The sequence below is a fragment of the Pseudomonas sp. GV071 genome (assembly GCF_003050835.1).
Lineage (GTDB): Bacteria > Pseudomonadota > Gammaproteobacteria > Pseudomonadales > Pseudomonadaceae > Aquipseudomonas.
Genome location: NZ_QAOJ01000001.1, coordinates 1 through 57010, shown reverse-complemented (window position 1 = coordinate 57010; position 57010 = coordinate 1). Strand labels below are relative to the sequence as shown.

50 protein-coding genes and 1 rRNA gene (1 of these 51 cut by a window edge) are annotated in these 57010 nt (G+C 61.9%); 24 read left to right on the top strand and 27 right to left on the bottom strand.

Going from position 1 to position 57010, the window contains the following annotated elements; translation table 11 throughout:
• The 7 genes from gcvH to C8K61_RS00215 all read left to right on the top strand — a co-directional run.
• Positions 1 to 357: the 3' portion of a glycine cleavage system protein GcvH gene (gene gcvH, locus C8K61_RS00245; protein ID WP_108094046.1), read on the top strand. 27 nt of this gene lie to the left of the window's left edge; the window shows 357 of its 384 coding nt (coding positions 28-384); the start codon falls outside the window, past its left edge; it ends in the stop codon at positions 355 to 357.
• Between the two features lie 10 nt (positions 358 to 367).
• Positions 368 to 3226, top strand: a complete 2859-nt coding sequence (gene gcvP / locus C8K61_RS00240; protein WP_108094044.1) for an aminomethyl-transferring glycine dehydrogenase — start codon at positions 368 to 370, stop codon at positions 3224 to 3226.
• Positions 3227 to 3386: 160 nt separating this feature from the next.
• Positions 3387 to 4763: an L-serine ammonia-lyase gene (locus C8K61_RS00235; protein WP_108094042.1), complete on the top strand. Its 1377-nt coding sequence runs from the start codon at positions 3387 to 3389 to the stop codon at positions 4761 to 4763.
• 159 nt (positions 4764 to 4922) lie between these two features.
• Positions 4923 to 6044: a glycine cleavage system aminomethyltransferase GcvT gene (gene gcvT / locus C8K61_RS00230; protein WP_108094040.1), complete on the top strand. Its 1122-nt coding sequence runs from the start codon at positions 4923 to 4925 to the stop codon at positions 6042 to 6044.
• 194 nt (positions 6045 to 6238) lie between these two features.
• Positions 6239 to 6955 carry a DUF4431 domain-containing protein gene (locus tag C8K61_RS00225; RefSeq protein ID WP_108094038.1) on the top strand — a complete coding sequence of 239 codons (717 nt, stop codon included), beginning with the start codon at positions 6239 to 6241 and terminating at the stop codon, positions 6953 to 6955.
• Positions 6956 to 7152: 197 nt separating this feature from the next.
• On the top strand, positions 7153 to 7629 hold the full coding sequence (locus tag C8K61_RS00220) for a bacteriohemerythrin (protein WP_108094036.1): 477 nt from the start codon (positions 7153 to 7155) through the stop codon (positions 7627 to 7629).
• Positions 7630 to 7724: 95 nt separating this feature from the next.
• Entirely contained in the window at positions 7725 to 8096 is a 372-nt protein-coding gene (locus tag C8K61_RS00215) for a glutathione S-transferase N-terminal domain-containing protein (protein ID WP_108094034.1), read from the top strand.
• Between the two features lie 48 nt (positions 8097 to 8144).
• On the opposite strand, the gene C8K61_RS00210 is transcribed toward C8K61_RS00215, so the two are convergent.
• The 3 genes from C8K61_RS00210 to C8K61_RS00200 are packed head-to-tail and all read right to left on the bottom strand — an operon-like array spanning position 8145 to position 10105.
• Positions 8145 to 8375 (bottom strand): anti-sigma factor, encoded by a 231-nt coding sequence (locus tag C8K61_RS00210; RefSeq protein WP_108094032.1) that lies wholly within the window; start codon positions 8373 to 8375, stop codon positions 8145 to 8147.
• Positions 8369 to 8980 (bottom strand): RNA polymerase sigma factor, encoded by a 612-nt coding sequence (locus C8K61_RS00205; RefSeq protein WP_108094030.1) that lies wholly within the window; start codon positions 8978 to 8980, stop codon positions 8369 to 8371. The genes C8K61_RS00210 and C8K61_RS00205 overlap by 7 nt, the downstream gene beginning before the upstream one ends.
• A 3-nt stretch (positions 8981 to 8983) precedes the next feature.
• Positions 8984 to 10105, bottom strand: coding sequence for a beta-ketoacyl-ACP synthase III (locus C8K61_RS00200; RefSeq protein WP_108094028.1), 1122 nt, complete (start codon positions 10103 to 10105; stop codon positions 8984 to 8986).
• A gap of 486 nt (positions 10106 to 10591) precedes the next feature.
• On the opposite strand from C8K61_RS00200, the gene C8K61_RS00195 reads away from it, so the two are divergent.
• The 4 genes from C8K61_RS00195 (at position 10592) to C8K61_RS00180 (ending at position 15337) form a co-directional block, all read left to right on the top strand.
• On the top strand, positions 10592 to 11338 hold the full coding sequence (locus tag C8K61_RS00195) for a gluconate 2-dehydrogenase subunit 3 family protein (protein ID WP_108094026.1): 747 nt from the start codon (positions 10592 to 10594) through the stop codon (positions 11336 to 11338).
• Positions 11339 to 11345: 7 nt separating this feature from the next.
• Positions 11346 to 13109, top strand: coding sequence for a GMC family oxidoreductase (locus tag C8K61_RS00190; protein ID WP_108094024.1), 1764 nt, complete (start codon positions 11346 to 11348; stop codon positions 13107 to 13109).
• Positions 13106 to 14332, top strand: a complete 1227-nt coding sequence (locus C8K61_RS00185; protein WP_108094021.1) for a cytochrome c — start codon at positions 13106 to 13108, stop codon at positions 14330 to 14332. Before C8K61_RS00190 ends, C8K61_RS00185 begins: the two co-directional genes overlap by 4 nt.
• 183 nt (positions 14333 to 14515) lie before the next feature.
• Positions 14516 to 15337: an enoyl-CoA hydratase/isomerase family protein gene (locus tag C8K61_RS00180; RefSeq protein ID WP_108094019.1), complete on the top strand. Its 822-nt coding sequence runs from the start codon at positions 14516 to 14518 to the stop codon at positions 15335 to 15337.
• Between the two features lie 38 nt (positions 15338 to 15375).
• On the opposite strand, the gene C8K61_RS00175 is transcribed toward C8K61_RS00180, so the two are convergent.
• Together C8K61_RS00175 and C8K61_RS00170 are read right to left on the bottom strand one after the other, a co-directional pair.
• On the bottom strand, positions 15376 to 15819 hold the full coding sequence (locus tag C8K61_RS00175) for a hypothetical protein (protein ID WP_108094016.1): 444 nt from the start codon (positions 15817 to 15819) through the stop codon (positions 15376 to 15378).
• 144 nt (positions 15820 to 15963) lie between these two features.
• Positions 15964 to 16398, bottom strand: coding sequence for an HIT family protein (locus C8K61_RS00170; RefSeq protein ID WP_108094014.1), 435 nt, complete (start codon positions 16396 to 16398; stop codon positions 15964 to 15966).
• A 343-nt stretch (positions 16399 to 16741) separates the two neighbouring features.
• Here C8K61_RS00170 and C8K61_RS00165 point away from each other — a divergent pair, with 343 nt between their 5' ends.
• Entirely contained in the window at positions 16742 to 17740 is a 999-nt protein-coding gene (locus C8K61_RS00165) for a TRAP transporter substrate-binding protein (RefSeq protein ID WP_108094012.1), read from the top strand.
• A 127-nt stretch (positions 17741 to 17867) separates the two neighbouring features.
• On the opposite strand, the gene hrpA is transcribed toward C8K61_RS00165, so the two are convergent.
• On the bottom strand, positions 17868 to 21872 hold the full coding sequence (gene hrpA / locus C8K61_RS00160; RefSeq protein ID WP_108094010.1) for an ATP-dependent RNA helicase HrpA: 4005 nt from the start codon (positions 21870 to 21872) through the stop codon (positions 17868 to 17870).
• Positions 21873 to 22427: 555 nt separating this feature from the next.
• Here hrpA and C8K61_RS00155 point away from each other — a divergent pair.
• Both C8K61_RS00155 and C8K61_RS00150 read left to right on the top strand, forming a co-directional pair.
• The gene (locus tag C8K61_RS00155; RefSeq protein WP_108094009.1) at positions 22428 to 22862 is read left to right on the top strand and encodes a DUF2846 domain-containing protein; all 435 of its coding nucleotides are present in this window, start codon (positions 22428 to 22430) and stop codon (positions 22860 to 22862) included.
• 110 nt (positions 22863 to 22972) lie between these two features.
• Positions 22973 to 24142 carry a PQQ-binding-like beta-propeller repeat protein gene (locus C8K61_RS00150; RefSeq protein WP_158272488.1) on the top strand — a complete coding sequence of 390 codons (1170 nt, stop codon included), beginning with the start codon at positions 22973 to 22975 and terminating at the stop codon, positions 24140 to 24142.
• 96 nt (positions 24143 to 24238) lie between these two features.
• Here the strand turns inward: C8K61_RS00150 and C8K61_RS00145 are convergent, their stop codons facing one another.
• Genes C8K61_RS00145 through C8K61_RS00130 form a run of 4 tightly spaced genes read right to left on the bottom strand, consistent with a single transcriptional unit; the run spans position 24239 to position 28441 of the window.
• A complete protein-coding gene (locus tag C8K61_RS00145; RefSeq protein WP_108094005.1) occupies positions 24239 to 25369 on the bottom strand; it encodes an agmatine/peptidylarginine deiminase in 1131 nt (376 codons plus the stop codon).
• A gap of 17 nt (positions 25370 to 25386) precedes the next feature.
• Positions 25387 to 26472 (bottom strand): extracellular solute-binding protein, encoded by a 1086-nt coding sequence (locus C8K61_RS00140; protein WP_108094003.1) that lies wholly within the window; start codon positions 26470 to 26472, stop codon positions 25387 to 25389.
• Positions 26473 to 26474: 2 nt separating this feature from the next.
• Positions 26475 to 27383 (bottom strand): N-carbamoylputrescine amidase, encoded by a 909-nt coding sequence (gene aguB / locus C8K61_RS00135; protein ID WP_108094002.1) that lies wholly within the window; start codon positions 27381 to 27383, stop codon positions 26475 to 26477.
• Positions 27380 to 28441, bottom strand: coding sequence for an agmatine/peptidylarginine deiminase (locus C8K61_RS00130; protein ID WP_108094000.1), 1062 nt, complete (start codon positions 28439 to 28441; stop codon positions 27380 to 27382). Before C8K61_RS00130 ends, aguB begins: the two co-directional genes overlap by 4 nt.
• 134 nt (positions 28442 to 28575) lie before the next feature.
• On the opposite strand from C8K61_RS00130, the gene C8K61_RS00125 reads away from it, so the two are divergent.
• Positions 28576 to 29442 (top strand): LysR substrate-binding domain-containing protein, encoded by an 867-nt coding sequence (locus C8K61_RS00125; protein WP_108093998.1) that lies wholly within the window; start codon positions 28576 to 28578, stop codon positions 29440 to 29442.
• Between the two features lie 114 nt (positions 29443 to 29556).
• On the opposite strand, the gene fadD1 is transcribed toward C8K61_RS00125, so the two are convergent.
• Together fadD1 and fadD2 are read right to left on the bottom strand one after the other, a co-directional pair.
• A complete protein-coding gene (gene fadD1, locus C8K61_RS00120; RefSeq protein WP_108093996.1) occupies positions 29557 to 31245 on the bottom strand; it encodes a long-chain-fatty-acid--CoA ligase FadD1 in 1689 nt (562 codons plus the stop codon).
• 241 nt (positions 31246 to 31486) lie between these two features.
• Positions 31487 to 33175, bottom strand: coding sequence for a long-chain-fatty-acid--CoA ligase FadD2 (gene fadD2, locus C8K61_RS00115; protein ID WP_108093994.1), 1689 nt, complete (start codon positions 33173 to 33175; stop codon positions 31487 to 31489).
• Between the two features lie 274 nt (positions 33176 to 33449).
• Between fadD2 and C8K61_RS00110 the strand changes: the two genes are divergently transcribed.
• A complete protein-coding gene (locus tag C8K61_RS00110; RefSeq protein WP_108093992.1) occupies positions 33450 to 34409 on the top strand; it encodes an alpha/beta hydrolase in 960 nt (319 codons plus the stop codon).
• Positions 34406 to 34876 (top strand): MaoC family dehydratase, encoded by a 471-nt coding sequence (locus C8K61_RS00105; RefSeq protein ID WP_108093990.1) that lies wholly within the window; start codon positions 34406 to 34408, stop codon positions 34874 to 34876. Before C8K61_RS00110 ends, C8K61_RS00105 begins: the two co-directional genes overlap by 4 nt.
• 82 nt (positions 34877 to 34958) lie before the next feature.
• Here the strand turns inward: C8K61_RS00105 and C8K61_RS00100 are convergent, their stop codons facing one another.
• From C8K61_RS00100 to C8K61_RS00080, 7 genes are all read right to left on the bottom strand, one after another.
• The gene (locus C8K61_RS00100) at positions 34959 to 35825 is read right to left on the bottom strand and encodes an HlyD family secretion protein (protein ID WP_108093988.1); all 867 of its coding nucleotides are present in this window, start codon (positions 35823 to 35825) and stop codon (positions 34959 to 34961) included.
• A gap of 20 nt (positions 35826 to 35845) precedes the next feature.
• A complete protein-coding gene (locus C8K61_RS00095; RefSeq protein WP_108093986.1) occupies positions 35846 to 36052 on the bottom strand; it encodes a DUF1656 domain-containing protein in 207 nt (68 codons plus the stop codon).
• Positions 36039 to 38072 (bottom strand): FUSC family protein, encoded by a 2034-nt coding sequence (locus C8K61_RS00090; protein ID WP_108093985.1) that lies wholly within the window; start codon positions 38070 to 38072, stop codon positions 36039 to 36041. Before C8K61_RS00090 ends, C8K61_RS00095 begins: the two co-directional genes overlap by 14 nt.
• 297 nt (positions 38073 to 38369) lie before the next feature.
• Positions 38370 to 38486: a cytochrome c oxidase subunit CcoM gene (gene ccoM / locus C8K61_RS27105; protein ID WP_305889193.1), complete on the bottom strand. Its 117-nt coding sequence runs from the start codon at positions 38484 to 38486 to the stop codon at positions 38370 to 38372.
• A 193-nt stretch (positions 38487 to 38679) separates the two neighbouring features.
• Entirely contained in the window at positions 38680 to 38844 is a 165-nt protein-coding gene (locus C8K61_RS26795; protein WP_178086396.1) for a hypothetical protein, read from the bottom strand.
• A complete protein-coding gene (locus C8K61_RS00085) occupies positions 38841 to 39443 on the bottom strand; it encodes an alpha-ketoglutarate-dependent dioxygenase AlkB (protein ID WP_108093983.1) in 603 nt (200 codons plus the stop codon). The genes C8K61_RS26795 and C8K61_RS00085 overlap by 4 nt, the downstream gene beginning before the upstream one ends.
• 11 nt (positions 39444 to 39454) lie before the next feature.
• Positions 39455 to 39754 (bottom strand): aspartate-semialdehyde dehydrogenase, encoded by a 300-nt coding sequence (locus tag C8K61_RS00080; protein ID WP_108093981.1) that lies wholly within the window; start codon positions 39752 to 39754, stop codon positions 39455 to 39457.
• A 255-nt stretch (positions 39755 to 40009) separates the two neighbouring features.
• Between C8K61_RS00080 and rapA the strand changes: the two genes are divergently transcribed.
• A complete protein-coding gene (rapA, locus tag C8K61_RS00075; RefSeq protein ID WP_108093979.1) occupies positions 40010 to 42856 on the top strand; it encodes an RNA polymerase-associated protein RapA in 2847 nt (948 codons plus the stop codon).
• Between the two features lie 78 nt (positions 42857 to 42934).
• On the opposite strand, the gene C8K61_RS00070 is transcribed toward rapA, so the two are convergent.
• The 6 genes from C8K61_RS00070 to C8K61_RS00045 form a co-directional block, all read right to left on the bottom strand.
• Positions 42935 to 43510, bottom strand: coding sequence for a hypothetical protein (locus C8K61_RS00070; RefSeq protein ID WP_108093977.1), 576 nt, complete (start codon positions 43508 to 43510; stop codon positions 42935 to 42937).
• A gap of 188 nt (positions 43511 to 43698) precedes the next feature.
• Positions 43699 to 45231, bottom strand: coding sequence for a DHA2 family efflux MFS transporter permease subunit (locus C8K61_RS00065; RefSeq protein WP_108093975.1), 1533 nt, complete (start codon positions 45229 to 45231; stop codon positions 43699 to 43701).
• Positions 45232 to 45261: 30 nt separating this feature from the next.
• On the bottom strand, positions 45262 to 46464 hold the full coding sequence (locus C8K61_RS00060) for an efflux RND transporter periplasmic adaptor subunit (protein WP_108093973.1): 1203 nt from the start codon (positions 46462 to 46464) through the stop codon (positions 45262 to 45264).
• Positions 46465 to 46469: 5 nt separating this feature from the next.
• Positions 46470 to 47948 (bottom strand): efflux transporter outer membrane subunit, encoded by a 1479-nt coding sequence (locus tag C8K61_RS00055; protein WP_108093971.1) that lies wholly within the window; start codon positions 47946 to 47948, stop codon positions 46470 to 46472.
• Positions 47945 to 48415 (bottom strand): MarR family winged helix-turn-helix transcriptional regulator, encoded by a 471-nt coding sequence (locus tag C8K61_RS00050; protein WP_108093969.1) that lies wholly within the window; start codon positions 48413 to 48415, stop codon positions 47945 to 47947. Before C8K61_RS00050 ends, C8K61_RS00055 begins: the two co-directional genes overlap by 4 nt.
• A gap of 173 nt (positions 48416 to 48588) precedes the next feature.
• Positions 48589 to 49200, bottom strand: coding sequence for a tRNA-(ms[2]io[6]A)-hydroxylase (locus C8K61_RS00045; protein WP_108093967.1), 612 nt, complete (start codon positions 49198 to 49200; stop codon positions 48589 to 48591).
• A gap of 158 nt (positions 49201 to 49358) precedes the next feature.
• Here C8K61_RS00045 and C8K61_RS00040 point away from each other — a divergent pair, with 158 nt between their 5' ends.
• On the top strand, positions 49359 to 50222 hold the full coding sequence (locus C8K61_RS00040) for a universal stress protein (protein WP_108093965.1): 864 nt from the start codon (positions 49359 to 49361) through the stop codon (positions 50220 to 50222).
• Positions 50223 to 50274: 52 nt separating this feature from the next.
• Here the strand turns inward: C8K61_RS00040 and C8K61_RS00035 are convergent, their stop codons facing one another.
• Positions 50275 to 50751, bottom strand: coding sequence for a DUF1289 domain-containing protein (locus tag C8K61_RS00035; RefSeq protein WP_108093964.1), 477 nt, complete (start codon positions 50749 to 50751; stop codon positions 50275 to 50277).
• A 332-nt stretch (positions 50752 to 51083) separates the two neighbouring features.
• Between C8K61_RS00035 and acnB the strand changes: the two genes are divergently transcribed.
• The 5 genes from acnB (at position 51084) to C8K61_RS00010 (ending at position 56773) form a co-directional block, all read left to right on the top strand.
• Complete coding sequence (gene acnB / locus C8K61_RS00030) at positions 51084 to 53693, top strand: bifunctional aconitate hydratase 2/2-methylisocitrate dehydratase (protein WP_108093962.1); 2610 nt, start codon at positions 51084 to 51086, stop codon at positions 53691 to 53693.
• A 138-nt stretch (positions 53694 to 53831) separates the two neighbouring features.
• On the top strand, positions 53832 to 54041 hold the full coding sequence (locus C8K61_RS00025; protein ID WP_108093960.1) for a YgdI/YgdR family lipoprotein: 210 nt from the start codon (positions 53832 to 53834) through the stop codon (positions 54039 to 54041).
• Between the two features lie 172 nt (positions 54042 to 54213).
• Positions 54214 to 55437, top strand: a complete 1224-nt coding sequence (alaC, locus tag C8K61_RS00020; protein ID WP_108093958.1) for an alanine transaminase — start codon at positions 54214 to 54216, stop codon at positions 55435 to 55437.
• A gap of 117 nt (positions 55438 to 55554) precedes the next feature.
• Entirely contained in the window at positions 55555 to 56244 is a 690-nt protein-coding gene (locus C8K61_RS00015) for a polysaccharide lyase family 7 protein (RefSeq protein WP_108093956.1), read from the top strand.
• Positions 56245 to 56329: 85 nt separating this feature from the next.
• Positions 56330 to 56773, top strand: a complete 444-nt coding sequence (locus C8K61_RS00010; protein WP_108093954.1) for a thioesterase family protein — start codon at positions 56330 to 56332, stop codon at positions 56771 to 56773.
• A 114-nt stretch (positions 56774 to 56887) separates the two neighbouring features.
• On the opposite strand, the gene rrf is transcribed toward C8K61_RS00010, so the two are convergent.
• Positions 56888 to 57003, bottom strand: a 5S ribosomal RNA gene (gene rrf, locus C8K61_RS00005).
• Between the last annotated feature and the right edge of the window lie 7 nt (positions 57004 to 57010).

Below are 57010 nucleotides of genomic sequence, written 5' to 3'. Positions count from 1 at the left end.
CATGAATGGCTGCGTCTGGACAGTGATGGCCTGGTTACCGTCGGCATCACTCCCTACGCCCAGGAAGCCCTTGGTGATGTGGTATTCGTGCAATTGCCGGAGCTCGGCGCTCACGCTGCCGGCGCCGAAGTAGCGGTGCTGGAGTCGGTCAAAGCCGCCAGCACCATCGCCATGCCGGTGGACGGTGAAGTAGTGGAAGTGAACACCGCCCTGGAAAACGCTCCGGAAACCGTCAACGAAGATTCCCTCGGCGCGGGCTGGTTCTTCCGCATGCAGTTGGCCGACAACAGCGTGCTGGCCGACCTGCTCGACCAAGCCGCCTACGACCGCCTGCTCAAAGCCAACGACGACGCCTGAGACCGCCCCGATGACCATCTCCCTTGATACCCGCAACGAATTCATCGCCCGTCACATCGGCCCGCGTGAACGCGACATCGCCGCCATGCTGCAGCAGTTGGGTTACGACTCCCTGGAAGCCATGAGCGCCAGCGTGATCCCCGACAGCATCAAGGGCACCAGCGTGCTCAACCTGCCCGAAGGCCTCAGCGAAACCGCGGCCCTGGCTGAAATCAAAGGTATCGCCGACAAAAATAAGCAGTTCAAAACCTATATCGGCCAGGGCTACTACGGCACCCTGACCCCGGCACCAATCCTGCGCAACCTGCTGGAAAACCCGGCCTGGTACACCGCCTACACCCCGTACCAACCAGAGATTTCCCAAGGCCGTCTGGAAGCCCTGCTCAACTTCCAGACCATGATCTGCGACCTCACCGGCCTGCAAATCGCCAACGCCTCGTTGCTCGACGAAGCCACCGCCGCTGCCGAAGCCATGACTTTCTGCAAACGCCTGGCAAAAAACAAAGCCAGCCAGACCTTCTTCGCCTCCAAGCACTGCCACCCGCAAACCCTCGACGTGCTGCGCACCCGTGCCGAGCCGCTGGGCATTGATGTGGTGGTGGGCGACGAAAGCGCCATCGAAGACTTCTCCGCCTACTTCGGCGCGCTGCTGCAATACCCGGCCAGCAATGGCGACATTTTTGACTACCGCGCCCTGGTCGAGCAGTTCCACGCCGTCGGCGCCCTGGTGGCCGTGGCCGCTGACCTGCTGGCCCTGACCCTGCTGACCCCTCCCGGCGAATTCGACGCCGACGTGGCCCTGGGCAGCGCGCAACGCTTTGGTGTGCCGCTGGGCTTTGGTGGCCCGCACGCCGCTTACTTCGCCACCCGCGATGCATTCAAACGCGACATGCCGGGCCGCCTGGTGGGCGTGTCCATCGACCGCCATGGCAAACCGGCGTTCCGCCTGGCCATGCAAACCCGCGAGCAACATATCCGCCGCGAGAAGGCCACCAGCAACATCTGCACCGCCCAGGTTCTGCTGGCCAACATCGCCGGCATGTACGCCGTCTACCACGGCCCGCAAGGCCTGACCCAGATCGCCAAGCGCGTACACGTGCTCACCGTGATCGCCGCCCAAGGCTTGGCGCAGCTCGGCCTGCCGGTCGCGCAAGCGAGCTTCTTCGACACCGTCACCCTCAACACCGGTGCGCGCACTGCCGAGCTGCACGCAAAAGCGTGGGCCGCCGAGATCAACCTGCGCCAGATCGATGCCGGCCAACTGGGCCTGTCCATCGACGAAACCACCACCCAGGCCGATATCGAAGCCTTGTGGGCGTTGTTCGCCACCAGCGGCCAAGCCCTGCCGGACTTCGCAGCACTGGCCGCCAACGCCGGCCTGCAACTGCCTGAAGCGCTGCTGCGTACCAGCACCTTCCTGCAGCACCCCTCGTTCAACCGCTATCACTCGGAAACCGAGCTGATGCGCTACCTGCGTCGCCTCGCCGACAAAGACCTGGCGCTCGACCGCACCATGATCCCGCTGGGCTCGTGCACCATGAAGCTCAACGCCGCCAGCGAAATGCAGCCGATCACCTGGAGCGCTTTCGGTGGCCTGCACCCGTTCGTGCCGGCTGAACAAGCCCAGGGCTACCAGCAACTGACCGACGAACTGGAAGCGATGCTCTGCGCCGCCACCGGTTACGACGCCGTGTCGTTACAGCCCAACGCCGGCTCGCAAGGTGAATACGCAGGCCTGCTGGCCATTCGCGCCTACCACGCCAGCCGTGGCGAAGGTGAACGCGACATCTGCCTGATCCCCTCCTCCGCCCACGGCACCAACCCCGCAACCGCCAACATGGCCGGCATGCGTGTAGTGGTCACCGCCTGCGACGCCCGCGGCAACGTGGATGTCGAAGACCTGCGCGCCAAGGCCCTGGAACACAAAGACCGCCTGGCCGCGCTGATGATCACCTACCCGTCCACCCACGGCGTGTTCGAAGAAGAGATCCTCGATATCTGCGCGATCATTCACGACAACGGCGGCCAGGTGTACATCGACGGCGCCAACATGAACGCCATGGTCGGCCTGTGCGCTCCCGGCAAGTTCGGCGGCGACGTGTCGCACCTGAACCTGCACAAAACCTTCTGCATCCCCCACGGTGGTGGCGGCCCAGGCGTTGGCCCAATCGGCGTGAAGTCGCACCTGGCGCCATTCCTGCCCGGTCACGGCCATATGGCCCGTAAAGAAGGTGCAGTCAGCGCCGCGCCGTTCGGCAGCGCGAGCATTCTGCCGATCTCCTGGATGTACATGAAAATGATGGGCGGCGAAGGCCTCAAACGCGCCTCGCAACTGGCCATTCTCAGCGCCAACTACATTGCCAACCGCCTCGAAGAGCACTTCCCCGTGCTGTACGCCGGCAGCAATGGCCTGGTCGCTCACGAATGCATCCTCGATGTACGCCCGCTGAAAGAAACCAGCGGCATCAGCGTTGATGACGTCGCCAAGCGCCTGATCGACTATGGCTTCCATGCGCCGACCATGTCGTTCCCAGTGGCCAACACCCTGATGATCGAGCCGACCGAAAGCGAATCCAAAGAAGAGCTGGACCGGTTCTGCGACGCCATGATCAGCATCCGTAACGAGATCCGCGCCATCGAACGCGGCGAGTCGGACGCCCAGGACAACCCCCTGAAAAACGCCCCGCACACCGCCCAGGAACTGCTTGGCGAATGGCCGCACGCCTACAGCCGCGAGCAAGCCGCTTACCCGCTGGCAAGCATCGTGGAAGCCAAGTACTGGCCGCCCGTGGCGCGGATCGACAACGTCTACGGCGACCGCAACCTGGTCTGCTCCTGCCCGTCGATCAGCGAATACGCTGACGCCTAAGCGCCAAGAGCATCGCGGCTGAAGCCGCTCCCACAGGTAGCGAGTGCTCTTGTGGGAGAGGCTTTAGCCGCGATGGCACCACCGCCTATCCCCAAGACCGTAAGGGGCACACACCTCGCGGTCTACGCTGCATCAATAGCCTTCTGTATCCGAGGTCTGTATGGCACTTAGCGTGTTCGACCTGTTCAAGATCGGTATCGGCCCCTCCAGTTCCCACACGGTCGGGCCGATGCGCGCGGCCGCGCGGTTTGTCGAAGGCCTGCGCCGCGACGATCTGCTCACCGCCACCCACAGCGTGAAAGTCGAGCTATACGGCTCCCTCGGCGCCACCGGCAAAGGCCACGGCAGCGATAAAGCCGTGCTGCTCGGCCTGGAAGGCGAGCACCCGGACACCGTCGACACCGCCACCGTCGACGCCCGCCTGGCGGCCATCCGCAAAAGCGGCCAGCTCAACCTGCTGGGTGAAAAGCCCATCGCCTTCGTGGAAAAACAGCACCTGGCGATGATCCGCAAACCCTTGCCGCAACACCCCAACGGCATGATCTTTCGCGCCTTCGACGAGGCCGGTCTACAACTGCGCAGCCGCGAGTACTACTCGGTGGGCGGCGGTTTTGTCGTCGATGAAGACGCCGCCGGCGCCGACCGCATTGTGGAAGACGCCACCGTGCAGCCCTACCCGTTCAAAAGCGGCGACCAGTTGATGGCCCACTGCGCCGAGCATGGCCTTTCCATCAGCCAACTGATGCTGGCCAACGAAAGCGTCTGGCGCCCGGAAGCGGAAACCCGCGCCGGGCTACTGCGCATCTGGCAAGTGATGCAGGACTGCGTCGAAGCCGGCTGCCGCAACGAGGGCATCATGCCCGGCGGCTTGAAGGTCAAACGCCGCGCCGCCGCCCTGCACCGGCAACTGTGCAAAAACCCGGAAGCGGCGCTGCGTGACGCGTTATCGGTGCTCGACTGGGTCAACCTCTACGCGCTGGCCGTCAACGAAGAAAACGCCAGCGGCGGCCGCGTGGTCACCGCGCCCACCAACGGCGCAGCGGGCATTGTGCCGGCGGTGCTGCACTACTACGTGCGCTTTATTCCCGGCGCCAGCGACGACGGCGTGGTGCGCTTTCTGCTCACCGCCGCCGCCATCGGCATTCTGTACAAAGAAAACGCCTCGATCTCCGGCGCTGAAGTCGGCTGCCAGGGCGAAGTCGGCGTCGCCTGTTCGATGGCTGCCGGGGCGCTGTGTGAAGTCATGGGCGGCAGCGTGCAGCAAGTGGAAAACGCCGCCGAGATCGGCATGGAACATAACCTTGGCCTGACCTGCGACCCTATCGGTGGCTTGGTGCAGGTGCCGTGCATCGAGCGCAATGCCATGGGCTCGGTGAAAGCCATCAATGCCGTGCGCATGGCGTTGCGCGGCGATGGGCAGCACTTTGTCTCGCTCGACAAGGTAATCCGCACCATGCGGCAGACAGGGGCGGACATGAACAACAAGTACAAAGAGACCGCGCGGGGTGGGTTGGCTGTGAACATTATTGAATGTTGACCGAGTTGCCTGCGGCCCTCACCCCCGGCCCCTCTCCCGCTAGCGGGCGAGGGGAGACAATCTAGAACAAAACATCGATCAGTCCCCTCTCCCGCCTGCGGGAGAGGGCTAGGGAGAGGGGCCCTTCCCCACTCCAGCACAACGTTCAAGGAGCACACCATGACCCCCTCAACCCTGGCCAAAACCCCTCTCCACGCCCTGCACCTGGAACTCGGTGCCCGTATGGTGCCGTTCGCCGGCTACGACATGCCGGTGCAATACCCCCTGGGAGTGCTCAAAGAACACCAACACACCCGCGACCAGGCCGGTCTGTTTGATGTGTCGCACATGGGCCAGATTCTGCTCAAAGGCGCCAACGCAGCCGCCGCCCTGGAAACCCTGGTGCCGGTAGACATCATCGACCTGCCGGTCGGCATGCAGCGCTACGCCATGTTCACCGACGAAAACGGCGGCATCCTCGACGACCTGATGGTCGCCAACCTCGGCAACGACACGCTCTTTCTGGTGGTCAACGCCGCCTGCAAAAACGAAGACCTGGCCCACCTGCAACAACACTTGAGCGGCCAGTGCGAAGTGGTCGCCCAATTCGACCGCGCCCTGCTCGCCCTGCAAGGCCCGGCCGCCGTCACCGTGCTCGCACGCCTGGCGCCGGAGGTGGCGAAGATGACCTTCATGAACTTCCAGCCAGTGACCCTGCTGGGCGTCGACTGCTTCGTCAGCCGCTCCGGCTACACCGGTGAAGACGGCTACGAAATTTCCATCCCAAGCGACGCCGCCGAGAAAATCGCCCGCGCCCTGCTGGCCGAACCGCAAGTGCAGGCCATCGGCCTGGGCGCCCGCGACTCGCTGCGCCTGGAAGCCGGCCTATGCCTGTACGGCCACGACATGAGCACCGCCACCACGCCCATCGAAGCCGGCCTGCTCTGGGCCATCTCGAAAACTCGCCGCGCCGACGGCGCCCGTGCCGGTGGTTTCCCCGGTGCCGCCCGCGTGTTCGCCCAGCAACAGGAAGGCGTGGCGAGCAAACGTGTTGGCCTGCTGCCCCAAGAACGCACCCCGGTGCGTGAAGGCTGCGAGATTGTCGACGTCGATGGCGTGGTGATCGGCCAGGTCTGCAGCGGCGGCTTCGGCCCCACCCTCGGCGCGCCGTTGGCCATGGGCTACGTCAACGCTGGCCACAACGCCCTGGAAAACACCGTCTGGGCCCTGGTGCGCGGCAAACGTGTACCGATGAAAGTAGCCAAAACCCCGTTCGTGCCGCAGCGCTACTACCGCGGGTAAAACAGCGTTTTCAGGTACGGCCAATCGCGGCTGAAGCCGCTCCTACAGGATTGTGCGGTCCGTAGGAGCGGCTTCAGCCGCGATGCTTTTCTGTCTTGCCGTACTCCATCACATCCCCGCCCCCGACACCTTGTGCCTCCCCTGCTCCAGCGCGTCTAATCCGCCCCTTACCTGCCTTCACGGACGAACCCACCATGCCGTTTTCCCCGCGCCGCTGCGCCCTGCTTGCCCTGGTCGCCAGCCTGTTGCAGCTGCCGGTTGCCCAGGCCGCCGACTGCCATGTCTTCGAAACCGAAACCCTGACGCTGACCGGCACGCTCTACCCCGACACCTTCCCCGGCGCTCCCGGTTTCGAAGATGTAACCCAGGGCGACGAGGCCGAGGTGGGCTTTTATCTGGCACTACCGGAACCGCTGTGTATGACACCCAACGACGAGTTCGAGGTGAGCAGCGACCAGCGTCTGGACTACCTGCAACTGATCCTCGACCAGAAGGGCTACGACCAGTTGCGCCCCTATCTGCTGAGCGAAGGCAAGCTCACGGTCAAAGGCAGCATTACCGGCGCGCTCACCGGCCACCACCACACGCCGCTACTGCTGCAGGACGTCGAGTTCGTCAGCGGCACGCCGACCGAGCCGGTGGACTGTGAGTTGCTGGCAGAAAATGCCTCGCTGGATGAGCGCCTGCCTAGCCCCTTGCCCGGCAAGATCACCGGAGAAGGCCGCCTGTATTTCCACACCGCGCCGAACGAGAGCTGCGGCGAAAACAAGGCCTATATCGTGCCCGGTGACGTGGTAAGCGTGACCAACATCCATAGCTTTGGCTGGGCCAACGTCACCTACACCAGTAAAAAGGGCACCGAGTTCAGCGGCTGGGTGAAGCAAGGCCAGGTACTGATCAACGGCGAGTAACGCGGTGCGTTGTCGCATACACACCCTCTTTTGTAGGGGGGACCGCGCATCAAGCGATCGCCCCCCAACAGCATCAAGTAGGATTTTCCTACAAACATAATCGCCACTTGATCCAGGTCAGCCCTCATTCCAGAGCGGCTCACTAGCCTTGGCCATCGCTCGTTCACATTCGAGCAAGACGCTAAGGACGCACCATCATGGCCTATCTAGTCTGGCAGGAAGACCTCAACACCGGCATTCAGATCATCGACGATCAGCACAAGCGCATCGTCGCCATGATCAACCTGCTGATCCACGCCAACGAGAACAACCACAGCCGCGAAGAAGTAGGTGAAGTGCTCGCCGAGTTGGTGGACTACACCCTCTCGCACTTCGCCTTTGAAGAGGCGCTGCTGGAAGAAGCCGGCTATGCCTTCACCCGTCCGCACAAGCGCGTGCATGAGATCTTCACCGTGCGTGTCAGCGAGTTCAACATGCGCTTTCAGGCCGGCGAAGACGTCACCCAGGAGCTGATCAACCTGCTCTCGCGCTGGCTGTTCAACCACATCCGCAACGACGACAAGGCCTACGCGCAAACGGTGAAGAACAACATCAAAGCGCTGGTGGACGACAAACACAGCGGCGGCTGGTTTTCCCGTTCGTTCAAACGCTTTTTCGGTGACGCCCACGCCTGACCGGCGGTTGCGGCAAATGCGCCCAGGCTCGGGCCAGGGCGCGCGCATTCAGGTAAGCTGCCGCCCTCGAAATTTCAGCTACAGAGGGTGTTCCGGTGCTTATCAAAGCGTTGCGTGTTGGCTTGGGCCAGCTCATCGTGTTTATCGACTTCATTACCCGCCCGCGCAAACTCAAGCGCACCCCCGAGGCTCAGGCCGACGTGGCGAAAGCCACTGCCGGCATGGCCCTGTACCAGTTCCACGCCTGCCCGTTCTGCGTGCGCACCCGCCGCACCATGCACCGCCTGAACCTGCCGATTGCGCTGCGTGACGCCAAGAACAACGACGAACATCGTCAGGCCCTGTTGAACCAGGGTGGCGCGATCAAAGTGCCGTGCCTGCGTATCGATGAAAACGGTGGCAGCACCTGGATGTATGAATCCAAGGCGATCATGCAGTACCTGGAAGACCGTTTCGCCAGCGCCTAAAAGCATCGAGGCTTTAGCCTCGATTTTTTGATCTTCCGCAATCCCGCTTCAACGCCCCTGCTGGATCTCTGCCAAACGCTTGGCCAGGCTATCCAGCTCAGGTATTGGTTCATCCGGCAGTTTGCGCAGCACCGCCTGGGTCACGCGCATCTGGCGGATAAACCGCCGGCAGTTGCTGCAACTGGCCAGGTGCAGGCGCACGGCAATGCGTTGGCGCAAACGCAATTGCCCGTCGAGAAAGTCACTCGAACTGGCCACCAGTTCCTTACAACTCAGCAATGCCCTGTCTCCTCGAAATGCTCCAGGGTGGCAAACACCTTGAGCCGTGCGCGATGTAGTAAAACTCTGACGTTAGAGAGCGAGATATCGAGAAGATTACAGATCTCCTCCAACTCCAATCCCTGCCGTTCGCGCAGGTTGAGCACGCTGCCTTGCAGCTCCGACAAACTGGCCAGGGTCTTTTCCAGGCACTCGCGCAGTTCTTCTTCGGTGAGCAAAGCGTCCGGTGAATCCTGGTGCCAGGCGTGGGGCGCCAGCAGCCAGTGGCCGTCGCTGGCAAAGCGGTCATCGTCGATGCTGCCGTGGGGCGATGGGATATCGTCCAGCAGCACTTCGCGGCGGTTTTGCTTGAGGCGGCTTTTGGCGGTGTTGGCGGTGATGGTCAGCAGCCAGGTCTTCAGGCTCGAACGGCCCTGGAACCCAGCCAGGTTGCGCACCACCGCCAGCCAGGCGTCCTGCACCACTTCATCGGCGTTACGACTGCCGACAATCGCATAAGCCACCGCGCGCATCGCCCCCTGATAGGTGGCGACCAGCTCGCGGTAGGCCCGCTGCTCACCGGCCAGCAGGCGCGGCAGCAGCTCGGTGTCGGGCGCCTGGCTCACGGCTTAGTGCTTGCGCAGAATCACGCTACCAATGGAGTAACCGGCACCGAACGAGCTGAGTACGCCCAGCGCGCCGCTTGGCAGGTCGTCCTGGTTTTTGTGGAAAGCGATCACCGAACCAGCGGAACTGGTGTTGGCGTAGGTGTCGAGAATCACCGGGGCTTCGTCCGGCAGCGCGTCGCGGCCCAGCAGCTTTTTGGTGATCAGTAGGTTCATGCTCAGGTTGGCCTGGTGTAGCCAGAAGCGCTTCACGTCAGATACCTGAATATCGTTGGCGGCCAGGTGCTCGCCAACCAACTCAGCCACCATCGGGCAGACATCGCGGAACACCTTGCGGCCTTCCTGCACGAACAGCTTGTCGCGCTTACCCACGCCCTCTTCCGCGGCGCGGTTGAGGAAGCCGAAGTTGTTGCGGATGTTGTTGGAGAACGAGGTCAGCAGCTTGGTGCCGACGATATCGAACTGGTACTTCGAGGTCGCCAGGTCCGCGCGCTCAACCAATACGGCAGTGGCCGCGTCACCGAAGATGAAGTGGCTGTCGCGGTCGCGGAAGTTCAGGTGACCGGTGCAAATCTCCGGGCTTACCACCAGAATCGCGCGGGCCTGGCCGAGCTGGATGTTCTGGGTCGCTGCCTGAATGCCGAAAGTGGCTGAAGAACAGGCCACGTTCATGTCATAGGCGAAACCGCTGATGCCCAGGGCGGCCTGTACCTCGATGGCCACGGCCGGGTAGGCACGCTCCAGGTTGGAGCAGGCAACGATCACGCCGTCGACATCAGCAGCCGTCTTGCCGGCACGTTGAAGGGCCTGTTCGGCAGCGGCAACGCCCATCTGGCAGAGAATGCCCCACTCTTCATTGGAGCGCTCGGGCAGGCGCGGGGTCATGCGTTGTGGGTCGAGGATGCCTTCTTTGTTCATCACAAAGCGGCTTTTGATCCCGGAGGCTTTTTCGATGAAGGCGCTGCTGGATTCATTCAGCGCTTCGACTTCACCCTTCTCGATGGCAGCGGCATTGTCGGCGTTGAATTGCCGCACATAGGTATTGAAGGACTCCACCAGCTCATCGTTCGAAATGCTGTTTGCCGGGGTATACAGGCCGGTACCGCTGATGACGACGTTATACACGGTCGATCCTCTTGAAAGCTTAATTGATCGGAATGGCGGCTATTGTGCCCGAAAAGGGTGACAAATCCCCAGTGATACTGGCTGACGTTCGTCAGCGGCCAGAAGGCACGCACGTACCGATAGAAATCGCCCTACAGCGAACGCAACGGCCATGTGCATGCTCGCGCAGCGGTTTTGCCTGAACCACCTTTCCCGGGGTTGGCGAGCAACCGCTCTAGCCCGCGGATTGTTACCAAATCCGCAATAGATATTTACCTGCGTAAAACCTGCAACATTTTGTCACAGCCCCTACTCTAAAAAGGCGCGTGGACTAGACGAACGTGGATAACGCCTTGCCGTTAATCCATCCCAGGGGCCGCCACAGGCCACCTATCGCGACCCGCTCAGCCCGTCTGACCGTAGGCCAGACCCGCTCACAACCGTGAACTGACTACGCCCGGAGCCCGCTATGTGTTAACGCGGAGCGCCTGGCGTCAGGAGCCCTGCATGACCGAGCAATCCAAAGGCCTCACCCGACGGCAGTTGCTGAAAACCTCCGCTACCACCCTGGCCGCCGGCGCCGCCGCCAGCGCCCAGGCCGCCACCGTGATAGGCACGCCCAAGTGGCTGCCCTTCGACCACAACGGCCCGATGCACTACGACAGCCCCGGCTGGCAGTTCTTCACTGCCGAAGAAGCAGTCGAGGTGGAAGCCATCGTCGAACAACTGATTCCCGCCGACGAACTCAGCGTAAGTGGCAAAGACGCCGGCTGCGCAGTGTTCATCGACCGCCAACTGGTCGGCGATTACGGCGACTTCGGCCGCCTCTATATGGAAGGCCCCTTCACCCCCGGCACCCCGGCACAAGCCGACCAATCGCCGCTGGTACCCCGCGAGCGCTACCGCATTGGCCTCGCCGCGCTGAGCAAATACTGCCAGGCCACCTTCCAGAAAAACTTCAGCGGCCTTTCCGGCGAACAGCGCGACAAGGTGCTCACCGACCTGGAGAAAGGCGCCATCAGCCTGGAAGGAATCGAGGCCAAAGCCTTCTTCCAGCAGGTGCTGGACAACACCATGGAAGGCTTCTTCGCCGACCCCATCTACGGCGGCAACCGCGACATGGTGTCGTGGAAGATGATCGGTTTCCCCGGCGCCCGTTATGACTACCGCGATTACATCGGGCTGCATAACCAGAAGCTGAACCTGACGCCGATTTCCATCATCGGCAGCTCCGCCTGGAACAAGAAGGGTTAAACACACCATGGCTAAAAAATTACCTTCCACCGACGTCGTGGTCGTTGGTCTCGGCTGGGCGGGCTCGATCATCGCCAACGAACTGGCTGACACCGGCCTCAGCGTGATCGGCTTCGAACGCGGCCCGTGGCGTGACACTGCCACCGACTTCAACCTGGCCTCGGCCACCGATGAACTGCGCTACAACCGCCGTCAGGAACTGATGCTGCGCACCAAGCAGAACACCTGCACGATGCGTAACAAAGAATCGGAGACTGCCCTGCCGATGCGCGTCTGGGGCTCGTTCCACCCCGGCAATGGCACCGGCGGCGCGGGCAACCACTGGGCTGGCATCACCTTCCGCTTCCAGCCCACCGAATTTCGTCTGCACAGCTACCTGACCGAGCGCTACGGCAAAGAGCTGCCCGCCGAGCTGACCCTGCAGGACTGGGGCACCACCTGGGAAGAAATGGAGCCGCACTACGACGCCTTTGAGCGTCTGGCTGGCGTCTCCGGCAAGGCCGGCAACCTCAACGGCACGGTGGTAGAAGGCGGCAACCCCTTCGAAGGCGCGCGCTCCAAGGAATACCCGAACCCGCCGACCGCACAGACCTACGCGCCGACGCTGTTTGCTGAAGCCGCGAAAAACCTCGGCTACAAGCCCTTCCCGGTGCCCTCGGCACTGGCCTCGCAGGCCTATACCAACCAGCTCGGCGTGACCATGGGGCCGTGCACCTTCTGCGGCTTCTGCACCAACTACGGCTGTGGCAACTATTCCAAGGCCAGCGCCATCGTCAACGTGCTGCCCGCGTTGATCCGCAAACCCAACTTCACCGCCAAAACCAACTCCGAAGTGCTCAAAGTCACCATGGACAGCACGGGCACCCGCGCCACCGGCATCATCTATGTCGACTCCAGCGGCCAGGAATGGGAACAGCCGGCGGAGATCGTGGTGGTCGCCGCGTTCATCTTCGAGAACGTGCGGCTGATGTTGCTCTCAGGCGTCGGCGAGCCCTACAACCCGATCACCAACACCGGCACCACCGGGCGCAACTACGCCTACCAGACCGCCAACAGCGTAAAGCTGTTTTTCGACGACAAGAACTTCAACCCCTTTATCGGTGGCGGCGCCATCGGCATGGGCATCGACGAGTTCAACAACGACAACTTCGACCACTCAGGCCTGGGCTTTGTCGGTGGCGGCAGCACCCGGGTAACGCCGATTGGCGCAGCGCCGATCGACTCGCGTCCGACCCCGCCGGGCACCCCGGCCTGGGGCGCGAAATGGAAAAAAGCCACGGTCGACAACTACCTCTCGACCATGTCAATTGGCTGCGAAGCCAGCAGCTACTCCACGCGCAATAACTACCTGTCACTGGACCCCAACTACACCGACCCGCACGGCCGACCGCTGCTGCGCATCACCTTCGACTTCCCCGAGAACGACCTGAAAATGGCGCAGTACGTCACCAATAAAGTGGTGGAAATCGCCAAGACCATGAACCCGCGTGAGATGGTCCCGGCGCCGCGCAAGGGCCCATGGGCGAACACCTCGTACCAGTCCTCGCACATCGTCGGCGGTTTCATCATGGGTGCCGATCCGAAGAACAGCTCGGTGAACAAACACCTGCAGGTGTGGGGCGTGCCCAACCTGTTCGTGGTCGGCTCTTCGGCCTTCCCGCAAAACCCTGGCTACAACCCCACCGGCACCGTCGGTGCCCTGGCGTTCAAGGCAGCAGATGCGATCAAACGACTTTATCTGCAACGCCCCGGGGAGATGATCAGCGTATGAAGACCCTTCTCTCTCTGAGTGCTTTCGCCCTGCTCGGCCTCACCCTGCAAAGCGCCCACGCCAGCAGCGGCGCCGACTCCTACAACCAAGTAGAAAAAGGCCGCTACCTGGCCGTGGTCGGCGACTGCACCGCCTGCCACACCGTGCCCGGCCAACCGGCGTTTTCCGGCGGCGTGGTGATTGAAACGCCGTTCGGCAAACTGGTCGGCGCCAACATCACCCCCGACCCGGAAACTGGCCTGGGCGACTGGACCTTCGATGACTTCCAGAAGGTCATGTCCGAGGGCCATAGCAAAGGTGGCAAACGCCTGTACGGCGCCATGCCTTTCACCGCCTACACCAAGGTGCGCAAAGAGGACAACCTGGCGCTCTGGGCCTACCTGCAAACCATCGAGCCGGTGCACAACCCGGTGGAAAGCAACCAGCTGCCCTTCCCCTTCAACGTACGTACCAGCCTGATTGGCTGGAACCTGTTGAACTTCACCCAGGGCGAGTTCGTGCCGACGGCCGAGAAGTCACCACAGTGGAACCGCGGCGCTTACCTGGTGGAAGGCCTCGGCCACTGCGGCACCTGCCACACGCCGAAAAACCTGATTGGCGGTGACAAAAACGACCAGTTCCTCGCCGGCTCCAACCTGCAAGGCTGGATCGCACCGGACATCACCGCCAACGCCCACAGCGGCATTGGTCAGTGGAGCAACGAGGACCTGGTGCAGTACCTGAAAACCGGCGCCAACCGCTTCGACATCGCCTCCGGGCCGATGGCCGAAGCGGTGGAAAACTCCACCCAGCACTGGACCGATGAAGACCTGATGGCCGTCGCGGTGTACCTCAAGGATGGCCAGGCGACTGCCGCCGCGCCGCAGCCAGTAGCCGCCGACACACCGGCAATGCTCGCCGGCAAGGCGATCTATGCGGACCGCTGCTCGGCCTGTCACGTGCCCAACGGCGAAGGGGTGAAAAATCTGTTCCCGAAACTGGCCGCAGCACCGCTGGTAAACAGCAGCGACCCGACCTCGCTGATCCGCGTGGTGCTGGCCGGCAGTCGTGCCGGTGGCACCGAAGCAGCACCGACTGCGCCCGCCATGCCGTCGTTCGCCTGGAACCTCAGCGACGACAACATTGCCGACGTACTCACCTACGTGCGCAACACCTGGGGCAATGCCGCGCCGGCGGTGACGGCGGGTGAAGTCAGCAATTTGCGTGAGGATCTGCGTCCTTAAGTAGTGCGACAACCCTGTGGGAGGGGCTTCAGCCGCGACGCTTTTAAGATCAAAAGCTCGCGGCTGAAGCCCCTCCCACCTAGGGTCGCGTTTGCGGTTATGCCGCCCATCACCCCGCTGGATAGTCCTTGAGCCCCGCTTCAGGTCGCGCGACGCTCGCTGCATTCCATTCAGGAGAACAGCATGAGCGACTACCGCACCCTCACCCGCCACGACGCCAACGGCGTGGCCACCATCGAATTCGACCACCCGCCGATCAACCTGATGGACCGCGAGGTGATCGTCGACCTGCTGAAACTGGCAAAGAGTCTGGAAGCCGACACCACCACCCGTGTGGTGCTGTTTCGCAGCGCCAACCCGGCGTTCTTCATCGCCCACTTCGACCTTGGCAGCCAACTGCAGCAGCCGGCCCCGCCATTGCCCGAAGGCCAGGCCAGCCTGCTTAGCGCGCTGTTCACCCGCTTCAGCAAACTGCCGCAAGTGACCATTGGCGAACTGCGCGGCCGCGCCCGTGGCGCTGGCAGTGAGTTTCTCCTGGCCCTGGACTTGCGCTTCGGGTCAAAAGAAAACGCCGTGCTCGGCCAACCGGAAGTGGCCGTCGGCCTGCTGCCGGGCGCCGGCGGCACCGTGCGTCTGGCGCAGTTGGTCGGCCGTGGCCGTGCTCTGGAAATCTGCCTGGGCGGCGCTGATTTTGATGCCGAGACCGCCGAGCGTTACGGCTGGATCAACCGCGCCCTCCCCGACGCGGAGCTCAGCGCCCATTGCGACGCCCTGGCCCAGCGCATTTCCAGCTTCCCGGCAGCGGGCATCGCCCATATCAAGGCGGTGGTTGACCAAGTCAGCGCGGCACCGGTAGCGGCACTGGTGGAAGAATCGCAGCGCTTCGGCGCCGACATGAACGCCCCTGCCACCCGGGAACGGGTGCAGTGGCTGATGGATAACGGCGGGCAAACGGATGGCGAGATGGAGCGCGAGTTAGGGGCGAATCTGGCGAAATTTTCATAAACGCCATCGCCCCGTAGGAACAGCGTTGCGGTTAGTCGTTACGCCGGCCGCAATATCGCCACCGCCTGCTCACCGTATTGCACCACATACCCGCCATGCTGGCGTTGCCAGTCGCGGGCCTGGGTGGCGTTGGCGAACCAGTTCTTTTCGAAGTCGCCAAAGGCGCCAGCGTCCAAACGGTACCGATCCAGGCAGGCAGCCTCGCGGCTATCGATCACTGCCTTGCACTCCGCCCAATCGGCATAGCCCAGTTCCACTGCCAACAAGCGCAGCAGGGTTTTCAACTGCAAGGTCTCACGACTGGCGTGTAACGCCGACAGGCTTTGCCCAGCGTTCAATTTCGCCGCGACCAAGCGGCGCAATACCGGCAACGCCACATGGGCGTGCGCCGCACGGGCATGGCGAAGCAAGCGGCGGGCGTGGCTGCGCAAAAAGTCGCTATTCGGGGTGCAGGGGGACAACGGGTTGGATGTAGACCACATAAACCTTTCCTCTTCCAAATGTGCCGTTCTCGCTGCGGCGTGGAGATTCAGGTTGCGGTAAATCCGAAGAAGGAAAACCTCTGACAGGTGCGGCTGGCTTTTGCGAGACCGGGCGCCCTGTCGCGCCCGGCGGCCAGTCTAGCCTCAGCCCAGGCGCTTGAGCAAGCGTGCCTGCAACTGTTCCAGCTCGGCCGGGTCGGCCTTTTGCGTGGCATGCACGCCCAGCCCTTGCCCGGCATAGCGCGGCACGATGTGCATGTGCAGATGGAACACCGTCTGCCCCGCCGGCGCGCCATTGAACTGGGCGACCTGCACGCCGGCCGGCTCCAGTTCTTCGACGATCACCCGGGTGATTTTCTGCACCACCGCCATCACCTTGGCCAGTGCCTCGGTGTCCACCTCAAGGATATTGCGCGCCGCTGAGCGCTTGGGAATCACCAGGCTGTGGCCGAACGACTGCGGAAACACGTCGAGAAAGGCCAGCACGTCGTCGTCTTCGTAGAGCTTGTAGCACGGCGCCTCGCCACGAATGATCAGGGCGAAAATGTTCTGCGGGTCGTAGGTGCCGTGCAAGCTCATCGAAATTCTCCTTATCGGGATGGAGAGCGAACCATACCGACTTAACCGGCGAACTGAAAACCCCGACTATTTTTCAGATTTGCGAGCCGCTGGGCATACCGTCGGTTGCGCGGCGTCACGCTTTACGGAAGAATCCCGGCCCTTCGCAAACCTGGCGGTCCTACCCTGGCCCACCAGTCATGGCGGCCCTACCAATAATAAACAGCACCGCGACCCGCGCTTGCCCTGCGCAAGTGACGACCCCTGTCGCCCATCGCTGAACAGCATCCAGCAACACGCACGTCCCGATCAGGCCACAAGCCTGAGGCGGGTTCTTTGGCTTGGCAGAATTTAAGGAAAGAGCATGTTCAAGTATTTGTCCCTGGCGCTCACGGCGTTGTTGCTGACGGCCAGCCCGTCCATGGCGACGGCTGAAGATGGCGCGCCGATCGTCATCAAGTTTTCCCACGTGTCGGCGGAAAGCACCCCCAAGGGCCAGGGCGCCCTGCTGTTCAAGAAGCTGGTGGAAGAGCGCCTGGCGGGCAAGGTGAAGGTTGAGGTGTACGCCAACTCCGCGCTGTTCGGTGACGGCGAAGAACTCGCCGCCCTGGCCGATGGCCGCGTGCAGATGCTGGCGCCGTCGCTGTCCAAGTTCGACAAGTACACCAAGCGCCTGCAAGTGTTCGACCTGCCGTTCCTGTTCACCGACCAGGCCGCCGTCGACCGTTTCCTCAAGCGCGAGAAGAGCCGTGAACTGCTGCGCTCGATGAACAGCAGCAACATCTACGGCCTGGGCTTCTGGACCAACGGCATGAAACAGCTGTCGGCCAACAAGGCCCTGCGCACCCCGGCCGATGCCAAAGGCCTGGCCTTCCGCATTCAAGCCTCCAGCGTGCTGGAAGCGCAGTTCGCCGCCCTCGGCGCGACCACGGTGAAACTGCCGTTCGCCGAAACCTACAAGGCGCTGGAAAGCGGCACCGTTCAGGGCACCGAAAACCCCTGGTCGAACTTCGTCTCGCAGAAATTCGAGAAAGTGCAGCCCTACGTGACCATCACCAACCATGGCGTGCTGAGCTATATGGTGGTGACCAACAGTAAGTTCTGGACCAGCATCCCGTTCCAGATCCGCACCGAGCTGGAATCGATTTTGGACGAGGTGACGCTGTCGGTGAACCAGACTGCCGAAGCCAACAACCAGCGTGACTACGAGGCGCTGGTGGCCGGTGGCAAGGCCAAGATCATCACCCTCACCCCGGCCGAACAAGCCGCCTGGCGTGAAGCGATGTTGCCGGTGTGGAAGCAGTTCGAAGGTGAGATTGGTGCGGATGTGTTGCACGCTGCGCGTGCGGTGAATCGCAAATAACTGCGACCCTCTCCCCCAGCCCCTCTCCCGTAAACGGGCGAGGGGAGCCAAAGTCGCAACAACGCCGATCAGTCCCCTCGCCCCTCGGGGAGAGGGCTAGGGAGAGGGGGCCAGCAGCAACGCCGCTCTACCCCTCCACCGCACTCCACTGCTTGTTCAAGCGCTTATCGGAGACCGCCATTTTGGTCCCCAGTTGCTGCGCGAACAGCGACACCCGGTATTCCTCCAGCATCCAGCGATACAGCACCAGCTGCGGATCGCGTTTGCCTTCCTGGGCATGTTTGTCCGCGCGGGCTTTGTATTGCGCCCAGAGCCCGGCCAGCTCACCACTCCATACCCGATCTTTCTGCAACTGCGAACCCAGCTTGTCGAAACGCTGCTCGATGGCTTTCAGGTAACGCGGCACTTCCTTCAGCCATTCGGCCGGGGTTTCGCGCACAAAGCCCGGGTAGACCAGGTTGCCCAGCTGCGCCTTGATATCGTTGAGGGCCACGGCCTGGGCCAGGTCGATCTTGCCCTTGAAGCGTTTTTGCAGGCCGTGCCAGAGCTTGAGAATTTCCAGGGTCAGGCGCGCCAGGCGTTCGGCGTGTTCGGTCCAGGCGCCGCGCTTTTTCTCGGCCAGGGCCAGCAGGCCGACACCATCGCGCGGCAGCGGCTCTTCGCCTTCCAGAATGCAGCTGTCGAGGCTGGCCAGCAGAATGTCTTCCACCAGCGCTTCCACCCGACCGAGGTCGCGGTGCAGCAGGCCGAGATCAGTCAGGCCCGGCAGTTTGCCGCGCAGGAACTTGGCCGGCTCGTTGAGCTGTTGCAGGAGCAAACGCTGCAAGGCGCGACGGTGCTGGAATTCGGCTTCGGCGGCGGTGGCGAAGCGGCCTTCCTTGACGGTGCCACCCTCTTCCACCAGCGCCGGGTACACCGTCATCGACAGGCCAGCGATGTTCTGTTGCGTGGTCTGCGCCACCGGCGCGAACACCTTGGCCTCCACCGGCTTCTGTTGCTTGTCGGTTTTCACCATGGCCAAGGCGGCCTGGCTGGCTTCGGCAAAACGTGCGGTCTGCTCGGCCAGGTCGCGGCCTTCGCCGAGCAACTTGCCCTGGGCGTCGACCACTTCCAGGTTCATCTTCAGGTGGTTTTCCAGTTGCTGCTCAGCCTCGGCCCAGGCCTCTTCGGACACCCGCACGCCGGTCATGCGCTGCAACTCGCCACCCAGGGCCTGCACCAGCGAACCCTGGCCGAAGGTGATCCGCGCCAGCGCGGCTTTGACGAAGTCCGGCACCGGCACGAAGTTCTTGCGCAGGGCCTTGGGCAACTCGCGCACCAGGGCAATGCACTTGGCCTCCAGCAAACCCGGCACCAGCCATTGCAAACGCTCGGCAGGAATCTGCGGCAGCAGCGGCGCCGGCACCCGCAAGGTCACACCATCGCGCGGGTGGTTGGGCTCGAAGTGATAGGTCAGGGGCAGGCGCAGATCGCCCAGCTGCAGTTGGTCCGGGTACTGCGCTTTGGTCACTTCCGTGGCGTCACGGGCGAGGATGTCTTCCTCACGCATGATCAGCAGCTGCGGGTTCTTCGCGCTCTCGGTTTTGTACCAGCTGTCGAAGCTGGCGGTCTGGTAGATGTCCGCCGGCAAGCGCGCATCGTAGAAACCGAACAGGGTTTCTTCGTCGGCCAGAATGTCGCGGCGGCGGGCCTTGGCTTCCAGCTCGTCGAACAGCTCCAGCAGCTGTTGATTAGCCGACAGGCATTTGGCCCGCGACTGGATTTCGCCGCGCACCAGGCCTTCACGGATAAACAGCTCGCGCGACACTGCAGGCTCAATGGGGCCGAAATGCACCGGCCGCCGGCCGACCACGATCATCCCGTACAGGGTGATCTGCTCGAAGGCCACCACTTGCCCGCGCTTCTTCTCCCAGTGCGGTTCGAAGTGGTTTTTCTTGATCAGGTGGCCGGCCAGCGGCTCGATCCAGTCCGGCTCGATTTTGGCCACCTGGCGGGCAAACAGCTTGGTGGTTTCCATCAGCTCGGCGGCCATCACCCACTGCGGCTTTTTGCGGCCGATGACGCTGGAGGGGTGAATCCAGAAACGCCGCTGACGGGCGCCGAGGTAGTCGCCGTCTTCGGTCTTCTGCCCGATCTGGCTGAGCAGGCCGCACAAGATCGCCTTGTGCACGGCAGCGTAATCCTTGGCGCGTTGGGCAGCTTCCAGGGCTTCGACGTTCTTCGCGGGCTGCGCGGCGGCCGTGGCATTGCGCGTTGGCTCGGCCACGTTTTCGGCTTTGCGCTCAGGGCTGAGTTTCAGCTCGCGGGTAATCAACACCAACTGGCGGTGGGCATCGCGCCATTCGCGCAGGCGCAGGTAGTTGAGGAAGTTTTTCCGGCACCAGTTACGCAGCGGGTTGGAGCCCAGCTCCTGGCGTTTTTCTTCGAAGCCACGCCACAGGTTGATCAGCGCGGCGAAGTCCGAGTCCACATCCTTCCACTGCGCATGCGCCTGGTCAGCCGCCTGCTGGCGATCCATCGGTCGCTCGCGCGGGTCTTGCACCGAGAGGGCGCTGGCGACGATCAGAATCTCGTCCAGGCTGCCGAGCTTGGCCGCTTCCAGCACCATGCGGCCCAGCCGAGGGTCGATGGGCAGGCGCGCCAGTTGCCGGCCAATCGGCGTCAGCTGGCTTTCGCGATTAACCGCCGAAAGCTCCTGCAGCAGGTTAAAACCGTCACTGATGGCCTTGCCATCCGGCGGCTCGATAAAGGGGAAGGCATCGATCTCACCGAGGCGCAGATGGAGCATCTGCAAAATCACCGCCGCCAGGTTGGTGCGCAGAATTTCCGGGTCGGTAAACGCCGGGCGAGCGAGGAAGTCTTCTTCGCTGTACAGACGCACGCAAATGCCCGGCTCAACCCGCCCGCAACGGCCTTTACGCTGGTTGGCGCTGGCCTGCGACACCGCCTCGATAGGCAGGCGCTGCACCTTGGCGCGATAGCTGTAGCGGCTGATGCGCGCGGTGCCGCTGTCGATCACATAACGGATGCCCGGCACCGTCAGCGAGGTTTCCGCGACGTTAGTGGCCAGCACAATCTTGCGCCCAGCCATCGGCGCGAAAATCTTCTGCTGCTCGCTGGGCGTCAGCCGCGCATACAGCGGCAACACCTCGGTAAAACGCAGGTTGGCCTTGCGCAGCATATCGGCGCAGTCGCGAATCTCGCGTTCGCCCGGCAGGAACACCAACACATCACCCGGGCGTTTGCCTTCGCTGCGCTCGAACGCTTCGATCTCATCCAGCGTGGCGAGAATGCCCTGGTCGACGCTGAGGTCATCCACCAGGCTCTCCCCCTCCTCGTCCACCTCCGACACCAGCGGCCGGTACCAGGTCTCCACCGGGAAGGTACGCCCCGACACTTCCACAATCGGCGCGCCATCGAAGTGCTTGGAAAAGCGCTCGAGGTCGATGGTCGCCGAGGTGATGATCACCTTCAGGTCGGGGCGACGCGGCAACAGGGTTTTCAGGTAGCCGAGGAGGAAGTCGATATTCAGGCTGCGCTCGTGGGCCTCGTCGACGATCAGCGTGTCGTACTTTTCCAGATAACGGTCGTGCTGGGTTTCGGCCAGCAGAATGCCGTCGGTCATCAGCTTTATCAGCGAGCTGTCTTTGCTCTGGTCTTCAAAACGCACCTGGTAACCGACCAGCTCGCCCAGCGGGGTACCGATCTCTTCCGCCACCCGCGTCGCCACACTGCGCGCCGCCAAGCGCCGTGGCTGGGTGTGGCCGATCAACCCGTGCAGACCGCGGCCGATTTCCAGGCAGATCTTCGGCAACTGGGTGGTTTTCCCCGAGCCGGTTTCACCGGCAATGATCAGCACCTGATGCTTGGCCAGCGCCGCCTTGATTTCATCGCGCTTGGCAGCGATCGGCAGACTGTCGTCATAACGCATCAGCGGCACGCTCAGGCGCCGCGCCTCGACCTTGGCGCAGCTCTGCTGGAAGCGCTCCAGCCATTGCGCCAGCTTGGCCTCATCGGCATGCCCGGCCTTTTTCAGCTCGTGCAGCTGACGGCGCAGACGATGGCGGTCGGCGACCAGGGCCTGGTCGAGGTTTTTCAGCAAGGCATCGGAGGTGGGCGTGGCGTCGGTCATTGGCGGGTGGGCAACAATCAAAAAAGGCGGGGGCGGATTGTCGCAGATTTTCGCGGCGCTAGGCGGGGCGGCGCGCGCGGGCCATGCGTATCGCAATTCTTCTGAATTGCGTGGGCGGGGCGTTTTGTTTCGCGCCTTACGCGCGTGTTTCTTTTTCCAGTCGCCGAAAAAGTACTCAAAAGGTCTAGCCCAACCTTGGGTCTCCGCTGCGCTGCGACTTCCCTCGCTCCGTCGTTGCTCCAGGGGCCGGCGAGACGGGCCATCCTTGGCCCATCACGCCTTTCGCGACTCCCGGCCGCTCAACCCCTTACGCAACGACTCCACTCGGCCTGCGCCAACGGGGCGGATGGATCAAGATCAAGTTCCAGATCAAGTTCCAGATCAGCCTCGATTCCTGCAAACGGTGATCCCTCCGGCCCCACAACAGCAACTCTATCTTGTGGACTCACGTACCAATCTTGTACCGTCACCCACAGCTGCAAGGACGCCGACAGCTACCCGCTCACGCCCCTTTGCGGCTACGCCAACAACACTAAAAAACGATAAGGAAATCCGATGAAGAAGCTCGCAGTCGCTGCACTCGCTCTGGCCGTTCTGTCTGGTTGCGCCTCCGTTCCCAAAGGCGACCCGGCACAAGACGCCGCGCTGAAAACCTTCCAGGTCGCTCCTGACCAAGCCGGTATTTATATCTACCGCAACGAAAGCATGGGTGCTGCGGTGACCATGGACGTCGCCATTGACGGCCAGGCTGTAGGCCAGACCGGCGCCAACACCTACCTCTACAAACAAGTCACGCCAGGCAAACACACCGTCACCTCCAGCGCCGAAAACACCGACACCCTGGATGTAGACGTACAGCCCGGCAGCCTGGTTTACATCTGGCAAGAAGTGAAAATGGGCATGATCTCGGCCCGCACCAAGCTCCATGAAGTCAGCGAAACCCAAGGCAAAAGCGGCGTAGGCGAAACCTCGCTGGCGGCCAGCCGTTAAGTCGTTCCCATGCACTAAAAAACGCCACCTGCGGGTGGCGTTTTTTATGGCGCTGACGCTTACAATCCGCCATCGCCCACAGGATGGGTTTTTACCCAGGGAACACAGGGATGCGCATCGGCTGGTTAGCTTTCACCTTCGCTCTGCTGGCCGGCTGTGGCCAACCCGAGGTGTATCTGTGCGGTAGAGATAGTGGGCAGGTAACGGCGCAGGAAAAAGCCTGCACAGCGCCTGCCGACCCACACGAAAATGACAACGTCGAAGGCGCCCCGGCCAGCAGCGTCACCCTGCTGTCTCGTCTCACAGTGAACGCGCTGCAGCCCACACCCACTTGGCTGAACTGGGCCTTCAGCGACCAGACCGATGCCCTGATCCTGCGCGCCAGCGAAGGCCAGACTGGCTACTTCATCAGCGGCAATGGCTTTCTCTATGCAGTGGACCTCAGCACCGGCAAAGCCCTGTGGAGCCATGCAGGCGGCGATCCGATTACCCAGGTGCTGGTGGCCAACGACCGCATCCTGACCATCAGCGCCTTCGACCACCGTATCCGCTCCCACGACCGCGCCAGCGGCGCGCTGGTGAGTGTGCACGAACAACCCGACACCGCCACCGACTTGCTGGTGGCCGGTGATCTGCTGGTGTTTATCGACAACTATCAAGACCTGGTGGCCCTCGACACCCGCACCCTGGTCGAGCGCTGGCGCATCACCCCGCCGAGCTACGAGCTGTACACCTTGCAGCTTTACCAGAACACCCTGCTGCTCACCGACCGCCATTACGTGGTGCACGCCTACGAAGTGGCCAACGGCGCACAACGCTGGCAGCAGCAACTGGGCGACAGTGGCGAGCTGACGGTCGGCGCCGGGGTGTTTTACCAGGACCGCCTCGGCTCGCAGATTCTCACCCTCGACGTAAAAACCGGCAGCACGCTCGCCACTTACCACTACGACGAGAATGCCAATATCACCCTCGAACCCTACGGCCCGATGGTGTTCAACTACCGCGAAACGGGCGGCAAGCTTGAGGCCATCGACCCGCTTACCGGCAACGTGCGGTGGACCTCCACCGCCCTCGGCCACCCCGGCATCAACGCCCTGCAAATCAACGGCACTCGCTTGCTGGCGATCGATTTCGACAACAGTCTCTTGCGCATCGTCGACAACCAAACCGGCGAACTCACCGGCACGTTGCATATCCCGCGCATGACCTTCAGCGTCTCCCGCAGTGAACAGAACACCCTGCTCTATGGCTGGGGCACGGTGCTGATGTTGGCGCGATAACGCGCTCTTTGTAGGGTGTGCTACGCGCACCATAGCGTTCGCAGGGCAATCGCTTGGTGCGCGTAGCACACCCTACAAGAGCTATCGCCCGGCCCACTACACCCGCGGTTGCTGCTGCGTCACGCAGTGAATCCCCCCTCCCCCTGCCGCCACGGCGTCGATGTTCAACTGCACCACCTTGCGTCCCGGATAGAGTTTTTCCAGAAGCGCCTTACTGGCCGCGTCCGCGCTGGCATCGCCGAATTGCGGGGCGATGATGCCGCCGTTGACCGGGAAGTAGTTGATGTAGCCCGGGGCGAAGTCGGGGTTGTCTCGGGTGAATTTGTTGCTGCGCAAGGTGCGCGGCGGCGACAGGGTGTGAATCTGCAAGCGCTTGCCGTCGGCGTCGGTGGCGGTTTTCAGAATCTCCAGGTGGGTGCGGGTGACGGCGTAGTCGTAGGAGGCCGGGTCGTTGTCGAGGTTGGCGATAACCACCCCGGGTTTGACGAAGCGCGCATAGAAGTCGACGTGGGCGTCGGTGATGTCTTTGCCCTTGATGCCCGGCAGCCAGATGATCTTGCGCAGGCCGAGCATGGCTTTCAGTTCGGCATCGACCTGGGCCTTGCTCCAGCCGGGGTTGCGGTTGCTGTTGACCCAGCAGCTCTCCGTCATGATCGCCGTGCCGTTGCCGTCCACTTCAATACCGCCACCCTCGCCGGTGAGCTGGCTGCGGATGTAAGTGGCCTTGGCGTCGCTGCTCATCAGTGAGGCCACCTGAGCATCGTTGGCGTGCTGCTGTTTGCCGCCCCAGCCGCTGAAGTTGAAATCGATGGCGTACAGGCCGCCTTGCTCGTCAACGGCAAAGTTGGCGCCGCTGTCGCGGATCCAGACGTCGTCCAATGGCGTGGTCAGAAAACGCATATTAGTGGTGCCACATTTACGTTTGGCCAGTGCCAGTTCGTTGCTGCGACACAGTACGGTCACCGGCTGGAACTGGGCGATGGCTTTGGCGATGCGGGCGATACAGTCCTGCACATCGGCCGTCCAGTCATCCCAGATCGCCGGCTGCGCGCCAAATGCAACGAAGGCGCGCAACTGCGGCAGGCTTTCTTCCTGCACATACCAGTCATCACCTAGGCCCGGCGCGGCCTGCACCGGGGTGGCACGAAAACTCAGGCCCAAGGAGCTGGCGATACCAAGCCCGGCAACTGTGCTCAGCTGTTTGATGAAGTCACGACGTGTAGCCATAACGCTGCTCCCTGCGCCTAACGCGCGGTTTTGAATTGGGTCCAGGCACGCATACGGGCGCGCATGTCTTTTTGTGGAATGTCCTTGCCGGCAATCAGCCGCTTGTAGGTGGCGGGTTGCAGGTAGATGTCCGGGTTGTCGCGCAGTTGCGCTTGCACCAGCGGTCGGGCCTTGGCGTTGGAGGTGGGGTAGCCGGTGAAATTGCTGATCGCCGCCATGTTGGCCGGGCGCATCACGAAGTTGATAAAGGCGTAGGCGTACTCGGGGTGGATGGCGTCCACCGGGATGGCCATGGTGTCCATCCAGATAGTGGTGCCCTCGCGCGGCACGCGGTATTGGAAGTCCGCGCTCTTGCCCGCGGCTGCGGCGGTTCGCTGAGCCTGGATCACGTCGCCGCTGTAGCCCAGGGCCAGGCACAGGTCGCCGTTGACCAGATCGGTGACCGGCTGCGACTGGAACTTGCGAATGTAGGGGCGCAGTTTCAGCAGCAGCTCGGTGGCCGCTTGCAGGTCTTCGGCCTTGCCGCTGCGTGGCTCGCGGCCGAGGTAATGGAGGACCACGGCGAGCACTTCATCCGGCGAGTCGATCAACGAGATGCCGCAGTCGGCGAACCTGGCGGCCAGCTCCGGCTTGAACAGCATGTCGAGGCTGTTGACCGGCGCGCCGGGCAGGAGTTTTTCGATCATCGCCGCGTTGTAGGTCAGGCCGATGGTGCCCCAGGTGTAGGGCACGGTGGCATCTTTGGCGCGCGGATACTGCTCGTGCAGTGTCTGCACTCCGGGTTCGATGTCAGCCAGGGCGACGATTTTGCTTTTATCCAGGGCCTGCAAGCTGCCGGCGCGCATCAGCCGCTCGGCCACGGTGTCGCCGGGGAACACCAGGTCATAACCGCTGTGGCCGGCCATCAGCTTGGCTTCCAGCACCTCGCTGCTGTCCATCTGGTCGTACACCACCTGAATCCCTGTTTCGGCGGTGAAGGCTTTCAGGGTGTCTTCGGCAAAGTAGTCGGCCCAGTTGAACAGGCGCAGGGTTTTCTCGTCGGCCTGGGCCGTGGCCACAGACAGACACAGGGCAAGGCACAGCACCACATGACGACTCGGCATGATCAGTTTCCTTGTGGGGTCCAGCGTGGGTGAAGGTGGCGGCCATCGAGGCTGAGCAGCGCGCCGTACATGTCCGGCCGACGGTCGCGGTAGATGCCCCAGGTGCGGCGCTCTTCGGCCATGGCGGCGAGGTCCAGCGCTTGCAGCAGCACCGCCTGTTCGTCGCGCCCGGCTTCGCGCAGCAGTTGGCCTTTGTGGTCGGTGATGAACGACGAGCCGTAGAAGGTCATGCGCAGCGCCGCATCGCTTTGCGCCACTTCCGTGCCGATACGGTTGGCGGCCAGCACCGGCAGGATGTTGGCGGCGGCATGGCCGCGCATGGTCAGTTGCCAGTGGTCACGGGAATCCAGCGCGCTGGCGCCCGGCTCCGAGCCGATGGCGGTGGGAAACAACAACAGCTCGGCGCCCTGCAGGGCCAGGCAGCGCGCGGTTTCCGGGAACCACTGGTCCCAGCAGATGGCCACGCCGAGTCGGGCGAAGGCGGTGTCCCAGACGCGGAAACCGGTGTCGCCGGGGCTGAAGTACTCCTTCTCCTGATAACCGACGGCGTTGGGGATATGGGTTTTGCGGTACACCCCGAGCAAACGGCCATCGGCGTCGGCCATGGCCAGCGAATTGAAATAGGCATTGCCGGCCTTTTCGAACCAGCTGATCGGCAGCACCACGCCGAGCTCTTTGGCCAACGCAGCGAAGCGGGTCAGCAGGCGACTGGTGCCATAGGCTTCGGCCAGTTCCAGGTGCCGATGCTGCTGCTCGATGCAGAAGTACGGAGTGGCGAACAGCTCTTGCAGCAGGATCACTTGCGCACCTGCAGCCGCAGCCTCACGCACCAGTTGCTCCGCCTGCTCGAGGTTGGCCTGCAGGTCCCAGCTGCAGGCCATTTGCGTGGTGGCGACGGTGACCAGGCTCATGCCTTGGCGCCTTTGAGCGGCCATGCCGGCTGCTGTTGGGTGATGCAGTGCACGCCGCCACCGCCATGGGCCAGGTGGTTGATGCGCACCGGCACCACCTCGCGGCCGGGGAAGGCCAGCGCCAGGGTTGCGGCAGCGACCTGGTCGGCCTCGATGCCGTAGGCCGGCATGATCACCGCGCCATTGGCCAGGTAGAAGTTGGTGTACGAGGCGCAGAACACCTCGGCATTGGGGTCGACCGCCTCGCTCGCTTCGAACAGCTCCAGCAGCTCGAACTGGCGGCCGCGGGCATCGGTGGCCAGCTCCAGGGCGCGGCGGTTTTCCTTGGCGACTTTGGCGTAGGTCGAGCTGCTGTCGCGAGTGGCGTCGAGCAGCAGCGCGCCGGGTTTGGCGAAGGCGCAGACGCCATCGACGTGGCCGTCGGTCATGTCGCCAGTGACGTAGTCGGGGTCGCCCGGCAGCCAGATGACTTTGCGCACGCCAAGCAGACGGGTAAACACCTCTTCGATGTCTTGCTTGGTCGCACCCGGATTACGGTTGGGATTGAGCAGCACCGATTCGGTGGTGATCAGGGTGCCGTCGCCGTCGACATGAATGGCCCCGCCTTCGTTGGAGAGCGGCGTGCCGAAGCAGTCCAGGCCGAGGCCGTTAAGCACCCGGCGGGCGACACTTTCATCAAGGTCATGGGCCGACTTGCCGCCCCAGGAATTGAAGCGCCAGCTGACCCCGGCCAGGCCCAGGGTCGAGTGGCAAACGAAGCTCGGGCCGGAGTCGCGGAACCAGCTGTCGTTGACAACCTGCGGGATCAACTCGACGTCCGGGCCGCACAGCACACGGGCACTTTGCAGGGCCGAGGGGTCGACCACCATCTTCACCGGTTCGAAACGCGCGATGGCGTTGGCCACCCCGGCGAAATCGCTTTGCACCTGTTCCAGGCTGACCTGCCAGCCCGCTTCCCACAGCGCCTTGTTGTGCGGCCAGACCATCCAGGTGGCGGCATGGGGTGCCCACTCCGCCGGCATGAACCAACCTGTTTGTTGTGCGTCGCTGCTGTGCATAACCTGCCTCTTCAGTTAAGTATTTGTAATCACTGAATCCCGCGATAACGGGGATGGCATGCATGCTAGGCTTGTGAAAAAGCGACAACAAACGATAGATTTTGCGCACTTATGATTAGCAGGGCTTATCGATAATGCTTAAACACTGGCCGCCACTGAACGCCTTGCGAGGCTTTGAAGCCGCCGCCCGCCTGGGCAGTTTTCACAAGGCCGCGGATGAGCTGCACCTCACCCAATCGGCGATCAGTCAGCAGATCCGCAGCCTGGAAAGCTTCCTTGAGCAGCCGCTGTTTTTCCGCAATGGCCGCAGCGTGGCGCTCACCGATGCCGGGCATGATTTGCTCAGCACCACGCAGTCGATGCTGCAGCAACTGGCCGTCGGCATCCGCCGCCTGGAGCAGTACCGCAAGCCCAATCAGTTGGTGGTCAACACCACGCCGGCGTTTGCGCGGCATTGGTTGTTGCCGCGCCTGGCTGATTTTCGTCAGCAGCACCCGGAAGTGGATCTGTGGTTATTCACCACCGATGAAGCGCCGGACATGACCACCCAGACCATCGACCTCGCCGTGCGCGACGACATCAGCGCCCAGGCTGAATGTGCGTTTCGGGTGCTGCACAACGACCGTCTCTACCCCGTATGCAGCCCTGCCCTGTTCCAGGCGGCCGAGCGCAGCACCCTGCACGGCGAGCGGGAAATGGATTGGAGCCACTGGCAGGTGGAAGACGGCGAAAACCTTGGGCAGCAGAGCCATGGGCTGAATTTTTCTGACCCGGGGTTGCTGCTGGATGCAGCGTGTAATGGGTTGGGGATTGCCCTGGTCAGCCAACTGTTGGCGCAGCCGGCGCTGGACAACGGGCAGCTGCGGCCGCTGGTGGAACGCAGTATTCGCGGGCCGAACTGGGCGTGGTTGATTCATCGCGATAGCGAGAATAGTCCGCTGACCCGAAGCTTCAGTGAGTGGTTGGTAGCTCGCCTGAAAGATCAACCGCATCGCGACTGAAGCCGCTCCTACAGGGTTGTGCGATCCGTAGGAGCGGCTTCAGCCGCGATTCCTGGAAACGAAAGAAACCAACAAAAACGCCACCCGAAGGTGGCGTTTTTGATCAGGCAAACATCACTTCTTGCCGAGTTTCTTCAGCTCTTCGTCACGCAGTTCACGACGCAGGATCTTGCCGACGTTGGTGGTCGGCAGCACATCGCGGAACTCGACGGCTTTGGGCACCTTGTAACCGGTGACGTTGGCGCGCATGTGTTCCATGACTTGTTCCTTGGTGACACTGGCACCTGGCTTGACGACCACGAAGATCTTGATCGCCTCGCCCGACTTCTCGTCCGGCACACCGATGGCCGCGCACTGCATCACGCCTGGCAGGGTGGCGAGCACGTCTTCCAGTTCGTTGGGGTACACGTTGAAGCCGGACACCAGGATCATGTCCTTCTTGCGGTCGACGATGCGCAGGTAACCATCTTCCTGGATCAGGCCGATGTCGCCGGTCTTCAACCAGCCTTCGCTGTCGAGGATTTCGTCGGTGGCTTCCTGGCGCTGCCAGTAGCCTTTCATCACCTGTGGGCCTTTGACGCACAGCTCGCCGACTGCGCCGATTTCCAGTTCCTTGCCGTCATCGTCGATGACTTTGCACAGGGTCGAGGGCAACGGAATACCGATGGTGCCCAGCTGGATCGCGTTGAACGGGTTGACCGTGGCCACCGGGCTGGTTTCGGTCATGCCGAAGCCTTCGCAGATGGCGCAGCCGGTGACTTCTTTCCAACGCTCGGCCGCGGCCTGTTGCAGCGCCATGCCGCCGGAAACGGTGAGTTTCAGCGAGGAGAAGTCCAGGCGACGGAAACCTTCGTTGTGGCACAGGGCAACGAACAAGGTGTTGAGGCCGACAAACCCGGTGAACTTGAACTTCGACAGGTCGTTGACCATGGTCGGCAAGTCGCGCGGGTTGGTGATCAGCACGTTATGACCGCCCAGCAACATCATCGCCATGCAGTGAAAGGTGAAGGCATAGATGTGGTACAGCGGCAGCGGAGCAATGACGATCTCGCAACCTTCATTGAGGTTGGCGCCCATCAGTTGCTTCACTTGCAGCATGTTGGCGATCAGGTTGCGGTGCGTGAGCATCGCGCCTTTGGCCACGCCGGTGGTGCCACCGGTGTATTGCAGCACAGCGATGTCGCTGCTCTGCGGGCTGGCTTCGTTCACCGCCTGACCACGGCCTTTGGCCAGGGCATCGTTGAGTTTGACGGCGTGCGGCAGGTTGTAGGCCGGCACCATCTTCTTCACGTACTTGACCACGCTGTTGACCAGCAGGCGCTTGAGCGGCGAGAGCATGTCGCCAACTTCGGTGACGATCACGTGCTTGACGCCGGTTTTTGGCAGCACGGCTTCAGCCAGGTGCGCCATGTTCGCCAGGCAGATAAGCGCCTTGGCACCGGAGTCGTTGAATTGGTGTTCCATTTCGCGAGCGGTGTACAGCGGGTTGGTGTTGACCACCACCAGGCCGGCGCGAATCGCGCCAAAGACCACCACTGGGTATTGCAGAACGTTCGGCAGTTGCACGGCGATGCGATCGCCCGGCTGCAGATCGGTGTGTTGTTGCAGGTAAGCGGCAAAAGCACCCGACAACTCGTACATCTCACCGTAGGTGAGGGACTTGCCCATGTTGCTGAAGGCCAGCTTGTTGGCGAAGCGTTCGCAAGACTGTTTCAGTACCGTTTGGATATTCGGGTACTGATCGGGGTTGATTTCGGCAGCAACCCCAACAGGGTACTTATCCTTCCAGAAGTTTTCGATCATGGAAGCCCACTCCTAAGCAACAGCTAATCTTCACCGCGCAATGACGGATGTTTTTTGTGATTTTCGCGCATTTTGGCCGTGCTGGCAGGCCAAAAAGCGCGCCGAGATTAGCAGCTTTGAAGTGGGGGGACCAGCACCAAACATGGCCTTATCGGTCAAAAAAATGACCGAGAGCTAGGCTTTCGGTCACGTTTGAAACAAAACCCGGTTAAAGCCGACCAGCGGCTTTAACCCGAGGTTTTCAGGCGATGTCGCGCAACTCGCGACGGAGGATTTTGCCGACCGGGGTCATGGGCAGCGATTCGCGGAACACGATGTGTTTGGGAATCTTGTAGCCGGTGAAGTTTTCCTTGCAGTAGGCTTTGAGCTCTTCGGCGGTTACCCCGCCCTCGCGCGCCACCACAAACAGCTTCACCGCTTCGCCGGATTTCTCGTCCGGCACACCGATGGCCGCGCAGCTCGCCACTTTCGGGTGAGCCATGACCACGTCTTCGATTTCGTTCGGGTAAACGTTGAAGCCGGAGACGATGATCAGGTCTTTCTTGCGGTCGACGATACGAGTGAAACCGTCCGGGTCGATTACCGCGATGTCGCCGGTTTTCAACCAGCCTTCGGCGTCCAGCACCTCAGCGGTGGCTTCCGGGCGCTGCCAGTAGCCTTTCATCACTTGCGGACCCTTGATCAACAACTCGCCGCGCTCGCCCAATGGCACTTCCTCGCCATTGTCATCGACCACTTTGAAGGCGGTGCCCGGTACCGGAATACCGACGGTGCCCAGGCGCGCTTTGTCGCCATAGGGGTTGGTGCTGGCCACCGGCGAGGTTTCGGTCAGGCCGTAGCCTTCCACCACCGTGCAACCGGTGATCGCCTTCCAGCGTTCGGCCGTGGCTTTCACCAGTGCGGTACCGCCGGAGTTGGTGACCTTGAGGTTGGAGAAGTCGACGTCTTTGAACTCGGGGTGCTCCATCAGCGCCACGAACAAGGTGTTGAGCCCCAGCAGCGCGGAGAAGCGCCACTTTTTCAGTTCCTTAATAAAGGCACCGATGTCGCGCGGGTTGCTGATCAGCACGTTGTGGTTGCCGTTGACCATCATCGACATGCAGTTCGCGGTGAACGCATAGATGTGGTACAGCGGCAACGGCGCGATCATCACTTCCTGGCCAGGCTGCATCAGCGGCCGGCCGTCCGGGCCGTGCTGCGCCAGGCAGGCATCGACCTGCTGCATGTTGGCCACCAGGTTGCCGTGGGTGAGCATCGCGCCCTTGGCAACGCCAGTGGTGCCGCCGGTGTATTGCAGCACGGCGATGTCGTCGAGGCCGACTTTCACCGGTTTCAGCGGCTGGCCACGGCCTTGTTTGAGCACGTCTTTGAAGCCGACCGCTTGCGGCAGGTGGTACTCGGGCACGACCTTCTTCACGTGTTTGACCACGGCGTTGATCAGCCAGCCTTTAAGGGCCGGTTGCAGGTCGCCCATCTTGGCTTCGATCAGGTATTCGATTTCGGTGTCGGGCAGCACTTCCTGCACCAGCTTGCCGAACACGTTCAGGTACACCAGGGCACGCACGCCGGCGTCTTTGAACTGGTGGCGCATTTCCCGCGCGGTGTACAACGGGTTGGTGTTGACCACCACCAGGCCGGCACGCATCGCGCCAAACACGGCGATCGGATAGTGCAGCACGTTGGGCAGTTGCACGGCGATGCGATCGCCAGGCTTGAGGTCGGTGTGTTTTTGCAGGTAGCCGGAGAACGCGGCGGACAGGCGGTCCAGCTCGGCGTAAGTCAGGGTGACGCCCATGTTGGAGAACGCCGGACGGTCGGCGTACTTCTTACAGGAACGCTCAAACACCTCGATTACCGACTTGAAGGCGGCCAGGTCTACCTCGTTGGGGACGCCGGCCGGGCGTTTGTCGCTCCAGAAATCAGGTTGCATTATTTTTATCCTCGTTACCTGAGAGTGTCTGGCCCGCGCATTCGGGGCTGACGGGAACTTAGCAGCTCTGGCACATAGCGCAAATACCAAAGGCAGCGTCATTTATTACGTGAATCTTGCTCAACTCGTAGCGGCAGACTAAACGACGCCGGGCTGGGACAACGTCCGACGCTCGCTCTACAATGCCCAACCTGCCAAAGCCGCTCTGTTGTGAATTTGTTGCCACAGGCGTTTTGCAGAACCCACCCGGCAGAACAAGGAACGAGGACTGCCCATGTTGCACGATGATTTCTGGCTGACGGCCAGTGACGCCGCCCCGCTGTATGTGAACCGCTGGTACGCCGAGCAGGCGCCCAAGGCGGTGGTGATGGTGTCCCACGGCATGGCCGAACACGGCGGTCGGTATGCCCGTCTGGGCGAAGCGCTGGTGGCAGCCGGTTATGAACTGTATGCCCATGACCAACGCGGCCATGGCAAAACCGCCCAGCGCGGGGTGCAGGGCATGTACGCCGAGCACAACGGCTGGCAGCGGGTGGTCAGCGACCTGGCCAACCTCAACCACCACATTCGCCAGCAGCACCCCAATGTGCCGATCTTTCTGCTCGGCCACAGCATGGGCAGCTACATCGGCCAGGCCTACCTGATGCACCACAGTTGCAGCGTGCAAGGCGCGATTCTGTCCGGCTCCAACTACCAGCCAGTGGGCCTGTATAAAGCCGCCGCAACCATCGCTCGCTTCGAGCGCTGGCGTCAGGGCGCTACTGGCCGCAGCGCGCTGCTCGACTTCCTCTCGTTCGGCTCGTTCAACAAAGCCTTCAAGCCCACCCGCACACCGTTCGATTGGCTGAGCCGCGATCCGCTGGAAGTCGACAAGTACGTCAACGACCCGCTCTGTGGTTTCCGCTGCACCAACCAGTTGTGGATCGACCTGCTCAACGGTTTGCAGCAGATCACCCCGGTCAGCCACCTCAAACAGATCGACGCCGACCTGCCGCTGCTGGTGATTGGCGGCAGCCGTGACCCGGTCAGCGAGGGCAAGCGTCTTGAACACCTGACCGCCGCCCTGCGCGAAGCCGGGCACAAGAACGCCTTGCTGAAAATTTACCCGGACGCCCGCCACGAGTTGCTCAATGAGACCAACCGCGACGAGGTGACGGCCGACCTGCTCGGCTGGCTGGACCAGGCTTTGAGCCACAGCCGCCGTAGCCACTCAGAAACTCAGGAGCCCGCATGAGCCAACTGTCCAACACCCCCTACGAAGCCCTCGAAGTCGGCCAGACCGCTAGCTACAGCAAGACCGTAGACGAGCGCGACATTCAGCTGTTCGCGGCGGTTTCCGGTGACCACAACCCGGTGCACCTGGACGCCGAATACGCCGCCGGCACCATGTTCAAAGAGCGCATCGCCCACGGCATGTTCAGCGGCGCCTTGATCAGCGCGGCAGTGGCGTGCGAGTTGCCTGGGCCGGGAACCATCTACCTGGGCCAGACCATGCGCTTCACCCTGCCGGTGAAACTGGGCGACACCCTCACCGTGCGTTTGGAGATTCTGGAAAAACTGCCGAAATTCCGCGTACGCATCGCCACTCGCGTGTTCAACCAGCGCGATGAGTTGGTGGTGGATGGTGAAGCGGAAATCCTCGCGCCGCGCTCGCAGCAGACCGTGACCCTCACCGAATTGCCGGCGATTACCATCGGTTGACTCCGGTCCTGCAGGAGCGGAGTCAACCGCGATGCTCTTGAGCGATCAAAAGCATCGCGGCTGAAGCCGCTCCTACGAGAACTCACTCTTCCCCCTCCTCACTCACCCGCACACTCGCCGTCATCCCGGCGCTGAGTTGCACATCTGCCGGCAACGGGTCGAGTTTGATCCGCACCGGAATCCGTTGCGCCAAGCGCACCCAGTTAAAGGTCGGTTCCACGTTGGCCAGCAGTTGCGCATCCGGAATCGCATTGCGGTCGGTGATGCCGCGGCTGACGCTTTCGATCTGCCCGCTCAGGGCCTGCCCCTCGCTCATCAGCCAGACTTTGACCGGCGCACCGATACGGATGCGCGGCAGCTTGGTTTCCTCGAAATACGCCTGTACGTAGAACGACTGCTCATCCACCAGCGCCATCACCGGCTGCCCGGCCGTCACGTAGTTGCCCTGAGCCAGACGCAGGTTGGTGATCTGCCCGGTACGCGGCGCACGCACTTCGCTGCGCGCCAGGTTGAGTTCGGCCAGGGCCACATCGGCCTGGGCTTCTTTCAGCGAGCCGCGGGCGATGTCGGCGGTGATCTGCGCGTTTTCCTTGAGCTCGGCGCTGATCGCCTGAGGACCGAGGCTGGCACGCCGCTGGGCTTCATGGTCACGCAGGCGCAGTTGCTGCTGGCGGGTGTTGGCCACGGCCTGGGCTTTGTCCAGGGCGGCCTGATAGCGTTGGCGGTCGAGGCTGAGCAGCAGGTCGCCGGCCTTCACTTGCTGGTTGTCGTGCACCTTGAGGTCGACCACCCAGCCGGACAAATCCGGGGCGATCACCACAACATCGGCACGGATGCGCGCATCGCGGGTCCATGGCGACAGCATGTAATAGCGCCACAGGTCGTAGCCGGCCCAGATGGCCACCGCGACCAGACACAGGGTAATCACCACCCGCAGGGTTGAACGCATACAGCTCTCCTATTCTCGGGCTACCAACGACTGGCGACGGCCACCACGGCCGCCAGCACACAGACAAACAAAGCAGTGTCGAACAACGCCTCGTGCCAGATCCAATGCGCCACTCCGACGCGCTGCAAACCCAGGCGCAACAGCCCGGTGCACAGCAGCGCCAGCAGCGCATACAACAGAAACGGGCTGAGCAATACGCCGCCCAGCGCCCATTCACGCAAACCCATGATCCGCCTCCGCAGTCGGCGCCACCTCACGTGGCACATAAGGGTTGAGTTCCGATTGTTCGCACCACTGACGCCAGCTGAACTGCAATTGCAGCAGGGCCGCTTGGGCCAGACGCCGGTCGATGCTGGCGCCGGCTTCGCTGAGCACCCGCAGCAACTCAGTTACAGGCTGGTCGAGTGCCGTGACTGAATGCGCTTCTGGCCCCTCCAGCAGCACCGGTTCCAGGGCGCGCATAAAACGCTGCTCGGCGGCGGCCAATTGCGGCGACGTGGAGACCGCCAGGCAGCGGCGCAGGTGCAGCAACTCATCGCCCAGGTCAAGGCCGCTGATGCCATCGTCCCAACGGCTGCGCGATTGTTCCGGCAGCACCGGGTAATGCCGCGCCAGCTGCAACAGGCGGTCGGCCATGCGCCCGCCAAACCAGTTTTCCGCGCCGGCCAGCGGCCGCTGCGGCAGGCGACTGAGGTCCACCAGCATGGCGCGGAGCAAACGTTGGGCATGCCACTCGGGGTTACGCAGACCGATCAGGCGGAAGATCTGCACGGCAAAACCGACGCCCAGCACAATCGCCACCGCCTGATTGAGGAAGGAAGACACGTCAAAGCGCATCAGGTTCTGCGGCGCGCAGAGCACGATAAATTGCAGCGCGAACGAGGTTGAGGTGCCGGCAATCGCCGGTTTGGTCATGCCCAGCGCCGCGAAGAACAACGGCACGCCCATGGCCAGGCACAGCAACGGGAAGCCGCTGAGCTGCGGCAACAGCAACTGACCGACGACAAAGGCCACCGGCAGCGAATAGATCACCCCGCGCAGAAAACTCAGGCCAATCTGCGCAGCATTTTCGCGGTTGGCGAACAGGCTGCAGAGTACGGCGGTCATGGTCAGGCCACCGGCCGCCGAGGTCCAGCCGGTGGCCAGCCAGAACGCGGCAATCAGCAGGAACGCCACGCCGCTGCGAAAACCATACAGCGAGGCCATCTGGATATCGCGGTGCCAGGACATGGCGCGCGGCGCATCGGCCGGAGCCACGCCCTGCTCCACCGCATTGAGGGTGTCGTGCGCGGTCAGCAGTTGGCGCACCAGCAAGGCCAGGCGGCCCAGGCAATATTGCTGCACGGTGGGCAGTTGCGGGTCATCGACAGCGGCCAACAGACGTTCGCGCAGGTTCAACAGCACCGGCACCTGCGGATCGTCCAGCGCGTGGCGCACCTCCTCCAGCCATGGTTGCACCTGCTGCGCCTCGGCCGCCGACAGCTGCCGCCACTGGCGCGCCACACCGCGGGCCAAGCGCAATTGAGTGAGCAAGTCGCGACTCAGCACCCGCAAGGCCACCGCGCGCTGCCGGCCGCGGGCGCCTTCGAACCAGGCATGCTCACGCTGGGCATCCACCGCGACGATGCGCCCCAACGCGCCGAGCAGGCCCTGGCGTTCCTGGCGCTCACCACTCAAGGCTGCCTTCGAGGCATTGATACCGGCCAGCCAGGCATCGCGTGCCTGCTTGGCCAGCAGTTGCTCGACCCGCTGCGGCCAGAGCAAGGCGCTGATCACGGTGGCACAGACGATCCCCAGGGAGATTTCGGTGCAGCGCGACACCGCCTGGTCGAACACATTTAGGGGGTTGCTGATGGCCGGCAAGGCGATGATCACTACCGTGTAGCCGGACAATACAAAGGCATAGGACCAGGCGCTGCGCATCAGCGTGGACGCGGCGGTACAGAAGCCCAACCAGGTCGCCAGCACCAGCAGAAACAACCAGGGGGTCTGAGCGAAAAAGGCCATCACCACCACCGACATCACCGTGCCGACCAGCGTGCCGCACAACCGTGCCAGGCCTTTCTGCACCACCATGCCCGACAGCGGTTGGGCGACGATAACCGCCGTCATAAACGCCCACTGCGGCTGTTCCAAGCCAAAACGCATCGCGCACCACAACGCCAGGCCGGCGCCTATCAGGGTTTTTATCGCGAATTTGACCGCAGGAAGATCAGGCGTAAAAAACGCCTGCAACAAAGTGCGCACGGCAGGAACCTGTCAGGAAACACCTATGCACGATAGCTGGTGGGCGGGGGAAAAACAGAACAAAAGCGTCGCGGCTAAAGCCCCCCCACAAGAGACAGCGATCCTTGTGGGAGAGGCTTCAGCCTCGATGCTCTTAAAATCCAAAGCATCGAGGCTGAATCGGATGGCCGCCCCCTCTCCCACAGGAACCTCGTCTTTCATCAGTTCACGTCATGGCTTTACTCAAATCGCAGGCAAAAAAATGGGCAACCTAAGTTGCCCAAAAGCCTTGCGTGCCCGTGAAACCGTAGTGACCGCCTACTGCGCTTTATGCTTGCGGATGTCGCTACGGATAAACCAACCAATACCAGCGAAGAAAGCGAACATAAGGCCCACTGTCGCCAGACCTGCGAATACTGCAACGTCGAAAAACATAGGGACCTCCTGATCAGTCCGTACCACGCGGGCTTCGAGAAACACTGGGTTGCTGTGTTCTTGAAGCGATGGGCAAAGGATAGGCATCGCCCGCCTTGGCGGGCTTGATCTGGGTCAATGGCGATTGCTGTGGCGGATAGCCTATGCAGAAAAACAATGGTTGCCGCCAGGCGGCAGCAACGCGGGGGATGAATCAGGGCTTCTTTGGTTTGTTCTTGGGTTTTTTCTTTTTAGCTTTACTCAGCGGCAGCGCCTGTTCAAACGCCTGGCGCACCTCGTTCAAGCGTTTCTCGTTGAGGTCGTGAATACGCTTGTCGCGCTCGGCGCTGAAGTCGATCAGCTTGCTGTCGTTGCTCATGGCTGGGACCGAATAAGACGGAAAGTGAGGTTCAACCGCGGCGCGCAGGGTTTGCGCGTTTTGGCCACCTGATGCTGCCAATAATGCTGCGTCTGCCCGGCCATGACCAGTAGCGAACCGTGTTCCAGCTCCAGCGAGTGTTCGATGCGACTGCTGCCCACCCGGCGCAGGTCGAAGCGTCGGCTGCCACCGAGGTTCAGCGACACCACGGTGGGGTTGGCACCGAGCACCGCTTCGTTATCGCTGTGCCAGCCCATGGAGTCCTGGCCGTCGCGGTAGTGGTTGATGAGCAGGCCGTTGAAGCGCTCGCCGGTTTCGGCTTGCACGCGTTGGCGGATCTCGGCCAGCAGCGGTGTCCACGGCAACGGTTGGTGGGTCATGCCGGAATAGCGGTAGCTGGCGTCAGCGTCGCCATACCAGGCCAGCAACCGCGGTACCGGGAAATGTTGGCCATGAATGAAGACCTGCGGTTGTTCCCAGGGTGTCTGGGCCAGAAGCTCGGCAAGCCAGCAGTCCGCCGTACGCTCGTCCACCCAGTGCGGGGTGTAGTGCAGGTTGGCATGGGGAAGGGAAATCGGGGCTGTGTCGAAAAGGTCCAAAACCACTCGCTCTACACTTCTACATCGACCCACAACCCCTGGCGTGGCAGTTGCTCGATCAGCGCCTGATCTTCCTCGGCCACTTCACCTTCGGCCAACTCCGCCGCGCTGTAGCCACGCCGCTGGCGGCGTCGGCGCTGTTCTTCCCATAGCAATTCCTCGGCCTCTTGTTCGTTGCGCTTTTCGAAAGAAACGTCGTTTTCCTGCGGCGTACTTTCTACAGGCGCAACCACTGGCAACGCCGGTACCGGCTTGATCAGGTCTTGCTGTGTGGGCACCGTGACCAGGTGCGGCGCAATGGGTGGAAGCATCTGCAGCTATCCTTCAAGACGACACGTGAAACGCGGGTAAATAAACCTACCCTTGATCAGGCTGTCGGCCAGGAAATCGACGACTTTAACCGCGCATCGCTACACTTTTAGCATATAGCTATGCCTTTTGGCCCTTTTTGACGCGGCCAACGGCAAGTACGGCAAAAGGCCAGTAAGCAATTGATGTGCATCGCCTTTGGCCAGGGCCGCCGGGTTCCGTTACCATAGCCGGCTTTTTCATCGCGGGAGACAGGCATGGCGCAGCAGTATGAACCGGGGCAACGCTGGATTAGTGACAGCGAAGCAGAGTTGGGCTTGGGCACGGTCCTGGTACAGGATGGCCGCATGCTCACCATGCTCTACCCGGCCACTGGTGAAACCCGTCAATACGCCACCCGCAATGCACCGCTGACCCGCGTGCGTTTCTCGCCGGGCGATGAGATCACCCATTTCGAAGGCTGGAAGCTGACCGTTCAGGAAGTCGACGACGTCGACGGCCTGCTCGTCTATCACGGCCTCAACGCGCAGCACCAATCGGTGACACTGCCGGAAACCCAGCTGTCCAACTTCATTCAGTTCCGTCTGGCCAGCGACCGCCTGTTCGCCGGACAGATCGACCCGTTGGCCTGGTTCGCCCTGCGCTACCACACCCTGGAACACACCAGCCGCCAGTTGCAGTCCTCGCTCTGGGGCCTGGGCGGCGTGCGTGCGCAACCGATTGCGCACCAGTTGCACATTGCCCGCGAAGTGGCCGACCGCATCGCCCCACGCGTACTGCTGGCGGACGAAGTGGGCCTGGGCAAGACCATCGAAGCCGGCCTGGTAATCCATCGCCAGCTGTTGTCGGGCCGCGCCAACCGCGTGCTGATCCTGGTGCCAGAAAACCTCCAGCACCAATGGCTGGTGGAAATGCGCCGGCGCTTCAACCTGGAAGTGGCGCTGTTCGATGCCGAGCGTTTTATCGAAAGCGACGCCAGCAACCCGTTCGAAGATTGCCAGTTGGCGCTGGTCGCCCTGGAATGGCTGCGTGAAGACGACAAGGCGCAAGACGCCCTGTTCGCCGCCGGCTGGGACCTGTTGGTGGTCGACGAGGCGCACCACCTGGTCTGGCACCCCGAGCAAGCGAGCCCGCAATACCAGTTGGTTGAGCAGTTGGCCGAGGTGATCCCCGGCGTTCTGCTGCTGACCGCCACCCCGGAACAGCTTGGCCAGGACAGCCACTTCGCCCGTCTGCGCCTGCTCGACCCGGCGCGTTTCCATGACCTGGAAGCCTTCCGCGCTGAAAGTGCCAACTACAAGCCGATTGCCGAAGCGGTGCAGGAGCTGCTGGACCAGGGTCGCCTGTCGCCAGAAGCGCACAAGACCATCCACAACTTCCTCGGCGCCGAGGGCGAAGCCCTGCTCGCCGCCGTCACCGATGGCGATATCGAAGCCTCGGCCCGTCTGGTGCGCGAGCTGCTCGACCGCCATGGCACCGGCCGCCTGCTGTTCCGTAATACCCGCGCCGCCGTACAGGGATTCCCTGAGCGCGAACTGCACCCCTACCCGCTCGCGTGCCCGGACCTGTACCTGGAGCTACCGGTGGGCGAACACGCCGACCTGTACCCGGAAGTCAGCTTCCAGGCGCAGCCAGAAGCCGGCGACGAAGAGCGCTGGTGGAAGTTCGACCCGCGCGTCGACTGGCTGATCGACACCCTGAAAATGCTCAAGCGCGTGAAGGTGCTGGTGATCTGCGCCCACGCCGAAACCGCCATGGACCTGGAAGACGCCCTGCGCGTGCGCTCCGGCATTCCGGCCACGGTGTTCCATGAAGGCATGAATATTCTCGAGCGCGACCGCGCCGCAGCGTATTTTGCCGACGAAGAGTTCGGTGCGCAGGTGCTGATCTGTTCCGAGATCGGCAGTGAAGGTCGCAACTTCCAGTTCTCCCATCACCTGGTGCTGTTCGATCTGCCGGCGCACCCGGACCTTCTGGAACAGCGCATCGGCCGTCTAGACCGGATCGGTCAGAAGCACACCATTCAATTGCACGTGCCGTACCTGGAAAACACTCCGCAAGAGCGTCTGTTCCAGTGGTACCACCAGGCTCTCAACGCCTTCCAGGCCACCTGCCCGACTGGCAACGCCCTGCAACAGCAGTTCGGCCCACGCCTGCTGCCGATGCTGGAAAGCGCCGACGATGGCGACTGGCAACTGCTGGTGGACGAAGCCAAGGCCGAGCGCATCCGCCTCGAAGGTGAGCTGCACAGCGGCCGCGACCGCTTGCTCGAACTCAATTCCAGCGGCTCGGGCGAAGGCCAGGCGCTGGTCGAAGCGATCCATGAGCAAGACGACGAGTTCGCCCTGCCGATCTATATGGAAGAGCTGTTCGACGCCTTCGGTATCGAAAGTGAAGACCACTCGGAAAACGCCCTGGTCCTGCGCCCCAGCGAAAAAATGCTGGATGCCAGCTTCCCGCTGGGCGACGACGAAGGCGTGACCATCACCTACGACCGTAACCAGGCGCTGTCGCGCGAGGACATGCAGTTCCTCACCTGGGAACACCCGATGGTGCAAGGCGGCATGGACCTGGTGCGTTCCGGCTCGATGGGCAACACCGCCGTGGCGCTGATCAAGAACAAGGCGCTGAAACCTGGCACCGTGTTGCTCGAGCTGCTGTATGTCAGCGAAGTGGTCGCCCCGCGCGCCCTGCAGTTGGGCCGTTACCTGCCACCGGCGGCACTGCGTTGCCTGCTCGATGCCAACGGTAACGACCTGGCCGCCAAGGTCTCGTTCGAGAAGCTCAACGACCAGTTGGAAAGCGTGCCGCGCGCCAGCGCCAACAAGTTTGTCCAGGCTCAGCGCGACGCCCTCAACCAGCAGATCAACTCGGCCGAAGGCAAGATCAGCCCGCGCCACGTTGAACGCGTGGACGAAGCCAAACGCCGTCTGGCCGCCGACACCCAGGAAGAGCTGGCGCGCCTGACCGCCCTGCAGGCGGTAAACCCGAGCGTGCGCGACAGCGAGCTGGATACCCTGCGAAGCCAGTTGGAACAAGGGCTGGCGATGCTGGACAAAGCTGCCCTGCGGCTGGAAGCGATCCGGGTATTGGTGGCGGGTTAAACCGCGCCTCGGGCGAAGCTAACGCCCAATAAAAACGGCAGCCCTCGGGCTGCCGTTTTTGTTTCCACTAGCCGCCTGTCAGTGCGGGTATTTCTGGTGGAACAGAGCGATTTGCTTCTCTGGTTTTTTCTCTTCTTTCATCAGGCCGTACACCACGCGCTCGCCTTTTGGGCCACCGCCGATTTCGGTGTAGCTGAAGGTCGGCTCGCCGGTTTTGTACATGTCCATCATGTCGCCGTAGCGGGCGAACACATAGATGATGCCGTCCTTGCGAATCTCACCGTAGAACGGGTTGCCGGGCACCAGGCTGACGTCGAGGAAACGGGCGGCTGCGATGTCTTTCAGCGCCAGGTTCTGGTCTTCGGCTTTGAGGCCGAGAATGATTGCGCGACCGAAGTTGTCTTTCTTGTCCAGCGGCTTCAGCGCAGGGGCTTTGCCGGTTTGCACGAACTGAGTGAACACCGCGTAGTCATCGAAGACATACACTTCGGTCTGGGTACGTACCTGATACCAATCGGTGTTGTTCAGCGCTACGTCCGGCGCTTTGCCGGCGGGCTTGGCTGGCGTCTGCGCGGTGCTTGCGCAGGCGCTGACAGCAGCGGCCAGCAAGGCAATGGCGACGGGTTTGATGTAACGCGACTTGGTAAACAACATGGCAACTCCTCTGAGGTAAACGCAGGCTTGCAAACTGCCCGAGTTCCGTGACGGAGGAATTAATTTTTGATGTACGAATGATGACAACCGCGCCATACCAACGCGGTTCAGGTGGGAGGGACTTCTGCCGCGAGCGTTTAAAATCAACAACGTCGCAGTTGAAGCTCCTCCCACACCACCGCAGCGCATTAGTGCCCGCCGCTGGCCTCTGGTCCCGCCTTGGCGGTAAACGGCGGCTTGGCCAGCCAGACGATCACAATCAACGCCATGAACATCCAGCCCAACAGGGTGAAGTAATCAATGGTGGAGAGCATGTAGGCCTGGCTGGTGACCATCTGATCCAACTGCGTATAGGCCTGCGGGCTGGCGCCGCCGAGGTTGTGCAGCGCCTCGCGGGTCGCCGGGTCGTACACCGTGATGCTCTCGGTCATGTAGGCATGGTGCTGGTCGGCGCGACGAATCCAGATCCAGGTGGTCAAGGACGCTGCGAAGCTGCCGCCCAAAGTCCGCAGGAACGTCGCCAGGCCAGAGCCCTCGGCAATCTGATTGGGCGGCAGGTCGGAGAGCAGAATGGTGAGGGTCGGCATAAAGAACAGCGCCACACCGATGCCCATGAACAGTTGCACCAGGGCGATGTGCTGGTAGTCCACTTCGTTGGTAAAGCCGGCGCGCATAAAGCAGCTCAGGCCCATCGCCAGAAACGCCAGGCCGGCTAGCAAGCGCAGGTCAAACCGCGGCGCGTACTTGCCAATGAACGGCGACAGCAGCACCGGCAATATCCCCAGCGGTGCTGCGGCAAAACCGGCCCAGGTGGCGGTGTAACCCAAGCGGGTTTGCAGCCACTGCGGCAGGATCAAGTTGATGCCGAAGAAGCCGGCGTAACCCAATACCAGTACCAGGGTGCCGTATCGGAAGTTGCGGTAGGCGAACAGACGCAGGTTGACCACCGGGTGCGCGTCGGTCATTTCCCAGATCACGAAGAACGCCAGCGCCACCACCGAAATCGCGGTACCGACGATGATGAAGGTGGACTCGAACCAATCGGCGTCATTGCCTTTGTCGAGCACGATCTGCAAGGCGCCGACACCGACGATCAAGGCCATCAGACCAACGTAGTCCATCGGTTGCCGGCTGGTGACCACCGGCCGTTTCGCCAGTTGCTGGCGCACCACGAAGGCGGCGAACAGCCCGATCGGCACGTTGATAAAGAAGATCCACGGCCAGCTGTAGCTGTCGGTGATGCTGCCGCCGAGGATCGGCCCGGCAATCGGCGCCACCACCGTGACCATGGCCAGTAGCGCAATGGCCATCCCCCGCTTCGCCGGGGGATAGATGGCAATCAGCAGGGTTTGCGCCATCGGGTACAACGGCCCGGCTACTACCCCTTGCAGCACACGAAAGCCCACCAGCTCGGGCATCGAGCGCGAGATACCGCACAGGAACGAGGCCAGCACGAACAGTAGCGTGGCCCACATAAACAGCTTCACCTCGCCGAAGCGCCGGCTCAGCCAGCCGGTGAGCGGTAAGGCGATGGCGTTGCTCACCGCAAACGAGGTGATCACCCAGGTGCCCTGCTCCGCGCTCACCCCGAGGTTGCCGGAGATAGTCGGCAACGCCACGTTGGCGATGGTGGTGTCGAGCACCTGCATAAAGGTCGCCAGCGACAGGCCAATCGTGGCCAGCACCAGGCTGGGGGGCGTGAATGACGCTTTGGTATCCATGGCACATCCTGGGGGGGCGAAGCTCAGCGCTTAACGCTGAGCGGTTTTGGCCACGGCACTGTTTTGTTCGATCAACTGCTGGATCAGGGCATCAGCCTGGGCCAGTTGCTGTTGATACACGGCGGTTTCCAGGGTCGGCTTTTGCGGCGGCTTTTGCGCCAGCACCGGGCCGCTCTGGTCGTGCAGGTCGACATCAACCTGAGTCGATAGGCCGATACGCAATGGGTGCTTGGCCAGCTCCTCAGGGTTGAGCAGGACACGCACCGGCACCCGCTGAACAATCTTGATCCAGTTACCGGTGGCGTTCTGCGCCGGCAGCAAGGCAAACGCGCTGCCGGTACCGGCACCGAGGCTGTCGATGGTGCCGCTGAACTTGACGTCATCGCCGTACAGGTCGGAGGTCACTTCCACGGCCTGACCGATGCGCACATCACGCAGTTGGGTTTCTTTGAAGTTGGCGTCGATCCAGAGCTGGTCCAGTGGAATCACCGCCATCAGTGCAGTGCCGGGCTGCACCCGCTGGCCGAGTTGCACGGTACGCTTGGCCACATAGCCGGTGACCGGAGCAATCAGGGTAGTGCGGGCGTTTTCCAGAAAGGCCTGGCGCAACTGAGCGGCAGCGGCCTGCACATCCGGGTGGGACGCCACGCTGGTGTCGTCGATCAACGCATTGCTGGTGTTCAAGCGCTGCTGGGCATCGTTGAGCGAGCCCTGTGCAGCGGTCAGGTCGTCACGGGCGTGAGACAGTTCCTCTTGGGAGATGGCCCCACCGACCGCCAGGGTCTTACGCCGGTTGTAGTTTTCCTGGGCTTTTTGCACCGCCGCTTTCTGTGCGACCACCTGGGCTTTCTGACCATCGACATTGCTGTACAGGCCGCGCACCTGGCGTACGGTGCGAGCCAGATTGGCCTCAGCGCTTTGCAGGGCAACCTCGGCATCGTTAGGGTCGAACTTGAGCAGCACTTGGCCCTGTTGCACCAAGTCGCCGTCGTCGGCGCCGATGCTGATAACGGTGCCGGTCACCAGCGGCGTGATCGACACCACGTTGCCGTTGACATAGGCGTCATCGGTGCCAACACCAAAGCGTCCGTACAGCTCGTACCAGGCCCAGGTGCCGGCACAGGCGACCAGGACCAGAACCAGCAGGCCAAGGAGCATGGCTTTACGTTTGCCCGGGTTGGCGTTGGTTTGTTCAGTGTTTGTTGATTCAGCGGGTGCAGTAGGAGTGGCCATGACGATTACCTTGTTTGTTCAGGCTGAGAGGCGTTGCTGGCTGGAGTGACCGCGGCGATGTGTTCGCCTTGATAACCGCCCCCAAGGGCCTGCATCAGTTGGATCGACAAATTGATCTGCTCGGCATTCAGGCTGGCGAGCTGACGTTGCGACTGGAGCAATTGCTGTTCGATGCTGAGCACGTCCAGGTAGTTGCCGATACCTGAGCCGAAACGTTGCACCGCAGTGTTGTAGGACTGCTGCGAAACATCGGTAGCGCGCTGTTGAGCAACAATCTGCTGAGCAATGGCATGTAGCTGGTTGATGGTGTCGCTGACTTCATTGAGGGCGCTGACCAGGCTCTTGTTGTACTGGGCAACCGCCAGGTCGTAGCCGGCATCGCGGCTGTCGAGGTCGGCGCGCAGACGGCCACCGTCGAAAATTGGCAGGGAAATGGCCGGGGCAATATTGAAAAAGCGGCTCGGCGCGCCGAACAGCGAGTCACCCAGCAGCGATTGTGTGCCGGCTGCGGCGCTCAGGTTGAGGTTGGGGTAGAACTGGGTCTTGCCCGCTTCGATGTCCTTGCTCGCCGCTTCCACTCGCCAGCGCGCCGCCACCAGGTCCGGGCGGCGGCCCAGCAACTCGGCAGGCAGCGCAGCAGGCAAGGCCACCGCGCTCGGCTGCAACACCGCCGGGCGGGCGATTTCGTTGCCACGGTCCGGGCCTTTGCCCAGCAACACCGCCATCGCCACGCGCGCACTTTGCAGGCGTTTCTCGGCGTCAATCAGTTGCTCTTGCGAGCTGGCCGCCAGGCTTTCGGTTTGCTGGTACTGGTAGTGGCTGTCGATGCCCGACTGCAGACGGCGTTGGCCGAGGTCGAGCATCTCTTGGGTGCGTTTCACGTCCTGTTGCGCCAGGTCACGGACGATGTAGGCCTGGCCCAGATTGCTGTAGGCACGGGCGACATCGGCGGCCAGGGTCAGCGACGCGGCCTGGCGGTCGACTTCCGCGGCGCGAGCCTGGCCCAGCGCCGCTTCCCAGGCAGCGCGCTCGCCGCCCCAGAGGTCGAAGGTGTAATTGAAGCCCAACTGAGCGCTGCGCAAGGTGCTGTAAGCGCCGCCCTGCCCCAGCGGGTCTTGGTCGCGAGCCAGTCGGGAGCGGCTGACGCTGGCCTCGGCATCCACGCTGGGCATACGCGAGGCATCGGCGGCAGACGCGGCGGCGCTGGCTTGGTGAGCACGGGCGCTGGCGATCTGCATGTCCGGGCTGTCGCGCAGCGCTTCAGTGATCAGGCCATCGAGCTGGTTGTCGCCGAGGCTTTTCCACCAATCGCGCTGCGGCCAGGCGGCCGGCGACAGGGTGACGCCAGTGAGGCTTTGCCCGGCTTTAAGGCTTTGCGCGTCAAGGCTGACGCCTTCGGTTTGCAGGCCGTGGAAGTTGGCACAACCGGCCAGCAGCATGGACGCCAGGGCCAGGCTCAAGCCGGTATTAAGCGTACGGGTCATACGTCACCAAAACGTTCGAGGACGATGGCGTCCCCGGCTGCGATCAGCATCTTTTTCAGGAGGCCTTCCAGGCTTTGCAGTTCCGCTGGCGTGAGCGCGGCGGTGAAATCGTTCATCGCCGCCGCGCCGATGGTCGGCAACAAGGCATTCAATGCCCGCCCCTCTTCGGTCAGCGACAGGTGCACCTGACGACGGTCGCTTTCACTGCGGGTACGGCTGATCAGATTTTTCTGCGCCAAGCGATCGAGCATGCGGGTCATCGAACCGCTGTCCAGGGACAGGTGGCGGCACAGATCCGCCGGGGTGTCGTAGCCCTGGAGAATGATCATCAGCACTTTGAACTGCGCGGACGTTACACCGTGGGGCACCAGGTAGCCGTCGAGGATGCGGTCTTTCAGCAGAGCCGCACGCCCCACCAGCATGCCGATACGGATGTATTCGAAATTTTCGGGGGTGTAATGGGTCATGGATTTCACCGATAGCTGCCTAGGCAGGTAGTGGCGTCCAATTTACTGCCTAGGCAGTTAAAGTCAAAGAAATTTCTTAGCGTGCTATCGGAATATTTTGAATAGATTGGATCGAACCGCCCGATAGATCTCGGGCGGTTTCTGTTTTTGCGGGGGGGGGGGGGGAAGAGGAATCAGCTCAGCGCAGGAACGCCGCTGTGGAAGCGGAAATCGGCATCAGGGCTTTCGATCAGCTCGCGTTCTTTTTCGGCGATTTCGATGATCTTGGCCTGGATGTCGGCTTCGTCGCCGTACTGGTAGGCGAGCTTGAGGTAATCCTGGAAATGCCGCGCTTCGGACTTCAGCAGGCTGCTGTAGAACTTGCCCAGCTCTTCGTCCAGGCGCGGGGCCAGGGCGGCGAAACGCTCGCAGGAGCGGGCTTCGACAATGGCGCCGACCAACAACGAGTCGGTCAGGCGATAGGGTTCGTGGTTGCGGATCAGCTTGCGCAACGCGCCGGCGTAGCGTGCCGAGCCGACATTGAACCAAGGCATGCCGCGTTTTTTCATCAGCCCCAGCACTTGCTCGAAATGGCGCAGCTCTTCGCGGGCCAGGCGCGACATCTTGTTCTGCAGATCGAGCTTGTTGCTGTACTGGAACATGAACTGAAAGGCCGAGCCGGCGGCTTTCTTTTCATTGTTGGCGTGGTCGATCAGCAGGATATCGAGGTTGTTCAGCGCCGCGTCCACCCAGCTGGCGGGGGTCGGGCAAAGCAGGAAGGCATCGATTTCAGGAAGAACAGGCATAAATCACGGCTGAGGCTATGGGGCAGGCGCGGGATTATACGGCGCCGTTTGGCCGGGCGCGCGGGGTAAAGCGTTGATCTGCATCATCAAGCGCAACGGTGGGCTAAACCTATAGTGGTGACGCACGCCAATGCCGTCTGGAAATCGAGGATACGACCATGCAAGCCGTTCGCAGCATTCTGGTGATCATTGAACCCGAACACCCCGAAGGGTACGCACTGAAGCGCGCCAAGCTGATCGCCGGCGTCACCCAGTCGCACCTGCACCTGCTGGTATGCGACAAAAAGCATGACCACTCGGGCCTGCTGGAGGTGCTGCGCAACGCGCTGAGCCTGGACGGCTATAGCGTCACCAGCCAGCAGACCTGGCACGAGAACCTACACCAGACCATCATCGGTGTGCAACAAGCCGAAGGCTGCGGCCTGGTGATCAAGGATCACCGTCCGGACAACCCGCTGAAAAAGGCGCTACTGACCCCGGAAGACTGGAAGCTGCTGCGCTATTCACCCTGCCCGGTGCTGATGGTGAAAACCGAACGGCCGTGGGCCGAAGGGGTAATTCTGGCGGCGGTGGATGTCGGCAACTCCGACGGCGAACACCGCGCACTGCACGCCAGCATCATCAACCATGCCTATGAAATTGCCGGTCTGACCAAAGGCAGTATGCATGTGATCAACGCCCACCCCTCGCCCATGCTGGCGTCCGCCGACCCGGTGTTTCAGCTGCGGGAAACCATCGAAGCGCGCTACCGCGAGCGAATCCGCGACTTCCAGGAGGAGTACGGCTTCAGCGATGAGCAGTTGCACATCCTCGAAGGGCCGGCCGATGTGCTGATTCCGTTTATGGCCAAAAAGCTTGGCGCAGCGGTCACCGTGATGGGCACCGTGGCGCGCACAGGGTTCTCCGGCGCGCTGATCGGCAATACTGCAGAAGTGGTGCTGGATATGCTGGAAAGCGATGTGTTGGTGTTGAAGCCGGACACCGTGATCGCCCACCTGGAAGACCTGGTGGCACAACGCTGAACCCAGCGTGCCCATCCCCCTAAAAACCGCCCCGTTTGGCGGTTTTTTCGGTTCAAACCCGGCTTTCCATTCCTTCACGGAGAAAACGTGGTGCGATGTAGCGGTCGTAGTGGGCTTCAGACAACAGGAAGAACTCGCGATCGATCGCATCGCGCAGCTCCGGCAACGACCAGTCGCGGAACTCCGGCAGCAACACCATTCCATAGGCTTCAAGCTGGTTGATCACCCGGGCGCCGCGGGCAATCAATTGGTAGGCCCAGCAGTACTCGGATTGCTCCGGCACGAAACGGATCTGCCGCTGTTCCAGCTGCTGCCGCAGGCGCGCCGGGTCGAACACATCGACTTTGGCGGCCATTACCTGCACCAGAAGAATTTCCAGGCGCAGCCAGACGGCGCGCTTTTCTTCATCGTTGTACAGGTTCCAGTTCACCACCTCATGGTGAAAACGCTTGCAGCCACGACAGACCAGATCCCCGTAAACGGTGGAACACAGGCCGACGCAGGGCGTTTTGATGCGGTGGTTGGACATAGGCAGGCGATTACAGGGCGACAGGAACAGGCCGGCATCTTAGCCCTTTGTCTAAGGAGGGTCACCCCGGCGGATGTAGGGCTTTGTCTTACCTTTGCTGCGCTTTTCCAGTAGAATCCCCGGGCCATTCTTAGGCGTGATGTCCGTTAGAAGCTGTTTTCAAAGCGTCACGAGCACAGTTAATCCCGCAGGAACGCAGTTGGCTGGGTTACCACGATTCGCCGGTAGCCCAGCCAGCCCTCATCAAAACGTCCTGCAGGCGTAAAACTTTGAAAGCAGCTTCTGGATGCGTCCCGGACAACCCTATGGGACCACTGATGAGGGTAATAACTGTGCTTGAAGCCTATCGCAAACACATTGCAGAGCGTGCAGCTCAGGGCATCGTGCCCCAGCCGCTAAACGCCGAACAAACTGCCGGCCTGGTTGATCTGTTGAAAAACCCGCCAGCAGGCGAGGAAGAATTCCTCGTTGATCTGATCACCAATCGCGTACCGCCAGGCGTGGACGAAGCTGCCTACGTCAAGGCCGGTTTCCTCTCCGCTGTCGCCAAAGGCGAAGCCACTTCCCCGCTGATCAGCAAACAACGCGCCGTTGAACTGCTGGGCACCATGCAAGGCGGTTACAACATCGCCACTATGGTTGAGCTGCTGGACAATGCTGAGCTGGCCGCCACCGCTGCCGAACAACTGAAGCACACCCTGCTGATGTTCGATGCGTTCCACGACGTCGCCGAAAAAGCCAAAAACGGTAATGCTCACGCCAAAGGCGTACTGCAGTCCTGGGCAGATGGCGAATGGTTCCAGAAGCGCCCTACCCTGGCCGACAAAATCAGCCTGCGCGTCTTCAAAGTAACTGGCGAAACCAACACCGACGACCTGTCCCCGGCGCCAGACGCCTGGTCCCGTCCGGACATCCCGTTGCACGCCCTGGCCATGCTGAAAATGGCCCGTGACGGCATCGTGCCTGACGTGCAAGGCTCCATCGGCCCGATGAAGCAGATCGAAACCATGCGCGGCGAAGGCTTCCCTATCGCTTACGTCGGTGACGTGGTCGGTACCGGCTCCTCGCGTAAATCCGCCACCAACTCGGTGCTGTGGTTCTTCGGCGACGACATTCCGTACGTACCGAACAAGCGCGCTGGCGGTTTCTGCTTCGGCTCGAAAATCGCCCCGATCTTCTACAACACCATGGAAGATGCCGGCGCTCTGCCAATCGAGTTCGACGTATCGAACATGCACATGGGCGACGTTATCGACCTGTACCCGCACGCTGGCAAAGTCTGCAAGCACGGTACCGATGAAGTCCTCACCACCTTCGAACTGAAAACTCCGGTTCTGCTGGACGAAGTTCGCGCCGGTGGCCGTATTCCGCTGATCGTCGGCCGTGGCCTGACCGAGAAAGCACGCGCCGAGCTGGGCCTGGGCCCAACCGACCTGTTCAAGCTGCCAGAAGCTCCGGTCGACACCGGCAAGGGTTACACCCTGGCGCAGAAAATGGTCGGCAAGGCGTGCGGTCTGCCAGTTGGCAAGGGCATCCGTCCTGGCACCTACTGCGAACCGAAAATGACCACCGTCGGCTCTCAGGACACCACCGGTCCAATGACCCGTGACGAACTGAAAGACCTGGCGTGCCTGGGCTTCTCGGCTGACCTGGTGATGCAGTCCTTCTGCCACACCGCGGCCTATCCGAAGCCGATCGACGTCACCACCCACCACACCCTGCCGGATTTCATCCGCACCCGTGGCGGCGTGTCCCTGCGTCCTGGCGACGGCATCATCCACAGCTGGCTGAACCGCATGCTGCTGCCGGACACCGTAGGCACCGGTGGTGACTCGCACACCCGTTTCCCGATCGGCATCTCGTTCCCAGCCGGTTCCGGCCTGGTCGCCTTCGCCGCTGCCACCGGCGTTATGCCGCTGGACATGCCGGAGTCGGTACTGGTGCGCTTCAAGGGCAAGCTGCAACCTGGCATCACCCTGCGCGACCTGGTTCACGCCATTCCTTACTACGGCATCAAGAACGGTCTGCTGACCGTTGAGAAGAAGGGCAAGATCAACGCCTTCTCGGGCCGCATCCTGGAAATCGAAGGTCTGGACGAGCTGACCGTTGAACAGGCGTTCGAGCTGTCCGACGCCTCGGCCGAACGTTCCGCTGCTGGTTGCACCATCAAGCTGCCGGAAAAAGCCATCGCCGAATACCTGAAGTCGAACATCACCCTGCTGCGCTGGATGATCAGCGAAGGCTACGGCGATGCCCGCACCATGGAGCGTCGCGCTCAAGCAATGGAAGCCTGGCTGGCCAACCCGGAACTGCTGTCTGCTGACGCTGACGCCGAGTACGCCGAAATCGTCGAAATCGACCTGGCCGACATCAAAGAGCCTGTGCTCTGCGCGCCAAACGACCCGGACGACGCCCGTCTGCTCTCGACCGTTCAGGGCGAGAAGATCGACGAAGTGTTCATCGGTTCGTGCATGACCAACATCGGCCACTTCCGCGCTGCCGGTAAGTTGCTGGACAAGGTCAAAGGCTCGATTCCTACCCGTCTGTGGCTGTCGCCGCCGACCAAGATGGACGCTCACCAGCTCACCGAAGAAGGCTACTACGGCATCTACGGCAAGGCTGGCGCGCGCATGGAAATGCCGGGCTGCTCGCTGTGCATGGGTAACCAGGCACGTGTAGCGGCGAACTCGACTGTAGTGTCGACTTCGACCCGTAACTTCCCGAACCGTCTGGGCGATGGCGCCAACGTGTACCTGGCATCCGCTGAACTGGCCGCTGTAGCGTCCATTCTCGGCAAGCTGCCTACCGTTGCCGAGTACATGGAATACGCCGCGAGCATCGACAGCATGGCTGCCGACGTTTACCGCTACCTGAGCTTCGACCAGATCGCGGAATTCCGCGACGCTGCTGCGAACGCCCAGATTCCGGTCGTTCAAGCGTAACGAAATACCGCGTCAAAAAGAGCCCCGCCCAGTGCGGGGCTTTTTTATGGGCGCGCTGGCGAGACGGATAGCGCCTGCTAGGGTAAACACGTGGCGCGCCCTCTTGCGACGCCCTTATTTGCCAGTAGGGAGTTCACCATGAAGCATTGGATTCTTGCGGTAGTTTGCTTGCTCAGCCTTGCCGGCTGCTCTAGCGAGTACATCATCACCACCACCGATGGCCAGATGCTGACCAGTGACGGCAAACCGGACCTGGACGAGGACACCGGCATGCTGGAATTCGAAGACAGTGAAGGCCGCATCCAGCAGATCCCGCAGTCCTCGGTGAAGCAGATGCTCGAACGCTAAACGAGTGTTCGGACAAAAATCCCGCCATCGCGGGATTTTTGTCCAGTACAGACAGTTGAAATTTCCTTACCCCTCTCGACAAGCGCAACGGCCACACTTATCTTCGCCACTGGCCAGCGCACTGGCCAACGTCGCTCGGACGGTTCCGGGCGCTTACGTCTTCGAGGAACACATGGCTGAACAAGCTCCGCGCCGCTTTGCGCGCATCGATCGTCTCCCCCCTTACGTTTTCAATATCACTGCCGAGCTGAAGATGGCTGCGCGTCGGCGCGGCGAAGACATCATCGACTTGAGCATGGGTAACCCGGATGGCGCCACCCCGCCCCATATCGTAAAAAAACTCGTACAGGTTGCTCAGCGCGAAGACACCCACGGCTACTCCACTTCTCGCGGCATTCCGCGCCTGCGTCGCGCCATTTCGCGCTGGTACCAGGACCGTTATCAGGTCGAGATCGACCCAGAAAACGAAGCCATCGTCACCATCGGCTCCAAGGAAGGCCTGGCGCATCTGATGCTCGCCACCCTTGATCAAGGCGACACGGTGCTGGTACCCAACCCTAGCTACCCGATTCACATCTACGGTGCGGTGATTGCCGGCGCCCAGGTACGTTCGGTGCCACTGGTACCTGGCGTCGACTTCTTCGCCGAAGTGGAACGGGCCATTCGCGAAAGCATTCCGAAGCCGAAGATGCTGATCATCGGCTTCCCCTCCAACCCCACCGCCCAATGCGTGGAGCTGGACTTCTTCGAGCGCATCATCGCCCTGGCCAAACAGTACAACGTGCTGGTGGTCCACGACCTGGCATATGCCGATATCGTTTATGACGGCTGGAAAGCGCCTTCGATCATGCAGGTACCGGGCGCCAAGGACATTGCGGTGGAGTTCTTTACCCTGTCCAAGAGCTACAACATGGCGGGCTGGCGTATTGGTTTCATGGTCGGCAACCCGGAGCTGGTGAATGCCCTGGCACGGATCAAGAGCTACCACGATTACGGCACCTTCACCCCGCTGCAGGTCGCCGCTATTGCCGCCTTGGAAGGCGATCAGAGCTGCGTGCATGAGATCACCGCCAACTATCAGCAGCGTCGCGACGTACTGGTGCGTGGGCTGCATGAGGCAGGCTGGATGGTCGAGAATCCGAAAGCGTCCATGTACGTGTGGGCGAAGATCCCGGAGCCGTACGCCAAGCTCGGCTCGCTGGAGTTCTCCAAGAAGCTGCTGGCTGAGGCCAAAGTCTGCGTCTCACCAGGCCTGGGCTTTGGCGACTATGGCGACGATCATGTGCGCTTCGCCTTGATCGAAAACCAGGACCGGATTCGTCAGGCGGTGCGTGGCATCAAGGCCATGTTCCGCGCCGACGGCCTGCTAGCTAAAGGCAAAGGCGACACCGTATAAGTCCTTCTAGAGCGGTCGCCGTTGGATCAACGGCGGCCCCGCCCATCTATCAGCGCTGAACTTGTCACGCCCAGGGTTACCGAACGGGTGCTTTCTCATCCGTACAAGGCCTTCCTGATGCTTGATCTCACCACTTGGAACCTCACGGTCCCAGCCCACGGCTCCGCCACCTCCATCGACACCGCCCGCCTCAACAATGGCTACCAAAGCCAATACTTCCGCCGTCACGCCGATGGCAGCGTGACCTTCTGGGTACCGGTAACAGGCACCACAACAGAAGATGCTCACTATCCCCGCACCGAGCTACGAGAAACACAAACGGATGGCACACTGAGCTATTGGCCGTACCAGACGGCGGACAGCTACCTGAGCGCCGTGCTGACGGTCAGCCAGGTGCCGAGCAAAGGCAAAATCATCATTGGCCAGATCCACAGCGACGACCAACCTGGCAGTCAGAATGATCCATTGCTCAAACTGCAGTACCACTACCTGCGAGGCGTAGGCCGCCTCGAAGCGCTTCTGCGAAAACGCCCCGGCGACAGCGAAGTACAGAACATCCTGCTGGCTGAGAACGTGCAACTGAACGAACGATTCAGCTATGACCTGCGCCTGACGCCAACCGGAAAGCTAGGCATCCGAGTGCAAAGCAGCGATGGTGATGCCGGCTCGTACTACCGCCAGTTGAGCGGCTATTGGGACAACCAGCGTTTTTACTTCAAAGCCGGCGCCTATATTCAGGACAATTACGGCCCGGACAACGAAGGCGGCCGAGCGACCTTTTACTGGCTTAATAGCGTTCATCGCTAAGTGCTGATTTAGCCTGGACGGCGCGCCTTTTGCCGTTGCGAGCCCGTAAAATACCCTCACTTCCGCCAATGTTATAGAGACTGAAATGGCCCGCCTGCAGCTGCAATTTCCTGAAGACCAATTTTGCTACAGCACCCACCTCACCGTGCGCGTCACCGACATCAACGCCGGTAATCACCTGGGCAACGACTCGATGATCTCGATGATTTCCGAGGCGCGCGCACGCTTTCTGTTCGACTTTGGCATTCATGAAACCGACGGCACGGGCCTGGGCATTATCGTCACCGACCTGGCCACTACATACAGAGCCGAAGCCCATGCACGGGACCAGTTGCTGTTTGAGGTTGGAGTAATGGACTTCAACAAGTATGGCGGCGACATCACCTTCCGCATTACCCGGCCCGCCGACAGCAGCCTGATCGCTATGGCGAAGTCGGGCTTCGTATTCTTCGACTACAGCACCTCGAAAGTTGTACCGATGCCTGAAGACTTCTTCGGTAAGTTCAGTAAGGTCAACTGGCTTGACTAAGCAACACCATCGGACATCAAGCGCTTGCGCGCTTGATGTTTACAGCCGCCCACTTTTCTCGACGCAAAAACAAACCCCCCACTCGCTTTCGCGAATGAGGGGTTTGGAATTTAAGCTTGACGATGACCTACTCTCACATGGGGAAACCCCACACTACCATCGGCGATGCGTCGTTTCACTACTGAGTTCGGGATGGGATCAGGTGGTTCCAACGCTCTATGGTCGTCAAGCAATTCG

Coding starts and splice junctions, on each gene's coding strand:
- gcvP (WP_108094044.1), top strand. CDS start 368: ATGACCATCTCCCTTGATACCCGCAACGAATTCATCGCCCGTCACATC.
- C8K61_RS00235 (WP_108094042.1), top strand. CDS start 3,387: ATGGCACTTAGCGTGTTCGACCTGTTCAAGATCGGTATCGGCCCCTCC.
- gcvT (WP_108094040.1), top strand. CDS start 4,923: ATGACCCCCTCAACCCTGGCCAAAACCCCTCTCCACGCCCTGCACCTG.
- C8K61_RS00225 (WP_108094038.1), top strand. CDS start 6,239: ATGCCGTTTTCCCCGCGCCGCTGCGCCCTGCTTGCCCTGGTCGCCAGC.
- C8K61_RS00220 (WP_108094036.1), top strand. CDS start 7,153: ATGGCCTATCTAGTCTGGCAGGAAGACCTCAACACCGGCATTCAGATC.
- C8K61_RS00195 (WP_108094026.1), top strand. CDS start 10,592: ATGACCGAGCAATCCAAAGGCCTCACCCGACGGCAGTTGCTGAAAACC.
- C8K61_RS00190 (WP_108094024.1), top strand. CDS start 11,346: ATGGCTAAAAAATTACCTTCCACCGACGTCGTGGTCGTTGGTCTCGGC.
- C8K61_RS00185 (WP_108094021.1), top strand. CDS start 13,106: ATGAAGACCCTTCTCTCTCTGAGTGCTTTCGCCCTGCTCGGCCTCACC.
- C8K61_RS00180 (WP_108094019.1), top strand. CDS start 14,516: ATGAGCGACTACCGCACCCTCACCCGCCACGACGCCAACGGCGTGGCC.
- C8K61_RS00175 (WP_108094016.1), bottom strand. CDS start 15,819: ATGTGGTCTACATCCAACCCGTTGTCCCCCTGCACCCCGAATAGCGAC.
- C8K61_RS00170 (WP_108094014.1), bottom strand. CDS start 16,398: ATGAGCTTGCACGGCACCTACGACCCGCAGAACATTTTCGCCCTGATC.
- C8K61_RS00165 (WP_108094012.1), top strand. CDS start 16,742: ATGTTCAAGTATTTGTCCCTGGCGCTCACGGCGTTGTTGCTGACGGCC.
- hrpA (WP_108094010.1), bottom strand. CDS start 21,872: ATGACCGACGCCACGCCCACCTCCGATGCCTTGCTGAAAAACCTCGAC.
- C8K61_RS00155 (WP_108094009.1), top strand. CDS start 22,428: ATGAAGAAGCTCGCAGTCGCTGCACTCGCTCTGGCCGTTCTGTCTGGT.
- C8K61_RS00150 (WP_158272488.1), top strand. CDS start 22,973: ATGCGCATCGGCTGGTTAGCTTTCACCTTCGCTCTGCTGGCCGGCTGT.
- C8K61_RS00145 (WP_108094005.1), bottom strand. CDS start 25,369: ATGGCTACACGTCGTGACTTCATCAAACAGCTGAGCACAGTTGCCGGG.
- C8K61_RS00140 (WP_108094003.1), bottom strand. CDS start 26,472: ATGCCGAGTCGTCATGTGGTGCTGTGCCTTGCCCTGTGTCTGTCTGTG.
- aguB (WP_108094002.1), bottom strand. CDS start 27,383: ATGAGCCTGGTCACCGTCGCCACCACGCAAATGGCCTGCAGCTGGGAC.
- C8K61_RS00130 (WP_108094000.1), bottom strand. CDS start 28,441: ATGCACAGCAGCGACGCACAACAAACAGGTTGGTTCATGCCGGCGGAG.
- C8K61_RS00125 (WP_108093998.1), top strand. CDS start 28,576: ATGCTTAAACACTGGCCGCCACTGAACGCCTTGCGAGGCTTTGAAGCC.
- fadD1 (WP_108093996.1), bottom strand. CDS start 31,245: ATGATCGAAAACTTCTGGAAGGATAAGTACCCTGTTGGGGTTGCTGCC.
- fadD2 (WP_108093994.1), bottom strand. CDS start 33,175: ATGCAACCTGATTTCTGGAGCGACAAACGCCCGGCCGGCGTCCCCAAC.
- C8K61_RS00110 (WP_108093992.1), top strand. CDS start 33,450: ATGTTGCACGATGATTTCTGGCTGACGGCCAGTGACGCCGCCCCGCTG.
- C8K61_RS00105 (WP_108093990.1), top strand. CDS start 34,406: ATGAGCCAACTGTCCAACACCCCCTACGAAGCCCTCGAAGTCGGCCAG.
- C8K61_RS00100 (WP_108093988.1), bottom strand. CDS start 35,825: ATGCGTTCAACCCTGCGGGTGGTGATTACCCTGTGTCTGGTCGCGGTG.
- C8K61_RS00095 (WP_108093986.1), bottom strand. CDS start 36,052: ATGGGTTTGCGTGAATGGGCGCTGGGCGGCGTATTGCTCAGCCCGTTT.
- ccoM (WP_305889193.1), bottom strand. CDS start 38,486: ATGTTTTTCGACGTTGCAGTATTCGCAGGTCTGGCGACAGTGGGCCTT.
- C8K61_RS26795 (WP_178086396.1), bottom strand. CDS start 38,844: ATGAGCAACGACAGCAAGCTGATCGACTTCAGCGCCGAGCGCGACAAG.
- C8K61_RS00080 (WP_108093981.1), bottom strand. CDS start 39,754: ATGCTTCCACCCATTGCGCCGCACCTGGTCACGGTGCCCACACAGCAA.
- rapA (WP_108093979.1), top strand. CDS start 40,010: ATGGCGCAGCAGTATGAACCGGGGCAACGCTGGATTAGTGACAGCGAA.
- C8K61_RS00070 (WP_108093977.1), bottom strand. CDS start 43,510: ATGTTGTTTACCAAGTCGCGTTACATCAAACCCGTCGCCATTGCCTTG.
- C8K61_RS00065 (WP_108093975.1), bottom strand. CDS start 45,231: ATGGATACCAAAGCGTCATTCACGCCCCCCAGCCTGGTGCTGGCCACG.
- C8K61_RS00060 (WP_108093973.1), bottom strand. CDS start 46,464: ATGGCCACTCCTACTGCACCCGCTGAATCAACAAACACTGAACAAACC.
- C8K61_RS00055 (WP_108093971.1), bottom strand. CDS start 47,948: ATGACCCGTACGCTTAATACCGGCTTGAGCCTGGCCCTGGCGTCCATG.
- C8K61_RS00050 (WP_108093969.1), bottom strand. CDS start 48,415: ATGACCCATTACACCCCCGAAAATTTCGAATACATCCGTATCGGCATG.
- C8K61_RS00045 (WP_108093967.1), bottom strand. CDS start 49,200: ATGCCTGTTCTTCCTGAAATCGATGCCTTCCTGCTTTGCCCGACCCCC.
- C8K61_RS00040 (WP_108093965.1), top strand. CDS start 49,359: ATGCAAGCCGTTCGCAGCATTCTGGTGATCATTGAACCCGAACACCCC.
- C8K61_RS00035 (WP_108093964.1), bottom strand. CDS start 50,751: ATGTCCAACCACCGCATCAAAACGCCCTGCGTCGGCCTGTGTTCCACC.
- C8K61_RS00025 (WP_108093960.1), top strand. CDS start 53,832: ATGAAGCATTGGATTCTTGCGGTAGTTTGCTTGCTCAGCCTTGCCGGC.
- alaC (WP_108093958.1), top strand. CDS start 54,214: ATGGCTGAACAAGCTCCGCGCCGCTTTGCGCGCATCGATCGTCTCCCC.
- C8K61_RS00015 (WP_108093956.1), top strand. CDS start 55,555: ATGCTTGATCTCACCACTTGGAACCTCACGGTCCCAGCCCACGGCTCC.
- C8K61_RS00010 (WP_108093954.1), top strand. CDS start 56,330: ATGGCCCGCCTGCAGCTGCAATTTCCTGAAGACCAATTTTGCTACAGC.